This is a genomic window from Brevibacillus jepli, assembly GCF_047229145.1.
Classification (GTDB): Bacteria; Bacillota; Bacilli; order Brevibacillales; family Brevibacillaceae; genus Brevibacillus.
Window position 1 is genome coordinate 1 of record NZ_JBFEFW010000042.1, and the last position, 41,393, is coordinate 41,393.

The window sequence follows — 41,393 nt, forward strand, 5'->3', positions numbered from 1 at the left end:
GGAGCTGACGAATACTAATCGGTCGAGGACTTATCCACACACTTAGCAATCATGCGTATTCAGTTTTGAAGGAATAAGACGAAAAGCTGTATTCCCGATTACTTGCAAAAGTAATGGAGAATGCAGCTTTTTTTGTGCAATAGTGAGACCGTGCATTCGTTCTGCACGGTTTTTTGTTTTTCTTTTTTTGTCCCTCTAATCTCGCCTACGCTAGAAACAATTGAGAGGAGGGGGAGAATGTCTATACATCCGCTACGATTGTTGGCTATATTGCTTTTGGCCACATGTATAGGTGTAGCGACCTACATCATTTTGAAGCCGCATCAGGTGACCTATATACAATTGAAATCAACAGTGGAAAAAGAAAGTGGCCAATTACTTGAAGCGAGTGACATGGAGCCATTGACACTGACACTGGGAGGGATTTTTCAGCAACCCACTGCCCCAATCCCAGGTTTGATTCCATGGCAAGAGGGACAGGGTCTTGTCGGTTTGCCCTTCACCCGTCAAGTGAAGGGTGGACGGCCGTTATTGCAGAGTGATTTGGAGCAAACAAGCCAGGCGCAAGGCAACGCAGCGTTAACAGAAAAAATGACAGGTATGAGCATTCCTGTGGACAATGTAGCAGGCGTTTCACCGCATGTATCAACTGGAGAAAGAGTTCATGTCTATGCTTCCTTTGAAGATGAGACAGGTGCCCATTCCGGACTCCTATTGCAAAACATGCCGATCATTGGCATTCAAAGAGAAATGGAAGGTGAACGTCCCAATTTGGTCGCTGTTACTCTCTCCTTGACACGTAACGAGGCGGTCATGCTAACACACGCCCTTCATTATGGAAAAATCAGATTGGGCTTGGCGGCGGTGAAGGATGCAGGAAAGCCTGGAATTGGAGACGCACAATTCGCTGCAGAGTTAATGAAGACGAAAACACGTTGGGGTATCCAAAAGGAGGAGCATGAGTGAAAAGGCGTTTGCTCATAGTAGATGATGATCGAGATTCGGTTCGCTTGTTAACTGCTCAACTTACCAGCAGCAGAGTGGTAGAAGTGTGCGGGGAAGCAATAGGAGTAGAAGAGGCATGGGCAAAATTACAGGCAAACCAACCGCATATGGTGTTGCTAGGCGGGATAAAGGGGACGGAAAGAGGCGTATTGTGTCAACAGTTTCGGTTAGCCTTTCCTCATCTTTCATTTATAGCCGCTTGCTCGAGCAATGAACTGATGTGGGAACCATTTTTCCGAAACTTAGGCATATGGGTGATTGCCAAACCTATTGAACCAGGGCAAATCGAAGCGCTAGCCATGATGATACAGCCTCAAGGCATGGTAACAGAAGCTGCACAGCAACAACATCAGTATGTCATCCAGGAACAAGCGAGGAGCTATCCGAGCCAGTCGCCTTCCTTTTCCGAACAAATCCCAGATAGACAAGTTCCTGAAATCAATCGGCCAAAGCAGCTTATTACGGTATACGGTCCAAAAGGTGGCGTAGGAAAAACATTTATTTCTCGTGAGCTAGCCATTTTCTTTTCCATGCAAAAAAACGAGGGAAACCCATTGCGGGTAATCGCTGTTGACTTCAATCTTGACCTCGGTACATTTGCGACTACCTTAAATCTTCCTCGTACCCCGAATCTTTTTACGTGGGTGAAGGATCTTGATGTTCAGTTGCATGCGTTTATAGAGAGCCAAGGAAAAGACCCGTATTCCCTTAGCAAGGAGGAATGGCGGGATTTCGCGCAAGCATTACCGTTATCTCCCCAACAAATAGAGAAGTATATTGTTTCTCATCCTGAATCGGGATTGCATGTACTCACCTCCCCTCGTGATATTCGACAAAGCTTTGAAATCCGTGACTATCATTTATATTTAATTCTCGAAACGTTAAAACGAAGCAGCTACGATGTCATTCTGATCGATACGGCACCTGATACAACAGATGCAACGATTCAAGCTCTGTTTTTTGCAGAACATGTCGTGATGGTGGGAAATCCGGTTGTAGACTCCATCGAAAATATTCAACGATTACTGAAACTGTTGAGAGAGGCGGAGTATCCTGAAGAACGCATTCAAGTATGCATGAATCGTTTACAACGCAAAGAAATGTTTACCTTAGATGAAATTCGCGCCTATTTCCAACTTCACCCTAGTAAAAAAATCTTCTCAATACCTGATGATGTAGAAGTAAAAAAATCGATTAACACTGGAACGCCAGTCATGCTTCAGCCAGGGAGAATTCCGGCAAAGGAAGCCATTGAGACACTAGGAAAAGCACTGTTTCCCGTCGATGGGGAGCAAGTTAAGCCTGCTGGAAAAGAGAAAAACAAAGAGAAAATATCTCTCTTCAAGTGGCTATGGGGATAAGGGAGGGTGCCATGTTTGATAAAAAACAGTTACTGGGCATTTCTAATCAGGTCCGCACTGCGCAAGAATTACGAACATCAGGAAGAGGAATGGCGGGAGTTCCTTCGACACTACACGAAAAAATGCAAGCACCGGATCAAGAACGGACGAATGAAAAATGGATCGGGTCAGATCGAGAAACATCAATTCGCACGCAGATTGTTGAGAAATATGGCAAACGACTATGGGAGGAAAAGCAATCTCCTCTTTTATTAGATGAGCTGACGACAGATATTCGAATGCTGCTGGAGTCGCAAACCACACTGACCTCCACTCACATAGAGGCAGAAGTAAAACGCTTGCTGCATTCTTTGACGGGGTGGGGGCCACTAGATGCTTTACTAGAGGATAACGACATAACGGAGATTCTTTTTCATCGCTATAACTATCTCGTTATTGAAAGAAAAAGTACGGGGCGTCTAGAGTCTCCTGAGATTGCTGTTTTTCGTGATGAGGAAGAGCTGCTGCGCTTATTGGAACAAATTGCAGCGACGATGGGGCGCGAGTTTAATGAAACAAAAGCAGAACTGCATACACAGCTTCCAGATGGCTCGAGGGTTGCTGCCACACACCGCTCCATTTCCCCCGATGGTCATATGCTCACGATCAGAAAACACCGTGAACTGCTCAACGAGGCTGATTACTTACGCTACGGTTCTATTTGCGAGCCAATGCTTCTCTTTTTAAACAGAGCCGTCAGCTTATCCCGCGCATCTGGCATTGTCAGTGGAGGAACGGGCTCAGGCAAGACTCATATGCTCAATTTAATCTCTCAGTATGTCCCTGATTATTTAAGTATTATTACGATCGAGGATGTTTTGGAGATGAAGCTTCAGCATCCTTTTGTGCGAAGATTTTTAGCGAAGCCTGCAAATTATGAGGGGAAGGGTGGATTTTCGATCAAGGATTGTGTTCGTTTGTCCTTGAGAAAAAGGCCGGATGTCATTATGGTCGGTGAGACACGAGGCGGCGAAATCGTAGACATGCTCTGGGCGATGAATACGGACCATCCGGGTAGCTGGAGCACAGCGCATGCAAACTCCCCGCGAGCTTTGGTCGATTCAACATTGCCCATTTTATTTGGGAAAGCTGACGAGGTATATAGTGCTGAGGAGCGCAATTTAATGATCGGTTCGGCACTGGATCTGATTGTTCAAGTAAAACGCTTTGAAGAGGATGGCAGTCGCAAGGTGGTAGCTATAACGGAGGTAGTGGGCACGGGTCAATCACATGAAGAATGGATAAAACGTGCTTGCAACATTAAGCAGGTTCTTCCTGATCGCGTGTATTTGCAGGATATTTATGTGTACGAAGCAACAGGCCTGGAGAATGGAAGAGTCAAAGGTCACTTCAAGTGGACAGGCTATCGCCCCGAGCGACTTATTAAGCGATGGCTAGAGAGAGGGCTGTCGAGGGAAGAGATTGAGCAAGTCTTTTTCACAACACCAATACCGATATAGGGAGGGATAAGCGTGGATATGAGCTTACCTGTTGCGATAGGGATAGGGACGGCTATTCTTTTACTGGTTATGCCCAACAAATTGATTGTGAAAGAGCCAGCGACCAAGCATGAAATAGTGGGCGTACTGCAACAGGACAGAAAAACAGTGTGGAAGCGGTTTGAGGAAAGGTTGGCGAAATCGCGGTCAGGGTGGGGGGTCAACCAGTATGTGACCCTCTCTTTTTTATTGGGGATCTTGTCCTTTGGTGTGAGTAGTCAGATTCTGCAGTCTTGGTGGATGGCATTGCCTGCCTTGCTCGCAGGGATTATGTTTACCGAACGATTGGTGAGTGTCTGGGGCGCTAAGCGAAAGGATGATTTCGAAGCAGGCAATATAAAAGCAGTTCGTCTCATGGCCAGCTCTTTACGTACCTCTCCATCGTATTTGCATGCGTTTGAACAGGTAGCAGCTAGTCCATTTTTGTCTGAAAACGTATTGGAGGAATACAGGCGAGTTGTAGAGCTATTGCGAGCACAAGTCCCGCTTGAGCATGTTATGAATCGATTTTTTGAACGAACAGGTTCGGCGGATGTCAAATATTTAGCGACCATTGTTCACATTCAGCGTGAAATGGGAGGGGATATGGCCAAAACGCTTGATTTGGCTGCCTCCTCTATTTTGCGGCGCAGACAGTCGCTCCGCAGACAAAAAGCAGCTATGGCTCAGATCGTAGCACAAGTGAATTTACTAAGTGTCATGCCGTTTGTCTTTATCACAGCGCTGTACATGAACAATCCAAATCATTTCGATTCTTTGACTGCCACAATAGGGGGACGGTTGCTTATTTTGGGGAGCTTGGCTTCTATCTTGATTGGCGGGGAAGCGATCCGTTACGTTGCGCATAAAAGCATAAGTAGGGGAGCATAGGAGGGGATTGCAATGCTTATCATCTGTATATTGGCCGGTGTGGCAATCTTGCTGTACGGGCTACCGTCATGTGTGAGCAAGGGGGAGGCTTTTTCTGCCACGCTTTTTGGAAGGATTGATTCTCAGCAGCAAGCCCGGCTTGAGCATTCATTTTATCAAGAGCGAAAAAGATGGACATTGGTACGAGGCTTGGAGAAAAACCAGGTATTGCTACAACGGTTCTACAAATGGACGGGTGTCGACAAGAAAAAAATAGAGGAGACATTGACGCGCCTTGGGATCAATATCAGCCTAACGGAGATTGTTCTATTCCGGCTCATCAGTATGTGCTTCATAGTTTCATCGCTATCCTCGTTGTCAATGGCCATGGTGAACGGGGAAAAATTCAGTATGGGAAATGGGCTTCCCTTAGTATTTAGCTTGCTGTTGTACTTGCTGCCGAACATGCTGTTAGATTGGGCAGATAAGCGAGCAAAGGCAGAAATTCGAGAGCAGGTTCCTATTTTTTTTAGCATCGTTCAATCGTTGGTGGAGGCTGGAATGCCATTGCAGCAGGCTGTTAAGCAGACCGCAAGACGTTTTGACGCCAGACTAGGCAGAGAGCTCGCGAGTCTTGAAGTGGGAGAAAAAAGGCTTGGGAACTGGAGAAAAGCGCTGGAGGAGCTGGCCTTTCGGTGGGAGGTCGATTCGCTGACAACCATCGCGTTGGAGATGAACGAGGCGATGAAAAAAGGGGTGAGTATCTCACAAATGCTATCTGTTCAAGTAGAGGAGCAGGTGAGACAGCAAGAAGACGAGGCGGCTACTCATATGAATCGCTTAAATATCAGACTGTTGCCTTTTGTCATTTTGCTAATGGGGCTGCCGTTGTTGTTCTTGGTAATGGGTCCCGCTTTAATCGGCATCGGAGATCGCTTGTAAAAATTTTTGCGAGAGGCACTGTCTTTTGGCAGAGTGAAAATAGAACCAAAATCTCATAGAGGAGTGAAAGTAATGGCAGCCATCGCAGATTACGTCAAGCGTTTTTGGTATGAGGAGGACGGTGTTACGATCGTGGAGATGGTCATTATCATTGCCGTCATCTTGATCGTGCTTATTCCGACACTGACACAACTGGGGACAGCCGAGGACGAGAAGCTGAAGGAACTGCAAGAAAAAATAAGCAAATGACAAACGCAGTCTTGCTTGGCGTGCTAGTAGCCACAGCATGGATGGATTGGAGACGCAGAAGGATACCGAATACTGTCGTTTTTCCAGCGATTGCTGTCGGCTTATGGTATCAGTGGGTGGGCGAATCATTAGGTGGAGCATTGTTAGGTGTTGCAGGAGCGTTTTTGATAACGGTTGGTCCCGTAGTCTTAAAAGGAATGGGGATGGGAGATCAAAAACTACTGATGGCTGTTGGAGCATGGACGAGCTGGAGCGTTGTGTATTCTTTGTTTTTGAATTCCATCGTTTTGTGCCTGATTGTTATGTTGTTTTATCCGCAAAACTGGGCTCGCCTACGCAATAATCTTCATGTAATAGCGGCCGGGTGGACGGGACATAGACAAGTATGGCTTCCAGGCAGGGATAATACAGCCTTTTCTTTCCCCTACGCGGTATATTTACTCGGTGCATTTGTGTTCCAATACGTACGAGATACATTCGGTGTAAGCGGATGATAAGACGAATGGGACGAGTAATACATGCGAGGGTGAGAGATGAGCGGGGTAGCCAAATTATTGAGTTTATTTTGGTGTTTCCTTTAGTTTGGATCTTGATTGTATTCTCCTTTGACCAATTCAGTATGATGTACAACAAGCAAAAAGCATTGGCGGCTGCGTATGAGGCAGGAAGAATTGCTGCTGTGCAGCCCAATTACGGACTGGCCAAATTCCATGCGAAAGAACGAGGTACATCCGAACTGGCACAAGGCATTGGCGTTCTGCACAAAGATATACAGCTGGAGCTAGATGGGAATGGCTGGAGAAAGGGCAGTCATGTAAAAGCAGAAGCAACAGTTTCTTTTCGCCTTCTCGCTTCGGGGGAATTATACGAGATAACCGAAAGCTACCATATGATGGTTGAGAATGCGGAGGAGAAGCCATGAACGATCTGTTGCACCAATTTTTGATTCGAGCGAAGGAAGAGCGCGGGGCAACGATGATCACTGTGCTCTTCTTTCTCTTCTGCTTAGGCAGTCTGCTCTCTATCCTGTTATTTCTGGAGCAGACGGATTATCTAGAAATGAAAATGCAGCATACAGCTGATCTGGTGACTAAAGGTGCACGTGCAGCTGGGAAATGGGAGTACATCGATTCAAACGGAGATAAGCAGGTCAGATTGTTTGCTACAAAGGAAGAAGCTGATCAGCGAGATGCTGATATCATTCGCGGAGCACGCGAGGAAGCGGGGATTCTTTGGAGATTAAACAGTCCGAGTTTGGAGGGTGCTAGTGACGAGGTCTCGGTTATTCATCAAAAAGGGGAGCGGTCCTATTTATACTTGCAAGGAATCTATCATTTGGAAGTAGAGGTAAAAAGAAGTATACCCGTCTTTTGGGATGAGCTTTTTGTGAAAATGAGTAGAGTCTCTCAGTCAGGAGTCTATGATTAAAGTCACAAATTTGAACGAAAGCACTGTTATTTTTGTCCTAATCCTACATGGTAATTTAGTAGTATATTCCAAAAGTGGGGATAGGAGTGAGAAAATAGTGCCCTCAAAAATAGTCGATCGGTACAAACGCATTCTTAACGGAGAGCAAAAACGTTTTTCACCGTATGAGTTCGAGGATGCGCAGTACCGCAAGCAAAAAGTCCAATTAGTTGTAAGATATGCTATTGAAAATGTAAAAAGATGGACCCCAGAGCAGGCACGACGTGAATTGAGTTTGCAAGATGTGAAGGAACTGAAGCTGCATTTGGTAAGAGAATTTATTGAACCGCCTATCGAGGCAAAGGCAGAGGATGTGTATTATTTCGTCGAATTTGCTTATCCCTATTTACCACGGCTTTCAGAAGAACAACGAGTGCTATGGGTTTATCAAGAAGTGCTTTCAGGCATACGCCGTCATTTTCCTCCAGCCTATTTTCAGAGTATAAAGGGTGAGGAACGGGCAAAAATATGCGTCGACTATATGTGCAGTCATTTATTAAAACTGGCAGATTTGCGTCAACTGCCTAGCATCTTCAGCAAAACGGAGAGAGCATATACTCTTTTGAAAACATATAAGCTCAAAATTCTCGTCGATACGCTCTACTTTTCACCGTTTGATATGGTCACAGAAATGTATCCTGAACTTAGTGATCCCGCTTATTGGGAAGAGTTATAAAAATATTTGCACAACCCTACTGTCTTTTTTTACGGTAGAGATAGTTTCATTGGCTTATAAGCAGATGAAACGGCCGTACTCTACAGGTGAGAGAAGGAGGCGTTGCGCATGGCAACAGTAGAGGCTCACCAGCAATGCTCTGCATCCGTGGAGCAGCTTCTAGGGCGATACGTTCGCTACCAGAAGCACAAGCCCGGCAGGTATCTTTCAATGGAAAGATATCCGCAGGGAACGTTCCAAATCGAAAGCGTACATCGATTTGGAGACAGAGTAGTACTCAATGACGGGCTGATTGTAATGGAGAATGCTCCAACCGTCATGGAGCGCGGAGGAAGGATTGCTCTTCTTTTCGCAACAGGAGAAGAACTTTACTTTGTAACGGAGTAGGTTCTCTGAATCGCCTTGCACGGGTGCGTGTGAGGCGACCCATAAAGCGAAATGCCTGAGAGGATCAGGCTAAAAAAGATTCAACGAGTGGCGAATGCTGGTGCAGAATGTCTATCGCTCTATAAAAAAGTGAAAAATGGGGGTATTTTGACGTGTTGGCAAAGAGTGCAATAGAATTGGTCAACCGCTGCTATGAGGAGACAAACAAGCTGACATTGTTGTCATTGGAAGAGTTGAAGGAATCCTTTATTGCCTTTGTTTTTGGAGATTACCAGGAAGAGTTTATGGTTCGGTATGATCTAGAAGAGTTTTATGAGCATCTGAATCAGCTTCAATTATCGAATTGCCGCAGAGATTTTGATCGGGCAGTTGAGGAATGGTACATCACAGAATATGGAAGCGGATATAGAGGCATCAATTATCATGACATTTTGTTTACGCTAGTAAAAGAAGCAGTTGTTCAATACCATTCACAAAATCGGACAGCACTCATCCGCGACGTAACCAAGCTTCTCACAATGCCAAATGGATTCCTCGCCAGATGGCAAAATGGGCAGACCCGTGAACGGCCCATCCCTACCTATTTTAAATACTTGATGAAGCTGGGAGTACGCACCCATGAAGATATTGAGACGCTGGTAGATATGTGGCTGGTAGAGTACCCCAACGCGTTTAATAAGAAGCAGCAGGAGCTATTTGCCAATCCTCCGAGAAGAGGAAGACCTAACAACGTCGAACTCGCTCTGCTAATCGAGCTAGCCATGAAGGTAAGACCTGAAATGACCGCCCAAGAGCGTGAGCGGCTACGCAAAATATACTACTATCATCGCAAGTCCCTCACTGTTCGAGAGATGGTTGAGAAATTTGAGAAATATATATCCAGTAAAAATAAATCAAACGATTCCCAGGTGGGATAGTCATGTTTCACCAAATGAGCCGCTTTGTCTCCAGGTTCCGTGATTTGGAGCAGCAGGAGTTTTCGCAGTCTTTTGAGGAAGAGCGGCAATGGAGAGCACTCAAGGAAAAGCTTGCTTCACCACAAATAGTCGAGAAACAGGAGTCCTATCAGCGTAAATGTATTGCTATTACGAGTCTGTATGCACAGGCAGGAGCTAGCTTTATTGCAAGTAACCTAGCGTATGCTTGGGCTGGAAAAGGCATTCCTGTCACCCTTTGCGAGTTACCTAAAGTGACTTCCTATTATTACTTCGCACTTGATTTTGAGCGCAGAGCTCAAATAAAAGAATCTTTTACATCATCGCTCCTCATGCAGAATAACCATCTTCGCATCCAGATCGAACCCCCATCACAACTTCAGCAAGAATCTTCCCACACAGATACATCCAACTGGTTACTTCGGATTTGTAAGGATAGTCCCGTTGTTGTCATCGATGTCTCGTCCAATTGGAATGAGAGCCATTGTAAACAAATTTTTGAGCTTGCCGACGAAATATGGGTAGTTTTTGATGCGGATTTGGCAAGACTTACCCGCTTGTTTCTGGTAGATCCAGCTCCTGCTTGGTGGACGACAGAAAGAAGAAAAATAAAACTGATAGCAAACAAGTGGAATGGCCAATTGTCTCGTACAAGCATCATGAAAAAAGTAGAAGGAACGGTCTCCCTATGGGGTCAACAGCTTGGTACTACGCAGGTGAGTGACTGGATACCGCTGATTGATGGAGAGAAAACAGCAATGGCAAGTGCCAAGGCCAATCTACTCTTGGAGCTCTTCCCAGAGGAAGAGTGTGAGTTTCAGTCATTGATTCATGCCTACAAAGGAAGGGTGTTATGAAGAAGCAAACATTGCTTGTCATTTGCCTCATTTCATTTTTACTTGCAGGGTCATCATTTTATGCTGCTACTCAATATATAGACGCAATGGCTGCAGAAAAGCTGTTTGCTCCAGTTATAAAAGTAGCTGCCGGCAAAGAAATATCAGCTTTCGAGCCGATTACGCAAGGTGATGTGATCCTCGTACAGGAGGAGGTAGATGAGATTCTTCCTGGTTCAGCGCGTGATTTGAATGCTGTTTTGGGGAAAAGAAGCACGCAGGTCATGTACGAAGGCGAGCAAATATTAATCGACAAGCTGACAGATTCGCAGCTATTACCGGAAAAAGGGCAGGCGCGCTACGAGTTCCCTCTTCTATCGATTCATCCTTTAACGGAATTACGCAAAGGCGACCATGTGAAGATTTGGGTCAAATACAAGAGTCTCTCGGAGCTACAGGATTATCCTGCACCTCTTCAGTTTCGAAAAACGAATGATACTGCAGATTTATTATTTGAGAGTCAGCTTGCTAGTGTGAGGGACAGTAATGGTATCGAGATTTATACATTAAAGCCGAGCTTGTTACCTTCGCCAGATCAGATGGATTCCATTTTTCATGGATCACGAGAAAAGCCGTTGCTGAATGGTGAAAAACGATATCGGGACTACCGGGTTCAACCAACTGCGCTACCTGCTTTTATCGGCTTTAATTTGACCGACCAGGAGTATGTGATTTTAAGCGAGGCCATGTCATACGGGATGCTTCAGGTAGGTCATATCATGGGTTCAAAGGAGCAAGCGTCATGAAAATTTTGGTTTGTTATCCTATGAAGTCACTCGCCAAGACGTATATGCCGATGTACAGTGATGTGCTGGTAGCTGAAACAGCGGCGGAGTTTTCACGCCTTGGACAGCTTTATATGCCAGACGCTGCTGTGATCTTTTCCGAGATGTTCACCACTCCCGCTTGGGAATGGCTTCCGGATCTGAAAGCACAGCTCCCGCCAAACTCACCGTTAATTATCGTGCCTCTTTATCGAGATGAGAAAATGATTGAAAAGGTAACGGAGGAGTCGGGGCTAGAGCATGTATATCTGCTATCAGCACATTTGTCGCAGGAAGAAATACGCAACAAAATCAGTCTAATTCTAGGTTTCGTGCAAGAGCATGCAGATATCGAACCGCGAAAAGATACAGGGCTCGTATACGCTTTAATGAGCTATGGTGCTTCGGGCATCACTACCTTTTGTATTAACTATCCGGTCTTATTAGCTAGGCAGCATCCTGATAAGAGAATTGTCGTACTTGATATGAATGACGCCAAGCCGGATCTTACTCGCTTCTTTAAGCTTCAACAACATCAACTATCTTTATTTCGTCCTGACTTTTTAGATATACAAACAACTACCAAACGTAACTGGCGCAATGTCTGCAAACAGAGCGCTCACTTGCCGAATTTGTATTACGCACATGCCGCAAGCAAATGGAAAAGCTCAGAATTAAGCAATCTCATTAGCGTGTTTCGCATGCAATTTGACTATGTGTACCTCGATTGGGGGTACTGCTTCCCCGAGTCAGAGACTCTACAGCGATTGCTGCACACCTCTGACCGAAATCTGCTGTTCGTGAGAGCGGATCCCTTTAGTATCGATAGTGCTAGAGAGTGGCTTCTAAAATGGAGAGAAAGAGGCGTGAAATGCGAGGTTTTGCTCAGTCATTCGGAACCAGGTCAACCCTTTCGGATCGGAGAGGATGTTGCGGTCTACGGAGTAGTACCACGTATTTCGGAGAGCAGGCTCATGCAATCCCATCGCAGCTGCAGTGTATTAATTGAAGAGTTTTTCCCTCCCAAATCGTATATCAGCAGTCTCAAGGAAATTGCAAAAGCAGATTATGTGGAAAAAAGTGCGGTGTTTTGCTGATGAGAGGGATAGAACAAGAACACCGGATCGGATCAGGCATCCAAACCATCGAGGACATTAAACAAGCGGCAAGAGATTATTTAAATCATTTCGGAAAAACAAGAGAAGAGAAGCTAGAGATGCAGCAAATTCTCGCCCTTGCAGAACAAGGTGATCGAGATAGTCACAACCATATTATTCTTCGCTTACAGCATTACTTTGAGGAAGTCCTCCAACGGCCAGTAACAGAAGAGATTCTGCCGCATGTCAATGGTTACGAAGGACTCACGTTTTCTACTTACGGGTGGGGCATACTCGATGCAGTCTTGCATTTGTCACCTTGGGTAGAGGAAGTACGAATATCTGCAAACAGAAACATCGCGTATTTGGAGCAAGGGGTCAAAAAATTTCTCTCTTACAAACCAAGCTGGAAAGAGGTTGAAACACTTCAGCAAAAGCTGACAAATACAGCGGGTCTATCTTTTAACGAGAAAAAGCCAAGATTGAGCGGATATTTACATTCACTAAAAGCGAGATTGACCATGTTCACCTTTCCGTATTCCCGGGTACCGACCATTCTTGTTAGACGCTTTACGACACCAGCCTTTTCGCTGGATCAACTCCGTACACAGCAACAGTCAGCTTTCGATGAAAGGATTCAATGGCTAATCGAGCAGCAAGTGTACGGACGCAGCAATGTGTTGGTCATTGGACCGATGGCTGCCGGGAAAACAACGCTTATGATGTGCATGCTGAAGCTGAAAGACCCTCGAACAGAATACATCACGATCTTTGAGAGTGAACACGAGATGCGATTTGGTGATGTGTGGCCAGGAGAAGTGATTGAGCTACAAAACGTAGAGGAAATCGGTATTGAATTGGGACATTGCTTCAAAGATATGTACCGATCAACTGCAAATACAATCCTGATCGGAGAAATTCGTGAGCCTTTAGAAGCGTATCATTTCATTAATGCCGGAATCAGAGGGACGGACGCTACAATCGGAGCGATGCACGAACGATTTGCCCATAGAGCGTTGCATGATTTGACCGATCTTGTTTATCAATATGGGGGACGGAGTATCGAACTGACACAGGAGCGGATTAGCAGGGCAGTCAATTTTGTCAATTCGCTTACGTATCGCAACAACGGTCACCGTTTTATCGATGCCATTCACACTACGGAGTGGAATCCATCATTTAACCGAGTCGATTCTATCCCACTCGTAAGTCGTAACATGCAGACGGGAGCTTTTGAGTGGACGGGAAATCAACTGAGCCCGCATTTGGTTGAGTACATGTGTTACGTCGGTAAAGCAAACATCGAGGTTTTGAAAGAACTACGGCTTACTGATATGGGTAGGCAGCTATGATTTACACCTTTCTTTTCCCGGTGTTCCTATGTCTGTTCACAGGATTTTTGTTTCTCGGCATACATCTTTACAAGCGATGGAGAAGTCCACGAGTATTCTTCCCGCGGACCGTCGAGGTGTGGAGAGAGAAATTTTTAAGACATTCCACCAGGCGGATGATGTACGAACGTTTTGATCGTTGGTGTCAAATCGTGAGCGGGACGCCAGAAGGATACTTATTACTGTCCTTGATTGGTGGAGTAGCGGGATTTATCTCGGGCATTTTGCTAGGGAATATGATTGTATCATTGTCACTTTTTCTGTTATTTCTCTTACTGCCAACACTCATCCTGTACGCACGCTATACGGTACGGATGAATAAAAAAATCAGCTCCTTCTGTCGTTTCGTAGAGTTGTTTTCCCGTTATTACAACAGTCGCAAAAATATAGTCCTTACTTTTCGCGAAATGATAGAGGAATGTCCCAAAGAGCTATTGCCCGATCTTCTTCTGTTGAATAATAGCCTTTCTGATGGCGGTAACCCGGTTACAGCCGTGGAACAGTTTGCGCAGAGACTGGACCATCCGTGGGCGTTTGATTTTGCAACGTATATATCTAGTGGCTTGGAAGGAGAAACAGAAGATATTCAATCACCTCTTAATCGGTTAACAAATGAGATGTTTGTGCAACAGGATGAAAAACATGAGCGGGATAGCGAAATATACTCCATCTGGATCAGCCTTCTCATTGTTATTGCGATATGCATATTCTTGATCCCATATAATCAAGGATTGCTTCAAGATTCCTACCGCCTCTATTTTTACACGCCCGATGGACAAGCGATATTAGCGATTGCGGCGACCGTTTGGACTTTTTCGATCCTGCTCGCGTTTATTTGGGGAAGGAGATATCGCTAATGCCAATGCTTATTATGTATGCCTACCTTGGTTTAGGCGCTCTGTTCGTTTTTAGTGCATCTTTTATGATCGGAAAGTATTTGTTTCACAAGCAAAGGCCGAGGCTGTTTGTTTCCGGGGTATGGTGGCAAAAGTGGGAGCAGGCACTTAAGCCTGACGAAGACGACAAATGGGATCAGTTACTATCACGCGCAGGAAGACCTTTTGGATGGGGAAAACCGGAGTGGGTGTTTCTGCAGCTGCTGGCTGGAAGTACGGTTTGCATCCTTATTTTAATGTGGGTTGTCGTAAGTCGAATGGAATCATTCCCGCTTTTGTCGATGTGTCTGGCGTCTGCAGCGAGTTATATGCTTCCGTACATGAGTTTGAAAATGTGGGCAAATCAAAGAGAAGATATGCTGAGTACGGATATAGCCAGATTTATCAACCGCTATGTGACTCTCCTGGAAAATCAGGTGCCCATTTATAATGCTATGGTCAAGGCAGCAAGACCAACTCGAAAGCTAAAAGAGTACATTCCTTCCTTATCTGAGTGGAACAGGAACCCTGACGAGGCACTGGAGAGCTTTAAACGCAAAATCGGCGTTGATGATGGAGTCATTCTCGTTTCAAGTATGCGTACAATTGAGACGCTGAGCGAAGGGCAAGTAAGTGCAACCATGCAACGAATGGAGTGGACTGTCGATCACCGGCGAATGTTTCGCCATCGAAAAAAGATAAAATCTCTGGGGATCGGTTACACCGTCATCGTCTACCCAGCGTTTTACATGGGGTTATTGGTAGCCATGTTTCCTTGGTACAAGCTGCTTACTGAAATTCTTGATAAATACTTAACCTGAGGAGGATAAGCTCATGACTAAGCTATTATCGATCATCATGTGCATCGTTTTCTCTTTGGGAATAATCGTTTCCAGCCTGTCCGAAATCAACACCTCAGTAGTAAAAGAGGGAGGACTGCGAGATCGAGCAGTTGGCTGGATTGACGAAGCCATACCTTAAATAACGATTCGAGAAGAGGAGAGATTCGATATGTCGAAAATGTTTTTCATATTTTTAGCGTGCGTCATGGTGTTAGGGATCGGTGTTAGCAGCTATGGTAATGAATTAAGCCCAGCGGCAAACGATTCTGCCGAGAGCATTAACCAATCCATCACATCGCTGAACTACGATACACGAAATGAAAACATCAATTTCAGGATGCAAAATGGTACATCCTATACGTCGACGAAATAATGCTTCACGTACACGTTTTTCTGATCATTACGATTATGGTAGGGAGCCTGTGCGCGGTGCTTTGGAATCTGCAGCCAGAGGAGCAGCTACGACAGACACAACAAGAAAGGGTGTATCGAGCAGCGACAGTCATCTTTCATTAAAGAGGAGCTGGCGTCTCAAAAACGATGGTCAAAGCAAAAGTCTTTCTTATTTGTCTACTGGTTCTTCTGCTGGTCACTTCCGCATTGGGAGCTTACCATCTGTACGCAATGGAAAGGGCGATTGCCCGTGGAATCTATGCCGACATATTGGATGATATGCAGGACATCGGGTATTTGGAGCCCGCGCTAGCGAATTACTATCTTCATAAAATGAATGAACTGGGCTGGGATGTGACAAAGGATGTATTTGTTGGAAGCTGGCCTCGAGTCGAGGGAGAGCGAGCCCGTAAAGAGCGGCAGGAGGCTATTACTTTGTCGGTAACAATCGAGCCATCCAAAGTGACTCAATGGCTGAACAAGTTTGTGGAGGGGGATACATCCTTTTCCTTTACGGGAAGCCGTCCGTCCGAATACTTTGATCCAGGGTGGTAGCGCATGAATAAAATGATTAGTATTTTGGCCGTAATGGTTATCGTTTTGCCTTTGACGGTGGGCCTGCTCCTCACCGGTCCGCAAAATCTCCTTTCCGCATGCACGCAGTTCTTCGGTGATTTGCTCGCTGAAGTAACGCGCTTCGGTACAGGTTAATGGGTCAATTAATCGCTGTTATCCTGAACATTATGGTCATGTTACTCGTTCCATTGGGACTATTACAGGTTCATACGGTAGTTCAGGCAAGAAATGAATTACTGGAAGTAAGCGCGGCGGCGACGAAATACGTCAGCAACAACGGAGGGACGAGTGATGCCAACCTGCAACAAGAGGTTCGGGCATTGATCGCACGGGAGCTGAAGGAGAAAAAGTTTTCCGTCGCGGATGCAGAGCTGTCTGTCAGTGTCAGTCGAACTCATTCGCTTGATCCCGTCTTATGGAGCCACGAGGATGAGTTCATCGTAGAGCTGTCTATCCCATATCCCCGTTTTACCTCATGGATTCCAATGCCAGCTGATTCGTTGCAAGTCCAAAGAATGGGTACGGTTAACATTATGGATTACGATCTGTAAAAGCTCCCGTTAGGAGGCAATCGTTACGGGTATTAACATCTTTTCTATTTCTACGATCCTGTTCTTTTTGTTGGTAGGTATGTTTGTTGTAGATGCAGATATTGTCATGCAGAAAAAAACAGAAGTGAAGATGCTCTTAGAGCTGTCTAATCATCATGCTACCTTTGCAGTTGATCCGATATTGAAGACAGAAGGAGTGATCGATCTGCTTGAGGACGAGGCACTTGAACGTTTTGATAGCAGGATGTACGAGAACGGTGGTTACCGCCGTGATCAAGCCGCTTTTATTCCGCAAGCAGACAGTGTGACCACTGATCCCATTCCATTCTCACGTCATTATGTAGATTTCCGTTCGTGGCGCAATGATCTCCAATTACGCCTACAGTATAATGGGACAACCCTCATCACAGAGCGGGCAACGAAAGGAACAGCGCGTCCGGGAGGCGGAATGCTGCAGATTACCGTCGTAACTGAGCTTGGGGAGGAACTGCAGCTCGCACCGAAAACAATGGTTGGTCCATCTCATGTAGTGGTCGCCTATGTAGACGAGCGACCGTTCCTGCCGATGCTGCCCGCACACGAGTTTCCGGTCGTCTCTGTTGAAGAACTGAAAGATTAGTCAGACTTATTTACAAATTGCGAAATTATTTGGTACTATGTAGGAAAGTGCTTACCCAGCTTGCGATTGTGAGGAAGTCGCTCTCCGAACATCCCGTATGCCGGTCCGTTAAGCATAGTAAAAGTGGGGTTATTGATTTGTTTGATAAAGATACCATTTATATCGTAGGCGATGCACAGTCCTCTTCGAACAATCCGATTACGCAGCAATTCAGTGCTTTTTTTATCGGATTGGTTGTCGATACTTCCAACGACAAGATCGTGGATGCGGCCTGTTCTTCGACAGTTCAACTGACGTCTGACTTTGCTCGGTCGATCTTTATCGGTCATTCGATTATGGCGTCGGAGGAAATTGGCGAAGAAATTCGCTATCGGTATTTTGGATCTTCCCAAAAAACATTGATTGCAGCCTTTAAAGACGCACAAAAGAAGTACAAACAAGCAGTTTCCACGAGAAATAAAGCTACAGTCACCAAATGAATACACACGCTGCTTTATTTATTCGTATGCACGGCATACACGTAAGTAAAACCCAGCAAATGCCATGATATCGTGCATTTGCTGGGTTTTTTACTTATTACGAGAGCCCAGTCCCTGCCAACTTGGTTACACGGATTTCTGATGAAAAGGAGGAGAGTCCTTGCTATCTTTTGTCTTCCGCAGATTTATCTCCATGATCGTGACGTTATGGCTCATCATTACCCTCACCTTTTTCCTGATGCATGCCGTTCCAGGATCTCCTTTTGAAAGAGAAGGAAAGGCATTAGACCCAGCGGTGGAAGCTAACCTCAATGCATACTACAACCTGGATAAGCCGTTACTGGTCCAATACGGGCTGTACTTACAAAAGCTGGTGCAATTTGACCTCGGGCCATCTCTTGCCAACAGTTCTGATACGGTCAACAAAATGATCGCCCGCGGATTCCCCGTTTCTTTTCAACTTGGCCTGATTTCTGTCGTCTTTGCGATCGTCACGGGTATTGCACTTGGTGTGATTGCAGCACTACGACATAACCGTCTCATTGATTACCTTGCCATGATTATTGCTGTTATCGGAATATCCATTCCTAGCTTTGTCGTTGCTTCCTTATTAATCAAATATTTGGCGGTCGAATGGAAGTTGTTGCCGACCGCAACGTGGGGAACTTGGCAGCATGTTATTATGCCAGCGCTTGCATTGGCGTTTGGTCCGATTGCGATTATCGCTCGTTTGACCCGTACCAACATGCTGGAAGTGTTGACCCAGGAATATATTGAAACCGCTCGTGCAAAAGGGCTGTCTCCGGCGACGATCGTGTTGAAGCACGCACTGTGTAATGCGATTTTGCCTGTCGTCACGCTTTTAGGCGCATTGATTGCCAACGTTTTAACGGGAAGCTTTGTAATCGAAAAAATATTTGCGATCCCTGGGATGGGGAAATACTTCGTCGCTGGAATCAATAACCGTGACTATTCCGTCATCATGGGAACGACCGTTTTCTACAGCGCACTGTTGATATTCCTGATGTTTGTCGTCGATGTACTGTACGGCATCATTGATCCACGAATTAAGCTACATCGAAAGGAGAGCGAAGGATGATCGTTTCTGATGATTTATTTATCCCCATGCGCAAAGATAACCTCAATTCTGAAGCGATTGTGCGACCTCAACTGACGTTTTGGCAAGAAGCCTGGCTTCGACTGAGAGGAAACAAGCTGGCGCTGATGGGATTAGTCGTTATTATTTTGCTTGGGGTTATGGCTACGATTGGTCCGATGATCTCCGGTCATGAATACTCCAAGCAGTCGATTATTATGAAAAACAAACCGCCATCCGAAGCGAACTGGTTTGGTACCGATGATTTTGGCCGTGATGTGTTCACCCGTGTTTGGTATGGTGCACGTATTTCCCTGTTTGTCGGTTTGACGGCAGCACTCATCGATTTTTTCATTGGTGTCTTGTATGGCGGAATTGCCGGATATTTGGGCGGGCGAATCGATAATATCATGATGCGATTCGTCGACATTTTGTACGGACTTCCTTATTTGTTGGTTGTTATTTTGCTGATGGTGGTTATGGGGCCTGGACTTTTGACTATTATTATCGCATTAAGTGCGACAGGCTGGATCGGGATGGCGCGGACTGTGCGTGGTCAGGTGCTGCAAATGAAAAACTCCGAATACGTACTCGCGGCAAAAACAATGGGTGCGAAGCCTTTCTACATCATTCGCAAGCACCTGTTGCCAAACACGATTGGCATCATCATTGTCTATGTCACGTTATCTGTTCCATCTGCGATTTTTTCAGAGGCGTTTCTGAGCTTCCTGGGTCTTGGTATCCAAGCACCGAAGGCTAGCTGGGGTGTGATGGCCAACGATGGACTCTCCACCATTTTGTCCGGTCATTGGTGGCGGCTCTTTTTCCCTGCTTTCTTAATCTCACTGACGATGCTTGCGTTCAACGTGCTCGGTGATGGCTTGCGCGATGCGTTCGATCCGAAGTCAAGGAGGTAGGCAACATGGATAAAACGGAAAAGCTGCTGGAAGTCAGTGGGCTTCGTGTCACGTTCAAGACGCATGGCGGTGAAGTGAACGCAGTTCGGGACGTGAACTTTACCTTGAACAAAGGGGAGACATTGGCGATCGTTGGTGAATCTGGCTGTGGGAAGAGCGTGACAGCGAGGAGCATCATGCGTCTGATCCCGGAGCATATCGGAAAAATCGCAGGTGGAAGCATTCATTTTAAAGGCCAGGATCTGGTACAGCTGCCGGAAAAACAAATGCGCGAGCTGCGCGGAAAAGAAATCTCCATGATCTTTCAAGACGCAATGACGTCACTCAACCCGACGATCTCTATTGGCGAGCAGATCATGGAAGGAATCATTCGCCATCAAAAGGTCGCCAAAAGTGAAGCCAAGCGGCAAGCAATTGAAATTCTCACCTTGGTTGGAATCGCCAATCCGGAAAGCCGTCTCAAGCAGTACCTCCATCAGTTCAGCGGAGGGATGCGCCAACGGATCATGATTGCGATTGCCCTTGTCTGCAAGCCGTCCATTCTGATCGCGGATGAGCCTACGACAGCGTTGGATGTAACGATTCAGGCGCAAATCATCGAGCTGTTCAAGAGCATTCAGAAAAAGACAGGGGTCTCGATCATTATTATCACGCATGATTTGGGAGTCGTCGCCAAGATTGCGGATCGGGTCAACGTCATGTATGCCGGAAAAGTGGTAGAGTCGGGACCTGTTCGCGACATTTTTTACAATCCGCAGCATCCGTACACCAAAGGCTTGTTGGCGTCGATGCCTCGTCTGGATGCGGATCGCTCGATTCCGCTGAGTCCAATCCCGGGAACGCCTCCAGATTTATTTAGTCCCCCGATCGGCTGTGCATTCGCTGCGCGCTGTGACTATGCGCTGGAAGTCTGTCGGAATTATCAACCTGCACAGACCAATATCCACAATAAACACGCGGTTTCCTGTTGGTTGCAGGACCCACGGGCGAAAAAAATGCTTGCGTCGATGCAGTCGCCAACGGGGACCTGATTCATAGCTATCGAGGGCAGTGGTCAAGCCTGGCTTCATTCATGTAAAAGAGGTTGTCGTCTGACGGCGCTATCCTTTTACGTCATACAAAAACAAAAATAAGGGGGAAGAAACAGTGAAAAAACTATCGACATTGTTGCTGACGGCTACGCTGGGTGTGTCCATGCTCATGGCTGGATGTACATCGAGTCAACCAGCTGCACCGAGCGAGCCTGCACCAGGCAACACGGCTCAGCCAAACGCATCAACACCAGGTGATCAAGCGGCAAAGCTCCTGCTTTTGAACAATATCAAGGAACCGACGTCATTGGACCCGCCGATTGGCTTCGACGAACCGTCCTATAACATTTTGAACAACCTGATGGAAGGCTTGACCCGTCTGGACGAAAACCAAAAGCCTCAACCAGCGGCTGCTTCCGAATGGAAAATCTCTGTAGATGGCAAGACCTACACCTTTACCCTGCGTGACAACAAATGGTCCAATGGCGAACCGGTAAAGGCTCAGGACTTCGAATTCGCATGGAAGCGTATGCTTGATCCTGCATTAGCATCTCCGGCAGCATCCCTTGCTTACATTATTGAGGGTGCCGAAGCTTACAACAGTGGCAAAGGCCCTGCGGATGGCGTAAAAGTAAAAGCATTGGATGATAAGACGTTGGAGGTCGTTCTGGCTCAACCGGCTTCTTGGACACTACTTTTGGCATCCAACCCAGCTTTCTTCCCTGTACACAAAGCAACCGTTGAAAAAGATCCGAAATGGGCAGCAGAAGCGGCAAGCTTTGTTGGAAACGGACCATTCAAGCTGACAGAGTGGGCGCATGACAGCGAACTGAAAATGATGAAGAGCGAAACGTACTGGGATGCAGCAAACGTAACGCTGCCTGGTGCCGTTTGGAAAATGATTGACGACGAGAATACCGAATATCAAATGTTTACAAACGAAGAGCTGCACAGAACGACAACTGTTCCAGCAGACATGGCAGACCAATTGTTCAAAGAAGGCAAAGTATTCGTACGTGATGGAGCAGGTACAGAGTTCTATCGTTTCAATGTAACGAAGGAGCCATTTGATAACGCCAATATCCGTAAAGCCTTCAGCCTGGCGATTGACCGTCAAACGCTGGTTGACCTGGTACTGATGCGGCAACAAAAACCGGGAACAGGCTTCGTATCCTATGGTTTGCCTGATGCCAACGGTGAAGGACAATTCCGTGAAGTAGGCGGAGAGCTGGTGAACTTCAACCCAGAAGAAGCGAAGAAGCTCTTGGAACAAGGAATGAAAGAAAAAGGCTACACCAAACTGCCAGAGGTTACGCTCACGTACCGCAGCGGCACAGCTAACGAAAAAACAGCGCAAGCCGCACAAGAAATGTGGAAGCAAACACTGGGTGTTGAAGTGAAGCTGCAAAAAGTAGAAGGAAAAGTTTTGACCGATATGCAAAAACAATTACAGTATCAAATCGCTCGTTCTTCCTGGTTGCCTGACTTCGGTGATGCGATCAACTTCCTTGATATTTTCCAATCGAAAGCAGCAAGCAACCGTACGGGCTGGAGCAATGCGCAATTCGACAAGCTGATCCAAGACGCATACAAGGAGCCAGACGATGCAAAACGTCTGAAGCTGCTGCATGATGCAGAAAAAATCTTGTTGGATGAAGCGCCGATCGCACCACTTTACTTCTACAACACTTCCTTGCTCACAAGCGACAAAGTGAGTGGCGTACAGAGCTCTTCGCTCAGCTATACGGATCTGAGAAAAGCTGTCGTGAAGTAATAATGGGTTAGTCGGGAGAAGTCATTTCAGGCGGATGGAATGACTCTCCCCCCTTTTTTGCTGAAATTTTTAATAGTGCTATAATTTAGTATGTCTAATAGAAAAAACACAACTAAAGAAAGCACGAGTGCTGGAGAAGATGGAGGAAAACATGATTATTCAAGCCATCGAAGTAAAACGAATATCTGTTCCTTTGAAAAAGCCTTTTAAAACGGCTTTGCGTACGGTGCACAGTCTGGAATCAGTCCTGGTGAAAATCACTTGCGACAACAGTATGGTCGGGTGGGGCGAAGCATCGGCTACTGTCGTCATTACGGGAGACAGCATCGAGAGCATCGAATCGGCGATTATGAATACAATGAGACCTCAGCTCATCGGGTTGAATCTGCTTGCCTATGAACGCGTGTTCCAAACCTTGCATCAATCCATGGTAGGAAATACGAGTGCGAAGGCAGCAGTAGACATTGCGTTGTACGATCTCATTTCTCAGCGTGCAGGTATGCCGTTGTATCAATTCCTGGGTGGCTACCGTGACCAATTGGAAACCGATTATACTGTCAGCGTGAACTCCCCGAAAGAAATGGGCGAGGATGCGGCTGCCTATCTCAAGCAAGGCTTTAACGTTTTGAAAATCAAGGTCGGCAAGGATAATATCGAGGATGACATTTTGCGTATCCAAGAAATTCGCAAATCCGTGGGCAATCAGGTGAAGATTCGTCTTGATGCCAACCAGGGATGGAATGTAAAAGAAGCAGTTCAATCCATTCGCAAAATGGAGGACATGGGTCTGGGCATCGAACTGATAGAGCAGCCTGTAAAAGCGCATGATTTGGAAGGCTTGAAGCGGGTAACAGATTCGGTCGATACGCCAATTATGGCTGACGAGAGTGTGTTTTCACCAGCGCAAGCCCTGCAGGTTTTGCAAAACCGTGCGGCTGATTTGATTAATATCAAGCTGATGAAGGCTGGCGGTATTTTTAAAGCACAATTGATCAACCAGCTGGCCGAAGAGCACGGCATTCCATGCATGGTTGGCAGCATGATCGAATCGCGTCTGGCCGTATCGGCAGCAGCTCATTTTGCGGCCAGCAAGAAAAACATTACCCGCTTTGACTTCGATGCTCCGTTGATGCTTTTGCACGATGGCATAGAAGGTGGCGTAACGTACGAGGGTCGCTTGATGCGCATGCCAGAAGAGTCCGGGCTCGGTATTCGTTCCGTCAGTCTCTGGGAGGGAGAGAAGTAAGATGAAATCAGCTATTGTTTCTGTCTCTGTTGCAACGGTGTGGACCAAGCCGGAGTCGCCGCGTGATATTGACCAAGTGGCACTCCAATCCCCCGTAGATGCACGAAATTGGCTCGCTTCCCTTACTGTAGAAGAAAAGCTGGGTTTTTACGACAATAACGCGATTCAAACCCAAGCGCTGTACGGCACTCGCGTAGAAGTAGTGGAGGAGCAAGGGGAATGGTCGCAGGTCCTGATTCCTGATCAGACTACGAACAAAAACGCAACAGGTTACCCGGGGTGGATTCCGTCCCGTCAGCTAGCACCGTGGTCAGATGCCTTTGACGTACAGCAAGGACAAAAGCTGGCGATGGTCACGGCGGCATTTACCAACCTACATACAGCCGACCAAAAACCAGAAACGGAGCTTGCGTTTTTGACCAAACTGCCACTGATCGAGGAAACCGCGGACTGGGTAACAGTAGCGACACCGAATGGCACAGGGCTTTTACCAAAAGCAGACGTCCAAATCGTCAAAGCAAACGAGACCATCGAGCTGTCTGGTAATCGTGGAGAGGCAATCGTGAAAGCAGGCAAGCGATTCCTCAATCTTCATTATTTATGGGGTGGCATGTCCTCTTACGGGTATGACTGCTCAGGATTTGCTTATAACATGCACCGTTCTGCCGGGCTTCAGATTCCGCGTGATGCATCTGATCAGGCAAGGGACGGACAGCTGGTGGAAAAAGAAGCGTTGTTACCGGGAGATCTGTTGTTTTTTGCCTATGAAGAGGGAAAAGGCAGAGTCCATCACGTGGGCATTTACATCGGGAATGGCGAAATGATTCATTCTCCTGATTCGCGGAGTGCCATCGAGATAGTCAAGCTGGATGGCTACAAGCTCGAAAAGGAGCATTGCGTCTCCAGACGATACTGGTAAACGGATAACGGGGAGGAGTGGCCAGATGCAACGAAAGAAGCTGGTCCAAGTAAAAAACCTGACAAAAACCTTTACGTTGGGTAAAGGGCTCTCCCTTACGGCAGCGGACAATGTTTCCTTCGATATATACGAAGGGGAAACATTTGGACTGGTAGGGGAATCTGGCTGCGGGAAATCTACCACAGGCCGTACGATCATCGGATTGTATCAACCGTCAACAGGTGAGGTCATTTTCGACGGGCAAAACGTCCATCGGGCGTCAGCTGGTGAGCGGAGTAAGCTGACACGCCATATGCAAATGATTTTTCAGGACCCGTATGCTTCTCTGAACCCCCGAATGAACATTGCAGAAATCATTTCGGAGGGCTTGTATCTGAATGGGTTGTATAAAGGGAAGGACCGGATGAAGCGGGTCATTGAGCTGTTGGAGATGGTTGGTTTGCAAAAAGAGCATGCCAACCGTTTCCCGCACGAATTCAGTGGCGGTCAGCGACAACGGATTGGGATTGCTCGGGCGCTTGCCGTCAATCCGCAATTCATTATTGCTGATGAGCCGATTTCTGCACTCGACGTATCCGTTCAGGCACAAGTCGTTAATTTAATGAAGAAGCTGCAGCAGGAACAAAAGCTGACGTATTTGTTCATTGCGCATGATTTGGCGATGGTCAAACATATCAGTGACCGCATCGGCGTCATGTATTTGGGCAACATGGTGGAGATGACCGCTAGCGAAGTGCTTTACGAATCACCTAAGCATCCTTACACGCAGGCATTGCTATCGGCCATTCCTGTCCCCGATCCAGATTTGGAGAAAAGCCGCGAACGTACCATTATCGAGGGAGACGTTCCGAGTCCGATCAATCCACCTAGCGGCTGTGTGTTCCGTACTCGCTGTCCGGTGGCCAAAGCCGTATGCGCCGAGAAGAAGCCTGTTTGGCAGGAAGTAGACGCTAACCATTTTGTCGCCTGTCACTTGTATCAGTAGTTTTCCATTTTATCAGAAGATTCGACATTGTATTTTTGCCATCCTTGTTTAATAGGGATGGCTTTTTTCTTCATAAACTTTTAATTTTATCGGATGAAAGGGCTTTCATCAACTATTCGGAGTGGAGAACTGTTAATATTCTGTTAACGGGCAGGAATCAAACAAGTTTTGTCGAAATACGGTAACAGTACAACATTCCGTGACTCACCTACTTCATCGTGAAACTTCATTCCAGAGAAGTGAGGGTTGCATATGACTCTGAGTACATCCTCGTTCCATTCAACTCCCCGCAGGTGGCGGGAAGTCGAGACACAGTTGGGAATTGCTGTCCCCAGATCGCTTCGATCGGACACCTCTGTTCTGCTGTTTTTGGAAAGCGTCGCTGCAACACCCATGTTGGACAAAGAAGAAGAACTTGCTTGCTTGATTCGCTATCAACAGGATGGCGATCTGGAAGCACGTGAAACGATTGTGCGCGCCTATTTACGATACGTGGTAAGTACCGCTTTGCGCCATTTGAAAAGAGGGATGCCGTTCCTGGATTTGATTCAGGAGGGCACGATTGGTTTGTTTACCGCGATTGACAAATTTGATGTGGGACGTGGCGTGCGTCTCTATCATTATTCGCACTGGTGGATCTCACAAGCGATCACCCGTGCAATCAACGACAAAGGAACGTTGATTCGTATTCCTGTCCACATGCATGAGCAGATTCGCCAGTATCAAAAGCAAGTATTGCATCTCGTCCACGCATTGAACCGTACGCCGGATCGACAGGAGATTGCCGTTCTCTTGGATATTCCGCTAGAAAAGGTGGAGGCCATCGAGCTGGCTTTGATGATGAAGATGGAATCCATCGACGCTGAGCTGGATAGTGAGAAATGGCAGGCTTGGCATGAAGACGAGAACTTGAGCTACGCAGAAATCATGGATGATGGGTTGTCCTCTTTGGATGACTGGATTGAAAAGGTAGACCTACGTTCGCAAATGCGTGCAGCATTGGAGCGGCTTAGTCCGCGGGCCCAAGAGATTATCTCCATGCGCTATGGTCTCTACGATGATCAAGTGTATACGCTGGAGGAAGTGGGCAAAATGTTCGGTCTTACCCGGGAGCGTATTCGCCAAATTGAAGCGACAACGATTGACCGGTTGCGAACGCAAAAGGCTTCTCATGTATTAAAAGATTATTTAACCTAACATATCAGTTCGTTTCACCAGGCCCCTCTTTGTATAGAGGGGCTTTTTCTGTCAGAAAAGGTCGATATCGGAAAGTGCCCGATTCACAGTGGGAGAGGCGTAGTCTTTTTCTCCTTGTGGTAAACTGGTAAGATAGCTTCATGATTTTTTCGCTAAAGATGGAGTTCGAAAAGGAGGATCGCTACATGGGCGATTATATGATAAGAGCAACTGGTTTTAATGGGCATGTTCGTGCATTTGCTGCACGTACAACAGAATCTGTCGAAGATATGCGTCGTCGTCACGACATGTGGAATACAGCTACAGCAGCAGCGGGACGTACGCTGACTATTACCTTGATGATGGGGGCTATGTTAAAAGGAAACGAGAGCCTCCATGTCAAAGTAAAAGGAGGAGGACCAATCGGGCAGATCATGGCGGAAGCAAACGCACATGGTGAAGGAATCGCTTATGTATCCAACCCTCACGTCCACTTTGATCTAAATGATAAAGGCAAGCTCGATGTAGCGCGTGCAGTGGGAACGGACGGGTTTGTGTACGTGACGAAAGATCTCGGTCTCAAGGAGCCGTATCAAGGCAGTGCGCCAATCGTCTCTGGTGAGATTGGGGAAGACTTCACTTATTATTTTGTGATGTCCGAGCAAACGCCTTCAGCAGTAGGTGTGGGTGTACTGGTTAATCCAGAAGACCGTTCTGTTTTGGCGGCGGGTGGATTTATTCTTCAGCTGTTGCCGAATACGCCTGAAGAGGTTGTAGCAGCCATTGAAGAACGCTTGGGACAGCTTCCGCAGGTATCTCGCATGATTGGCGAAGGATTGACGCCTGAAGAGATTTTGGCCCGTGTATTGGATGAGCCAAAAATCTTGAGCCGTACAGAAATTCAATTTAGCTGCAAATGTACAGCGGATAAGGTTGTCCAAGCTTTGATCAGCATGGGACGCGAAGAAATGGAAGGTCTGATTGAAGAACTGGGCGAAGCAGAAGTACACTGTCATTTCTGTAATGAACGTTACCATTATGACAGAACCGCGTTGGAAGACATCCTGAAAGACATGTAAGCGCGGCGTCAAGTAGGGGAGTGTTGGCATGACCAACGTCAAAGGGTTGTGGGCATTCATTGGGGCGCTTGTATTGTTGCTGCTTGCCGTTACCTGGGCTTGGTACCAGGCATCAGGCAAGCTGCAGCCTGCGGCCATCGTAGGGGATAAGACGATTAGTAACGACGAGTATGTGACAGCGCTTAAGCAGAAGTACGGCAAGCAAGTGCTAAATGACATGATTAATCGGGAAGTCGTTTTTCAAGAGGCGAAGCGTACCGGCATCACTGTAGATCCGGAGCAGCTGGAGCAAGAGCTCTCCCAGATTCGGGACAGCTACGGCAGTCGGACAGACAGCGAGTTTGAGGCTGCCCTGTTAAAACAAGCAGGAACGAGCGTGGAAGCCCTCAAGCAGGAGATTTCTTATCAAATCCTGCTGCAAACCCTGGCAACGAAGGACATGACCATCAAGGATGAAGAAGTGCTAAACGTCTACAATAGCCGATCTGACCGTTATACCCGACCAATGCAGATGCGTTTAGGACAAATCGTCGTAGCTTCACAAAAAGAAGCGGAACAAGTTTTGGCTGATTTAAAAAACGGGGCAGACTTTCAGACGATTGCCAAAGAGCGCTCGATTGACGCGGATACAGCGGTGAACGGCGGCGATCTAGGCTGGGTTTCCATCAAGGATAATCGATTGCCCGACGAGGCGAAGTCCATCGTGGAAAAGCTGGAGAAAGACAAGCACAGCGAAGCGATCAAAATAGAAGATCATTACATCATTTACCAACTGACAGAGCGCAGGGAAGCCAGTCAACGGACGTTTGAAGAGGTGAAAGACGAGCTGCGCCGAGAAATTGCATTCGCCCAGGTGGAGTCGCTGGATGTCGTGCTGGAGCGATTGCGAAAATCGGTAGGAGTTCAGATTTCTGGGCAAATGCCTCATTGACCAAATAGGCTACCGTTGATATAATTATGTCATTAAATCCTAGCGTTTTACTCGGTTATTTAAAATAGGAGGGGCAGAACATATGCGCGTGGCTAATTCCATTACCGAATTGATTGGATTTACTCCGCTTGTGAAGCTGAATCGTGTTGTCACCGAAGATATTGCAGACATTTACTTGAAGCTGGAGTTCTTCAACCCAGGCAGCAGTGTGAAAGACCGAATTGCGTTGTCTATGATTGAGGCAGCAGAAGCAGATGGAAGTCTGAAACCCGGTGATACCATCATTGAACCAACGAGCGGAAATACTGGTATTGGACTCGCGATGGTTGCTGCTGCAAAAGGGTATCGTGCCATTCTGGTCATGCCTGAGACGATGAGTATCGAGCGCCGCAACCTGTTGCGTGCGTATGGTGCGGAGCTGGTTCTCACACCAGGCAGCGAAGGGATGGGCGGAGCGATTCGCAAAGCGGAAGAGCTGGCGAAAGAAGATAGCACGTATTTCATTCCGCAACAATTTAAAAACCTGGCAAATCCGGCCATTCACCGTGAAACAACCGCTCGTGAGCTGCTGGACCAAGCGAAGGAAATCGGCGGCGTAGATGCGTTTATTTCCGGTATTGGTACAGGCGGAACGATTACGGGTGTAGGGCAGGTTCTTCGTGAACACTACCCGAATGTCCAAATCGTGGCTGTTGAGCCTGCGGCTTCGCCAGTTCTGTCCGGCGGCAAACCCGGTCCACATAAGATCCAAGGGATTGGGGCGGGCTTTGTCCCAGATATTCTCGATACACAAATTTACGATGAAATCATAAAAGTAGAAAACGAGGACGCTTTTGAAACAGCGCGTCGTGTTGCTCGTCAGGAAGGTATCCTCGGTGGGATTTCTTCTGGAGCTGCGATCCATGCGGCTCTGCAAGTAGCTGCTAAGCTCGGCAAAGGCAAAAAAGTGATTGCTGTCCTTCCTTCGAATGGCGAGCGTTATTTGTCCACGCCTCTGTATCAATTCGAAGATTAATGGAAAAAGATACGACAAGACCACGCAATGCCATATAGGCGACGTGGTCTTTTCTTTTTGTATCAGGCAACTATATAATGAACGGATAAATAGTGAAAACCGGAGCGTGAAGTGGAAGAATGTTCCCTACCTTTGCTGATTGCCAGACGTACGCCTTATCTTATCCGTTGGTTCCCCTTGCTCTTCGTAAAGAGTGGACTTCGACGATTGATCCATGGCAGGTCCTCACCCATCTACAGCCTTCTCTAGAAAATGCCGTTCTCTTAGAAAGTGGACGAGCTGGGCGGTATACCTTTTTGGCGTATGAGCCGATCGCTACGCTGCGCAGTCAGCGAGGAGAAACGATCATCTCCTACCCTGAAGGACAAATCGAGAGCATGGTGATGGACAATCCATTGAATGCGTTGCGTGAGCTGCTAGCTCGTTACCGCACGCCGGCGCTTCCAGATATGCCAGATTTTTCAGGGGGTGCCGTAGGCTACATCAGCTATGAGATGAACCGTTTTTTTGAGCCTAGCTTGCCGCAGATAGCGACTGACGACTTACAGTTGCCTGACCTGTATGTTATGATAATGCAAGACCTTCTTGTCTTTGATCATGTGACCCGAGAAATCATTTGCCTGACTCATTTGAGCGCGGACAATTTGACGGAAGAGACCTATCGACAAGCCGTATTCCACCTGGAAAAACGCATGGACTCGATTGCTTCACTGGTAATCGATCACGACGATACAGATTGGGAAGCTCTGCGCAAAAGACCGCTTGCCGAGCTGGTTCCAGCGTCAGTGTCCTTTGCCAAAGACCAGTTTGAGGATGCTGTTCGACGGGTGCAGGAGTATATCGCCCAAGGGGATGTTTTTCAAGTCAATCTGTCTGTACGGCAAAGCAAGCCGGTGCAGGTGACAGCCCCGGAAGTGTATGGTGTGCTTCGCAAGCTGAATCCATCTCCGTACATGGGCTATCTGAGCTTCCCGGAATTTCAATTGGTCAGTGCCTCGCCTGAGCTGTTGGTAAAGGTAAAAGGCAAGGAAGTGCATACGCGTCCGATCGCTGGTACACGTCCACGTGGATTAACGGATGAGCAAGACGAAGCGTTGGCACGTGAGCTGATTGATAATGAAAAGGAACGCGCAGAGCATGTCATGCTGGTTGATCTGGAACGCAATGATATGGGCCGTGTTTGTCGCTTTGGTAGTGTGGAGGTCAGCGAGTTCATGGTCGTGGAGAAATATTCCCACGTTATGCATATCGTATCCCACGTCAAAGGAGAACTGGCAGCAGGCAAGGATGCACTTGATGCGATCGAAGCGACCTTTCCGGGAGGGACGATCACCGGGGCGCCCAAGGTTCGCACGATGGAAATCATCGAGGAGCTGGAGCCCGTCAAGCGTGGCGTCTATACGGGATCAATCGGCTGGTTCGGCTTCAATGGTGATATCGAGGTCAATATTGCCATCCGTACCATGGTGATCAAGGATGGAGTAGCTCATGTGCAGGCTGGTGCGGGTATCGTGATTGATTCTGTTCCAGAGGCAGAGTATGCCGAGTCATTGAAAAAGGCAGAAGCGTTGTGGAAAGCGCTTGAGTTGAGCGAGCAGAGAACGATGAGTTGAGAGGAGATGAGTGTACGATGATTTTGATGATTGATAACTACGATTCCTTTACCTACAATTTGGTGCAGTATGTGGGAGAGCTTGGGGAAGAGCTGCAAGTGTATCGCAATGACAAAATTACGCTAGACGAAATCGAGCGGCTGGCACCTGATTATTTGATGGTGTCTCCAGGACCGTGCACGCCAAATGAAGCGGGGATCAGCATGGATGCCATCCGACATTTTGCTGGAAAAATTCCGATCTTGGGTGTTTGTTTGGGCCATCAGTCCATTGGGCAAGTGTTTGGTGGAAAAGTCATTCGGGCCGAGCGCTTGATGCACGGCAAAACGTCTGAAGTATTCCATGATGGCAAAACCATTTTTAAGGACATTCCGTCCCCGTTTACGGCGGCACGCTACCATTCCTTGATTATCGAGGAGGCTACCGTTCCGAGTGAGCTGGAAGTTACCGCCCGGACAGCCGAAGGCGAAATCATGGCTGTTCGCCATAAGGAGTATCCTATCGAAGGTGTCCAGTTCCATCCGGAATCGATTATTACCGAGCACGGCAAACAGCTGCTGAAGAACTTCCTTACTGCATACGCGCGCCATACGACAGGTTAATGCATAGATACGAATAATACGACAGGAAAACCGCCTTTTTTCGAGGGCGGTTTTTTTGTTCTACTAGTTGTTGTGACATTTCCTAAGTTTTAAAAGGTATCGATGAACCAATGAGGCTCGTGAGAAGAAAAAGCGCAGGGCTCGTAGACCTTGACAGCGCCTACCCAGTCGGAACTTTAAAAAGGGGACCACGCTTGTCGAACACTTCTTCCTTGAGAAACTTCCGCCCGTAGGGTGGCTTTGGCTCGACGGGCCCCTTTTTGAAGTGGAGACGGGCAGTGGAATCATCCCTGCTGGCGTGTCAGAGTCGAAGAGAACTGCGCTTTTTCTTCTCCTCCACTATGTTGACTCAAACCAGAAGGCCCTTTCTCCTCTTCAACAAATGTAAACCTTCCTTTACCGTTTCCATAAACTTCTTAACATTCCCCACGTCATTTCTCAATATTGGCAGATTACAATCAAGTTGAAATAAATAATAATTCATCTCTTAGGAGGTACATGATGTTCCGTACATTCCCCAAAAAACTAGTTCCAGTAGCAGTAATCTCCTCGCTGGCTTTTACAGCGTTCTTCGGTCCTAATACAGGTCTTGTAAAAGCGGCAGAAAATAATAACAACGCAAAAGTGAAAAACGTAATCTTCTTGATCGGTGACGGTATGGGTACTGCTTACACAACTGCACACCGTTACATGAAGGATGACCCTTCGACTCCACTGATGGAGCCGACAGAATTCGATAAATATTTGGTCGGTGCACAAATGACTTACGCAGAAGACCACAAGCAAAACATTACAGACTCCGCTTCTGCTGCGACAGCGATGTCTTCTGGTAAAAAAACCTACAATAATGCAATTGCGGTAGACAACGACAAATCAGAAGTAGAAACCGTACTCGAGCGTGCGAAAAAAGTAGGCAAATCTACTGGCTTGGTAGCTACTTCCGAAATTACTCATGCTACACCTGCTTCTTACGGCGCTCATGATGAAAGCCGCAAGAATATGGATGCAATTGCAAATGACTACTATGATTTGAAAATTAATGGCGAGCATTCCATCGATGTAATGCTTGGCGGTGGCAAGAGCAATTTCGTTCGTAAAGATCGTGACCTGACGGAAGAATTCAAGAAAGATGGCTTTAGCTACGTCACTTCGAAAAGTGAATTGTTGGATGACAGCAATGGCAAAATTCTCGGATTGTTTGCCGATGGCGGAATGGACAAAATGATCGACCGATCCGACGAAACACCTTCCCTGGAAGAAATGACAAATGCTGCGATCGATCGTCTGAGCAAGGACAAGGATGGGTTCTTCCTGATGGTAGAAGGAAGCCAAATTGACTGGGCTGGGCATGACAATGATATCGTTGGCGCAATGAGCGAGATGGAAGATTTCGAGAGAGCCTTCAAAGCTGCAATTGATTTTGCGAAAAAAGATGGCCAGACATTGGTTATTGCAACTGCCGACCACTCTACGGGTGGACTGTCTGTAGCTGCTAAAGATGAGTACAACTTCTTGGTAGAACCGATTAAAGCTGTGAAACGTACACCTGATTTCATTTCTACTGAAATTGCAAAAGGTGCAAATGTAGAAGAGACGCTTAAGAAATACATTGACCTGGAACTGAAACCAGAAGAAATCGCATCTGTGAAAAAGGCGGCAGAAACGAAAGACCAAGTGAAAATTGATAATGCGATCGAAGCGATTATCGATACACGCTCCTTTACTGGCTGGACAACCGGTGGACACACAGGCGAGGATGTAAACGTCTATGCGTATGGCCCTGGAAAAGAGAAAGTGTCTGGATTGATCGACAACACCAAAAATGCGGATGTCATCTTTGAAATCCTGGGTGGGAAAAAATAAGCGAGAGTAAACTTTCGTGAATGAAGGGCTACCATGCTTCTGTGGTAGCCTTTTTCGCTTGCGGCTGGGAGTAGATCCGGTGTTTTATGCACATCCTTTGAGAAACTGGGTTTTTGACAGGAAAAGGAGTGTTTTCAGCAATGCTGTCGAGCATCGGTATTCCCGGATTGATCTTGCTCTTGATCATTTCCTTGTTGCTTTTCGGTCCGAAGAAGCTGCCAGAGATTGGTCGTGCAGTCGGGCAGACATTGAATGAGTTTAAGCTGTCGATGAAGGATTTGACGCAGGATGAAGAGGAGAAAAAGATATGATATGATGCTCTCGACAATATTATCGGGAGAGAGCGCAGATGCACGTTTATGTTAACGGGACGATTTGTCCGGCTCACGAGGCTACAGTATCGGTATTGGACCACGGGTTTTTATACGGGATTGGACTGTTTGAAACGTTACGTGTATACGACCGCAAGCTATTTCTATGGGATGCCCATTACGCCCGGCTTAGTTCCGGGCTTTTGGCGTTGCAGATTCAGCCTGCTTGGACAAAGGAACAACTGGCTGAAGCCATTTTGATGACCGTAGATGCCAACGGGTTGCGCGATGCTTACGTCCGCTTGAGTATTACGGCTGGCGCAGAAGGAGTCGGTTTGGTAGCAGGGGGGTACGAGCGTCCGTCCTTATTCGTATTTGCCAAACCAGTAGCACCTCTGACAGTACCTCCGCAGTCAAAACGATTACAGACATTGGCATTGGCGAGACAGACAGCGGAAGGCCAGCAGCGTTATAAGTCCCACAATTTCCTAAACAATGCACTTGCTCGCCAGGAGCTCGGTGCTCGTCCAGACGTGGAAGGTCTGTTTTTGACTCATGATGGCTTTGTGGCTGAAGGAATTGTGAGCAATGTGTTTTGGATCAAGAACGGTCAGTTGTTTACCCCTTCTATTGATACGGGCATTCTTGATGGTGTGACGCGTCGACACATTTTGACGTTGGCGCAGCAATTATCCATGCCTGTCGAAGAAGGTCGATATCGCTTGGAGGAGCTCCTCAACGCCGATGAAGTCTTTACGACAAATTCCGTGCAAGAGATCGTTCCGATTACCGAAATTGACGGGCATTCCGTCGCTTCGACATACGGCGCGTATACGCGCGAACTGCACCGGGCATACCGTCAGTCTGTAGCGGCTAGCGAGTAAATTATGGTATGCTACTATTCAATGTGCGAAGACGGAAAAGGAGTTTGATCATGAAACACAATTCATTTCGAATCCATGCTGCGACCTTCGCTGAGGTGGTATCGGAGCTTGTCAAAAGGGGCGTTCCTGTTTCAGAAGCCGAGCGTATGGCTGAAAGTGGGACGAGCTTGAAGATTCACACAGAAAACATGAGTGCCACAGCTGCCGAGAGTATGAGAGAAATTATGTGCTCCTTCGATTCGGAGGCAGTTATTTCAGACCAAGCGGGTACGGCGGACAAAAAATGTGTGTTGCTGTTGGCTGATCACAAGCAGATGGATTTGGCGTTGGATCAAATGGGCACCCAAGCAGAGGAACTACGAGCATTGGCAGCAGAGGTACGGGAAGTTTTGGCTATGCCTGCCAAGCTGCGTGCGCGCCGTGAGCTTGCGTGCGGCAAATACGTCCTTCCACTGGGTGAGCGCACGTTGGTAATGGGAATATTGAATGTGACACCTGATTCGTTCTCTGATGGCGGTCGCTATGTGGATGTTGAGGAAGCATTGGCACAAGCGCGTGCGATGGTTGAGGCCGGAGCTGATCTTATTGATATCGGGGGAGAGTCGACACGTCCAGGGTCGGAGCCAGTTGATGAAGCGACGGAGCTGGACAGAGTGTTGCCAGTCATTCGGATACTTTCTCAGGAATTGTCTGTTCCGCTGTCCATTGACACATACAAAGCAGCGGTAGCAGAACGAGCTATTCTGGAAGGTGCGCATATCATCAATGATGTATGGGGAGCGAAGCGTGATCCGCAAATGGCAGAGGTAGCCGCTCGTCTCGATGTTCCTATTATTTTGATGCACAATCGCGAGGACACGGACTATCACGACTTTTTCCCCAATTATATAAAAGACTTGCGGGAGTCGGTACAGATCGCCTTGCAGGCCGGAGTGAAGCAGGAACGAATCATTCTCGATCCGGGAATCGGGTTTGTCAGGACCGTAGAGCAGAATCTCGAAACGATGCGCAGGCTGGATGATCTGGTAGGGCTGGGCTATCCTGTTCTGCTTGCTACCTCACGCAAGCGGATGATCGGTCATGTTCTCGATCTGCCAGTAGATGAACGAGTCGAAGGTACAGCAGCGACAGTTGCTCTCGGGGCGGCAAAAGGCTGTCATATGGTACGGGTGCATGATGTCAAAGAAATGAAGCGCGTCACGAAGATGATGGACGCGATGCTAAAAGGGGGCATTTAACGTTGGATAAAATCTACTTCAACGGCATGTCGTTTTACGGATACCACGGTGTGTTTGGAGCAGAGGCTGAGCTGGGCCAACGGTTTTATGTCGATCTCGAGCTATCGCTTGATTTATCCAAGGCCGGAGCAAGTGACGATCTTCACGATACAGTCAATTACGCCGATATCTTTACTTGTGTGCAAAAAATCGTCGAGGGTGAACGGTTCAATCTGGTAGAAAAACTGACCGCTGTGATAGCGGAAAGGCTATTGGAGCAATTCCCTTTGCATGAAGTCAAAGCAAAGGTGACCAAGCCGAATCCGCCAATCAATGGGCATTACGAGTCGGTTGCGATAGAGATGATCCGTAGAAGAGAGGATTTTACTTCATGACAGTTCGTGCGTATTTGGCACTAGGCTCCAATCTAGGGGATCGGGCACAGAACCTGCGCCAGGCGATACAGAGATTGAACGAGCAATCGGGAATTCGCGTGCTTCGTGTTTCTTCTGTTTATGAGACTGATCCATTTGGTTACGTCGAACAAGATGCATTCCTGAACATGGCGATTGCTGTGGAAACAGAACTGACTCCTGATCAACTGCTGGAGACGGCTTTGTCAGTAGAGCAAGAGCTGGGGCGTGTGCGAACGGTTCGATGGGGACCGCGCACCATTGATATTGACTTACTGTTGTACGGGACATCTCGTGTTGCGCAAGACAATCTCATGATTCCGCATCCCGGACTGAGCGAGCGCGCTTTTGTACTCGTGCCGCTTCGAGATGTTTGGGAGGGCGGCGTTTTGCCAGAGCATAACCAGACCATTGACCATTATCTTTCCTTATTGGTAGAAGATCACAAGGGGGTACGTGAGTGGGGAGCAATCAACTGGGAAATCGAATCCGGTCCTTTCGAAAGCTAAAAGGGTATACGCAGCAGTCCCTTTCGGAAAAGCTGGGAGTGTCACTGTCGTTTGTCGGATCGCTGGAGAGAGGAACGCGCACGCCGACAGAGCCTGTATTGCGGAAGATCGCCAGCACTTTACAGGTAGACTACGATGAATTATGTGCTATAAATAAGTGATGTAATGAAGTTTGGATAGGATTGTCCTCTCCAAGACCCCGACTAATCGGGAATAAGGAGGCGAAAATAGATGAAAATCGGCAATATTGAATTGAAAAACAACGTAGTTCTCGCTCCAATGGCAGGTGTCTGTAATCCTGCTTTTCGTCTAATTGCCAAGGAGTTCGGTACTGGATTGGTTTGCGCCGAAATGGTAAGTGACAAGGGCATCGTGCACGGAAACAAAAAAACGATGGATATGCTGTTTGTCGACGAGCGCGAAAAACCGCTAAGTTTGCAGATTTTTGGTGGAGACAAGGAAACATTGGTGAGTGCGGCGAAGTATGTAGACCAGCATACGAATGCGGATATCATTGATATCAATATGGGCTGTCCTGTGCCGAAAATTACGAGCTGTGATGCAGGTGCGCGTCTGTTGCTCGATCCTGATAAAATCTACGAGGTCGTATCTGCAGTAGTCGATGCGGTCGACAAGCCAGTTACCGTGAAGATGAGATTGGGCTGGGATGAAGAGCATCTGTATGTACTGGATAACGCCAAGGCAGTAGAACGTGCAGGTGGTAAAGCGGTTGCTGTTCACGGACGTACCCGTGTACAAATGTACAAGGGCCAAGCTGACTGGGAGTGGATCCGTCGGGTGAAGGAAACAGTTTCTATCCCTGTGATCGGAAATGGGGATGTGGCTACTCCTGAGGATGCAAGACGTATGCTGGATACAACGGGCTGCGATGGTGTCATGATTGGACGCGCTGCGCTCGGGAATCCATGGATGCTGTATCGCACCATTCAATACTTGACGACGGGAGAGCTCGGACCGGAGCCATCCGCACGTGAAAAGATGAATATTTGTTTATTGCATGCAGAGCGTTTAATCGCGCTGAAGGGTCCGCGAGTAGGCGTCCTCGAAATGCGCAAGCACGCGGCGTATTACTTGAAAGGCTTGAAGGGCTCTACGCACACGAAAAACCTCGTGAATGCTGTTGAGACGGAAGAGGAGCTTCGTCGTGTCCTCATGAACTATGTCGACTGGATCGAGAACTACACAGATGGTAGCGAAGAACTGCTGGAAACAGTACATGATGAGGCGGTTAGCTACTAAAAATGGTGGTTCATTCCAGACATTGACAAGGGTTCCTTCATATCCTATAATACTCCGTAATATTGGGAGCCGAGCTGCCAGTCCACACTGGCAGCTTTACCTATGAACCTCACCGACGATTGCATTCTGCTGTATATTGTATAGAACATCTACATATAATCCTTTGTACTTTACCCAGTATAAATGGAATCATTTTTTAAAACGGGGGAATTGAACCATGTCTGAAAAAGAAGTCATCCTTACACCAGAAGGTTTAACGAAGCTGGAGCAAGAGCTTGAAGATTTGAAAACGGTTAAACGCAAGGAAGTAGCTGCTCGTATTAAAGAAGCGATTAGCTTTGGAGATATCAGTGAGAACTCTGAATACGAAGAAGCAAAGAATGAGCAAGCGTTCATTGAAGGCCGCATTCTGACCCTGGAAAAAATGCTGCGCAATGCCCGTATCATCACGAATGAAGATGTAGATACAGGTGTTGTAAGCGTTGGTTCCCGCGTGAAGCTGAAGGATCTCGAGTTCGGCGATGTTATGGATTACACGATTGTAGGTTCTGCAGAATCCGATCCGATGAACAACAAGATTTCCAACGAGTCTCCGGTAGGGCAAGCGCTTCTCGGTAAAGCAAAAGGCGCGATTGTTGACGTAAACGTACCGGCAGGAGTCATTCAGTACGAGATTCTTGATATTAACCTGTAAGCAGTCGATCTATGGCGTACCTTTTGCGAGGTACGCCGTATCGCTATTATAAAAGTCTGTACAAAATTGTTAATGCAGGCATTTTCTAGAGGAGTGAGTAAAATGGCAAACGAGCATGACCAACAGCAAGAAGAACAGCAAGAAGAACAGCAACAGGAAGGGCTCCACGAGCTTCTTCAAGTGCGTCACGACAAAATGAATCAATTGCGTGAGTGGGGCTTTGATCCGTTCGGTAAAAAATTCGAGCAAACACATCACGCTGCAGATATAACGAAAGCTTTTAGCGAAAAGAGCAAGGAAGAGCTGGAAGCGGAAGAGAACGTGGTTACGATTGCGGGCCGCTTGATGGCTAAACGTGGAATGGGTAAGGCGAGCTTTGCTCAACTGCTGGATCGTTCCGGTCAAATTCAAATTTACGTTCGTCAGGATACCATTGGTGAAGAGCTGAACAACGTATTTGATTTGGCTGATATCGGTGACATGATCGGTGTAACTGGTGTTGTTTTCAAAACAAAAACGGGCGAGCTCAGTGTGAAAGCAAAGGAACTGACTTACCTGACCAAATCACTGCGTCCACTGCCAGAAAAATATCATGGTCTCAAAGATATCGAGACTCGCTACCGCAAGCGCTACGTTGATTTAATTGTGAATCCAGAAGTTCGCGATACATTTATTACGCGTAGCCGCATTCTGACTTCGATGCGTCGTTATCTGGACAACCTTGGCTACCTGGAAGTAGAAACACCTACACTCCATGCGATTGCCGGTGGTGCTTCTGCTCGTCCGTTTATTACGCACCACAATGCGCTGGACATGCAGCTGTATATGCGTATCGCGATTGAACTGCACTTAAAGCGCTTGATCGTTGGTGGCCTGGAAAAGGTATATGAGATCGGTCGCGTATACCGTAACGAGGGTATCTCTACTCGTCACAACCCTGAGTTCACGATGATCGAGCTGTATGAAGCGTATGCGGACTATCAGGATATCATGAGCCTGACTGAAGAAATGATTGCTCACATCGCGCAGGAAGTATTGGGCACCATGAAAATTCAGTACCAAGGCAATGAAATTGATCTGACACCAAAATGGCGTCGTGTACACATGGTAGATTTGATTAAAGAAAACCTGGGTGTAGATTTCTGGAAGGAAATGAGCGATGACGAAGCGCGTGCTTTGGCGAAAGAGCATGGCGTATCCGTTGAGCCTCACCATACCTTCGGACATGTGGTGAATGAATTCTTCGAACAAAAGCTGGAGCATACGTTGATTCAGCCTACCTTTGTTTACGGTCATCCTGTGGCGATTTCGCCATTGGCTAAGAAAAATGACCAGGATCCACGATTCACGGATCGTTTTGAGTTGTTTATCGTAGCTCGTGAGCATGCTAATGCGTTTACTGAGCTCAATGACCCAATTGACCAGCGTGAACGCTTTGAGGCGCAGCTCTTGGAAAAAGAAGCTGGTAACGACGAGGCGCATGATATGGACGACGATTTCATTGAAGCGCTTGAGTACGGTATGCCGCCAACTGGAGGATTAGGAATCGGGATTGACCGTCTGGTAATGCTGTTGACCAACTCTCCATCTATTCGCGATGTACTGTTGTTCCCTCACATGCGTAACCGCGACTAATAGGAAGAATAGAACCATCTGAGAAAAAACTCAGGTGGTTTTATTTTTTACTTGCACTTAAAAAGGTTAAGTGATATATTATTACCTGTTCTTCTTTTTTACTTAATTGGATCACAAATTGATGTGAAAAAAGTTCTTGCTTTTCCTTCAAGGTATGTGATAGATTAATGAGGTCGCTGAAAAACAAGTTAAAAAATTTGTTGACACGGCCTGGACAACCTGATAAGATGAAATGGTTGTTGTGAAAATGCTCTTTGAAAACTGAACAGCGAAAGCGTTAATGAGTCTATCATTAAATGATTTGCCAGCTTTGAACCAGTAACAAACTTTA

General features: G+C 47.0%; 48 protein-coding genes. All 48 read left to right on the plus strand.

Features of this window, described 5'->3' with window-relative positions; translation table 11 throughout:
* Window positions 1–237: 237 nt before the first annotated feature.
* On the plus strand, window positions 238–966 hold the full coding sequence (cpaB, locus tag AB1L17_RS28595) for a Flp pilus assembly protein CpaB (protein ID WP_412848348.1): 729 nt from the start codon (window positions 238–240) through the stop codon (window positions 964–966).
* Entirely contained in the window at window positions 963–2,366 is a 1,404-nt protein-coding gene (locus AB1L17_RS28600; RefSeq protein ID WP_412848347.1) for a CpaE/TadZ family protein, read from the plus strand. The genes cpaB and AB1L17_RS28600 overlap by 4 nt, the downstream gene beginning before the upstream one ends.
* Window positions 2,367–2,377: 11 nt before the next feature.
* Entirely contained in the window at window positions 2,378–3,865 is a 1,488-nt protein-coding gene (locus AB1L17_RS28605) for a TadA family conjugal transfer-associated ATPase (RefSeq protein ID WP_412848346.1), read from the plus strand.
* 12 nt (window positions 3,866–3,877) lie between these two features.
* A complete protein-coding gene (locus AB1L17_RS28610; protein ID WP_412848345.1) occupies window positions 3,878–4,774 on the plus strand; it encodes a type II secretion system F family protein in 897 nt (298 codons plus the stop codon).
* Between the two features lie 12 nt (window positions 4,775–4,786).
* Window positions 4,787–5,695 carry a type II secretion system F family protein gene (locus tag AB1L17_RS28615; RefSeq protein WP_412848344.1) on the plus strand — a complete coding sequence of 303 codons (909 nt, stop codon included), beginning with the start codon at window positions 4,787–4,789 and terminating at the stop codon, window positions 5,693–5,695.
* 72 nt (window positions 5,696–5,767) lie between these two features.
* Window positions 5,768–5,944 carry a pilus assembly protein gene (locus AB1L17_RS28620; RefSeq protein WP_412848343.1) on the plus strand — a complete coding sequence of 59 codons (177 nt, stop codon included), beginning with the start codon at window positions 5,768–5,770 and terminating at the stop codon, window positions 5,942–5,944.
* Window positions 5,941–6,438: an A24 family peptidase gene (locus AB1L17_RS28625; protein ID WP_412848342.1), complete on the plus strand. Its 498-nt coding sequence runs from the start codon at window positions 5,941–5,943 to the stop codon at window positions 6,436–6,438. The genes AB1L17_RS28620 and AB1L17_RS28625 overlap by 4 nt, the downstream gene beginning before the upstream one ends.
* Window positions 6,435–6,866, plus strand: coding sequence for a TadE/TadG family type IV pilus assembly protein (locus AB1L17_RS28630; RefSeq protein ID WP_412848341.1), 432 nt, complete (start codon window positions 6,435–6,437; stop codon window positions 6,864–6,866). The genes AB1L17_RS28625 and AB1L17_RS28630 overlap by 4 nt, the downstream gene beginning before the upstream one ends.
* A complete protein-coding gene (locus AB1L17_RS28635; protein WP_412848340.1) occupies window positions 6,863–7,372 on the plus strand; it encodes a hypothetical protein in 510 nt (169 codons plus the stop codon). Before AB1L17_RS28630 ends, AB1L17_RS28635 begins: the two co-directional genes overlap by 4 nt.
* Before the next feature lie 97 nt (window positions 7,373–7,469).
* On the plus strand, window positions 7,470–8,087 hold the full coding sequence (locus AB1L17_RS28640; RefSeq protein ID WP_412848339.1) for a DUF4046 domain-containing protein: 618 nt from the start codon (window positions 7,470–7,472) through the stop codon (window positions 8,085–8,087).
* Between the two features lie 108 nt (window positions 8,088–8,195).
* Entirely contained in the window at window positions 8,196–8,474 is a 279-nt protein-coding gene (locus AB1L17_RS28645) for a hypothetical protein (RefSeq protein ID WP_412848338.1), read from the plus strand.
* Window positions 8,475–8,626: 152 nt separating this feature from the next.
* Entirely contained in the window at window positions 8,627–9,391 is a 765-nt protein-coding gene (locus tag AB1L17_RS28650) for a hypothetical protein (RefSeq protein WP_412848337.1), read from the plus strand.
* Window positions 9,392–9,393: 2 nt separating this feature from the next.
* Window positions 9,394–10,266 carry a CpaE/TadZ family protein gene (locus tag AB1L17_RS28655; RefSeq protein WP_412848336.1) on the plus strand — a complete coding sequence of 291 codons (873 nt, stop codon included), beginning with the start codon at window positions 9,394–9,396 and terminating at the stop codon, window positions 10,264–10,266.
* The gene (locus tag AB1L17_RS28660; RefSeq protein WP_412848335.1) at window positions 10,263–11,051 is read left to right on the plus strand and encodes an SAF domain-containing protein; all 789 of its coding nucleotides are present in this window, start codon (window positions 10,263–10,265) and stop codon (window positions 11,049–11,051) included. Before AB1L17_RS28655 ends, AB1L17_RS28660 begins: the two co-directional genes overlap by 4 nt.
* Window positions 11,048–12,166, plus strand: a complete 1,119-nt coding sequence (locus AB1L17_RS28665; protein ID WP_412848334.1) for a hypothetical protein — start codon at window positions 11,048–11,050, stop codon at window positions 12,164–12,166. Before AB1L17_RS28660 ends, AB1L17_RS28665 begins: the two co-directional genes overlap by 4 nt.
* A complete protein-coding gene (locus AB1L17_RS28670) occupies window positions 12,166–13,518 on the plus strand; it encodes an ATPase, T2SS/T4P/T4SS family (RefSeq protein ID WP_412848333.1) in 1,353 nt (450 codons plus the stop codon). The genes AB1L17_RS28665 and AB1L17_RS28670 overlap by 1 nt, the downstream gene beginning before the upstream one ends.
* Window positions 13,515–14,414 carry a type II secretion system F family protein gene (locus AB1L17_RS28675; protein ID WP_412848332.1) on the plus strand — a complete coding sequence of 300 codons (900 nt, stop codon included), beginning with the start codon at window positions 13,515–13,517 and terminating at the stop codon, window positions 14,412–14,414. Before AB1L17_RS28670 ends, AB1L17_RS28675 begins: the two co-directional genes overlap by 4 nt.
* Window positions 14,414–15,253 carry a hypothetical protein gene (locus tag AB1L17_RS28680; protein ID WP_412848331.1) on the plus strand — a complete coding sequence of 280 codons (840 nt, stop codon included), beginning with the start codon at window positions 14,414–14,416 and terminating at the stop codon, window positions 15,251–15,253. The genes AB1L17_RS28675 and AB1L17_RS28680 overlap by 1 nt, the downstream gene beginning before the upstream one ends.
* 13 nt (window positions 15,254–15,266) lie before the next feature.
* Complete coding sequence (locus AB1L17_RS28685) at window positions 15,267–15,413, plus strand: hypothetical protein (protein WP_412848330.1); 147 nt, start codon at window positions 15,267–15,269, stop codon at window positions 15,411–15,413.
* Between the two features lie 30 nt (window positions 15,414–15,443).
* Window positions 15,444–15,647 (plus strand): hypothetical protein, encoded by a 204-nt coding sequence (locus tag AB1L17_RS28690; RefSeq protein ID WP_412848329.1) that lies wholly within the window; start codon window positions 15,444–15,446, stop codon window positions 15,645–15,647.
* A gap of 167 nt (window positions 15,648–15,814) precedes the next feature.
* Complete coding sequence (locus AB1L17_RS28695) at window positions 15,815–16,222, plus strand: hypothetical protein (protein WP_412848328.1); 408 nt, start codon at window positions 15,815–15,817, stop codon at window positions 16,220–16,222.
* A gap of 3 nt (window positions 16,223–16,225) precedes the next feature.
* The gene (locus AB1L17_RS28700) at window positions 16,226–16,378 is read left to right on the plus strand and encodes a hypothetical protein (RefSeq protein ID WP_412848327.1); all 153 of its coding nucleotides are present in this window, start codon (window positions 16,226–16,228) and stop codon (window positions 16,376–16,378) included.
* Window positions 16,378–16,794, plus strand: a complete 417-nt coding sequence (locus tag AB1L17_RS28705) for a hypothetical protein (RefSeq protein ID WP_412848326.1) — start codon at window positions 16,378–16,380, stop codon at window positions 16,792–16,794. The genes AB1L17_RS28700 and AB1L17_RS28705 overlap by 1 nt, the downstream gene beginning before the upstream one ends.
* A gap of 55 nt (window positions 16,795–16,849) precedes the next feature.
* Entirely contained in the window at window positions 16,850–17,413 is a 564-nt protein-coding gene (locus tag AB1L17_RS28710; protein WP_412848350.1) for a hypothetical protein, read from the plus strand.
* 137 nt (window positions 17,414–17,550) lie between these two features.
* Window positions 17,551–17,892, plus strand: a complete 342-nt coding sequence (locus tag AB1L17_RS28715; RefSeq protein WP_056493478.1) for a DUF3870 domain-containing protein — start codon at window positions 17,551–17,553, stop codon at window positions 17,890–17,892.
* Between the two features lie 160 nt (window positions 17,893–18,052).
* Window positions 18,053–18,991, plus strand: coding sequence for an ABC transporter permease (locus AB1L17_RS28720; protein WP_412848325.1), 939 nt, complete (start codon window positions 18,053–18,055; stop codon window positions 18,989–18,991).
* A 26-nt stretch (window positions 18,992–19,017) separates the two neighbouring features.
* Complete coding sequence (locus AB1L17_RS28725) at window positions 19,018–19,905, plus strand: ABC transporter permease (protein WP_412848349.1); 888 nt, start codon at window positions 19,018–19,020, stop codon at window positions 19,903–19,905.
* Window positions 19,906–19,910: 5 nt separating this feature from the next.
* Window positions 19,911–20,936 carry an ABC transporter ATP-binding protein gene (locus AB1L17_RS28730; protein ID WP_412848324.1) on the plus strand — a complete coding sequence of 342 codons (1,026 nt, stop codon included), beginning with the start codon at window positions 19,911–19,913 and terminating at the stop codon, window positions 20,934–20,936.
* Window positions 20,937–21,051: 115 nt separating this feature from the next.
* Entirely contained in the window at window positions 21,052–22,710 is a 1,659-nt protein-coding gene (locus AB1L17_RS28735) for a peptide ABC transporter substrate-binding protein (RefSeq protein ID WP_412848323.1), read from the plus strand.
* Window positions 22,711–22,861: 151 nt separating this feature from the next.
* On the plus strand, window positions 22,862–23,956 hold the full coding sequence (locus AB1L17_RS28740; protein ID WP_412848322.1) for a dipeptide epimerase: 1,095 nt from the start codon (window positions 22,862–22,864) through the stop codon (window positions 23,954–23,956).
* A gap of 1 nt (window position 23,957) precedes the next feature.
* Complete coding sequence (locus AB1L17_RS28745; RefSeq protein ID WP_412848321.1) at window positions 23,958–24,875, plus strand: C40 family peptidase; 918 nt, start codon at window positions 23,958–23,960, stop codon at window positions 24,873–24,875.
* Window positions 24,876–24,900: 25 nt separating this feature from the next.
* Window positions 24,901–25,860, plus strand: coding sequence for an ABC transporter ATP-binding protein (locus AB1L17_RS28750; RefSeq protein ID WP_412848320.1), 960 nt, complete (start codon window positions 24,901–24,903; stop codon window positions 25,858–25,860).
* A 252-nt stretch (window positions 25,861–26,112) separates the two neighbouring features.
* The gene (locus tag AB1L17_RS28755; RefSeq protein ID WP_412848319.1) at window positions 26,113–27,057 is read left to right on the plus strand and encodes a sigma-70 family RNA polymerase sigma factor; all 945 of its coding nucleotides are present in this window, start codon (window positions 26,113–26,115) and stop codon (window positions 27,055–27,057) included.
* Between the two features lie 185 nt (window positions 27,058–27,242).
* A complete protein-coding gene (gene hslO / locus AB1L17_RS28760) occupies window positions 27,243–28,115 on the plus strand; it encodes an Hsp33 family molecular chaperone HslO (RefSeq protein WP_412848318.1) in 873 nt (290 codons plus the stop codon).
* Window positions 28,116–28,143: 28 nt separating this feature from the next.
* Window positions 28,144–29,046 carry a peptidyl-prolyl cis-trans isomerase gene (locus tag AB1L17_RS28765; protein WP_412848317.1) on the plus strand — a complete coding sequence of 301 codons (903 nt, stop codon included), beginning with the start codon at window positions 28,144–28,146 and terminating at the stop codon, window positions 29,044–29,046.
* 82 nt (window positions 29,047–29,128) lie between these two features.
* A complete protein-coding gene (gene cysK / locus AB1L17_RS28770; protein ID WP_412848316.1) occupies window positions 29,129–30,061 on the plus strand; it encodes a cysteine synthase A in 933 nt (310 codons plus the stop codon).
* 119 nt (window positions 30,062–30,180) lie between these two features.
* Window positions 30,181–31,674, plus strand: a complete 1,494-nt coding sequence (locus tag AB1L17_RS28775; RefSeq protein ID WP_412848315.1) for an anthranilate synthase component I family protein — start codon at window positions 30,181–30,183, stop codon at window positions 31,672–31,674.
* Window positions 31,675–31,691: 17 nt separating this feature from the next.
* Window positions 31,692–32,276 (plus strand): aminodeoxychorismate/anthranilate synthase component II, encoded by a 585-nt coding sequence (gene pabA / locus AB1L17_RS28780; RefSeq protein ID WP_412848314.1) that lies wholly within the window; start codon window positions 31,692–31,694, stop codon window positions 32,274–32,276.
* Between the two features lie 501 nt (window positions 32,277–32,777).
* Window positions 32,778–34,139 carry an alkaline phosphatase gene (locus AB1L17_RS28785; protein WP_412848313.1) on the plus strand — a complete coding sequence of 454 codons (1,362 nt, stop codon included), beginning with the start codon at window positions 32,778–32,780 and terminating at the stop codon, window positions 34,137–34,139.
* Between the two features lie 140 nt (window positions 34,140–34,279).
* Window positions 34,280–34,450, plus strand: coding sequence for a twin-arginine translocase TatA/TatE family subunit (gene tatA / locus AB1L17_RS28790; protein WP_412848312.1), 171 nt, complete (start codon window positions 34,280–34,282; stop codon window positions 34,448–34,450).
* A gap of 38 nt (window positions 34,451–34,488) precedes the next feature.
* Complete coding sequence (gene pabC / locus AB1L17_RS28795) at window positions 34,489–35,334, plus strand: aminodeoxychorismate lyase (protein WP_412848311.1); 846 nt, start codon at window positions 34,489–34,491, stop codon at window positions 35,332–35,334.
* 50 nt (window positions 35,335–35,384) lie between these two features.
* Window positions 35,385–36,572 (plus strand): dihydropteroate synthase, encoded by a 1,188-nt coding sequence (gene folP / locus AB1L17_RS28800; protein WP_412848310.1) that lies wholly within the window; start codon window positions 35,385–35,387, stop codon window positions 36,570–36,572.
* Window positions 36,573–36,574: 2 nt separating this feature from the next.
* Window positions 36,575–36,946: a dihydroneopterin aldolase gene (gene folB / locus AB1L17_RS28805; protein WP_412848309.1), complete on the plus strand. Its 372-nt coding sequence runs from the start codon at window positions 36,575–36,577 to the stop codon at window positions 36,944–36,946.
* Complete coding sequence (gene folK / locus AB1L17_RS28810; protein ID WP_412848308.1) at window positions 36,943–37,473, plus strand: 2-amino-4-hydroxy-6-hydroxymethyldihydropteridine diphosphokinase; 531 nt, start codon at window positions 36,943–36,945, stop codon at window positions 37,471–37,473. The genes folB and folK overlap by 4 nt, the downstream gene beginning before the upstream one ends.
* A complete protein-coding gene (locus AB1L17_RS28815; protein WP_412848307.1) occupies window positions 37,425–37,634 on the plus strand; it encodes a helix-turn-helix domain-containing protein in 210 nt (69 codons plus the stop codon). Before folK ends, AB1L17_RS28815 begins: the two co-directional genes overlap by 49 nt.
* A 70-nt stretch (window positions 37,635–37,704) precedes the next feature.
* A complete protein-coding gene (gene dusB, locus AB1L17_RS28820; RefSeq protein ID WP_412848306.1) occupies window positions 37,705–38,733 on the plus strand; it encodes a tRNA dihydrouridine synthase DusB in 1,029 nt (342 codons plus the stop codon).
* 217 nt (window positions 38,734–38,950) lie between these two features.
* A complete protein-coding gene (gene greA / locus AB1L17_RS28825) occupies window positions 38,951–39,427 on the plus strand; it encodes a transcription elongation factor GreA (RefSeq protein WP_007725265.1) in 477 nt (158 codons plus the stop codon).
* A 102-nt stretch (window positions 39,428–39,529) separates the two neighbouring features.
* Entirely contained in the window at window positions 39,530–41,062 is a 1,533-nt protein-coding gene (gene lysS, locus AB1L17_RS28830) for a lysine--tRNA ligase (protein ID WP_412848305.1), read from the plus strand.
* The last annotated feature ends 331 nt before the right edge of the window (window positions 41,063–41,393 follow it).

Excerpts from the sequence above, each read along its gene's own strand:
- AB1L17_RS28725 (WP_412848349.1), top strand. The coding sequence starts at position 19,018 with ATGCGCAAAGATAACCTCAATTCTGAAGCGATTGTGCGACCTCAACTG.
- AB1L17_RS28660 (WP_412848335.1), top strand. The coding sequence starts at position 10,263 with ATGAAGAAGCAAACATTGCTTGTCATTTGCCTCATTTCATTTTTACTT.
- cpaB (WP_412848348.1), top strand. The coding sequence starts at position 238 with ATGTCTATACATCCGCTACGATTGTTGGCTATATTGCTTTTGGCCACA.
- AB1L17_RS28680 (WP_412848331.1), top strand. The coding sequence starts at position 14,414 with ATGCCAATGCTTATTATGTATGCCTACCTTGGTTTAGGCGCTCTGTTC.
- hslO (WP_412848318.1), top strand. The coding sequence starts at position 27,243 with ATGGGCGATTATATGATAAGAGCAACTGGTTTTAATGGGCATGTTCGT.
- AB1L17_RS28645 (WP_412848338.1), top strand. The coding sequence starts at position 8,196 with ATGGCAACAGTAGAGGCTCACCAGCAATGCTCTGCATCCGTGGAGCAG.
- AB1L17_RS28685 (WP_412848330.1), top strand. The coding sequence starts at position 15,267 with ATGACTAAGCTATTATCGATCATCATGTGCATCGTTTTCTCTTTGGGA.
- AB1L17_RS28705 (WP_412848326.1), top strand. The coding sequence starts at position 16,378 with ATGGGTCAATTAATCGCTGTTATCCTGAACATTATGGTCATGTTACTC.
- AB1L17_RS28670 (WP_412848333.1), top strand. The coding sequence starts at position 12,166 with ATGAGAGGGATAGAACAAGAACACCGGATCGGATCAGGCATCCAAACC.
- AB1L17_RS28700 (WP_412848327.1), top strand. The coding sequence starts at position 16,226 with ATGAATAAAATGATTAGTATTTTGGCCGTAATGGTTATCGTTTTGCCT.
- lysS (WP_412848305.1), top strand. The coding sequence starts at position 39,530 with ATGGCAAACGAGCATGACCAACAGCAAGAAGAACAGCAAGAAGAACAG.
- tatA (WP_412848312.1), top strand. The coding sequence starts at position 34,280 with ATGCTGTCGAGCATCGGTATTCCCGGATTGATCTTGCTCTTGATCATT.
- AB1L17_RS28750 (WP_412848320.1), top strand. The coding sequence starts at position 24,901 with ATGCAACGAAAGAAGCTGGTCCAAGTAAAAAACCTGACAAAAACCTTT.
- AB1L17_RS28755 (WP_412848319.1), top strand. The coding sequence starts at position 26,113 with ATGACTCTGAGTACATCCTCGTTCCATTCAACTCCCCGCAGGTGGCGG.
- AB1L17_RS28695 (WP_412848328.1), top strand. The coding sequence starts at position 15,815 with ATGGTCAAAGCAAAAGTCTTTCTTATTTGTCTACTGGTTCTTCTGCTG.
- AB1L17_RS28765 (WP_412848317.1), top strand. The coding sequence starts at position 28,144 with ATGACCAACGTCAAAGGGTTGTGGGCATTCATTGGGGCGCTTGTATTG.
- AB1L17_RS28745 (WP_412848321.1), top strand. The coding sequence starts at position 23,958 with ATGAAATCAGCTATTGTTTCTGTCTCTGTTGCAACGGTGTGGACCAAG.
- AB1L17_RS28730 (WP_412848324.1), top strand. The coding sequence starts at position 19,911 with ATGGATAAAACGGAAAAGCTGCTGGAAGTCAGTGGGCTTCGTGTCACG.
- AB1L17_RS28630 (WP_412848341.1), top strand. The coding sequence starts at position 6,435 with ATGATAAGACGAATGGGACGAGTAATACATGCGAGGGTGAGAGATGAG.
- AB1L17_RS28625 (WP_412848342.1), top strand. The coding sequence starts at position 5,941 with ATGACAAACGCAGTCTTGCTTGGCGTGCTAGTAGCCACAGCATGGATG.
- AB1L17_RS28775 (WP_412848315.1), top strand. The coding sequence starts at position 30,181 with ATGTTCCCTACCTTTGCTGATTGCCAGACGTACGCCTTATCTTATCCG.
- AB1L17_RS28690 (WP_412848329.1), top strand. The coding sequence starts at position 15,444 with ATGTCGAAAATGTTTTTCATATTTTTAGCGTGCGTCATGGTGTTAGGG.
- AB1L17_RS28620 (WP_412848343.1), top strand. The coding sequence starts at position 5,768 with ATGGCAGCCATCGCAGATTACGTCAAGCGTTTTTGGTATGAGGAGGAC.
- AB1L17_RS28665 (WP_412848334.1), top strand. The coding sequence starts at position 11,048 with ATGAAAATTTTGGTTTGTTATCCTATGAAGTCACTCGCCAAGACGTAT.
- greA (WP_007725265.1), top strand. The coding sequence starts at position 38,951 with ATGTCTGAAAAAGAAGTCATCCTTACACCAGAAGGTTTAACGAAGCTG.
- AB1L17_RS28635 (WP_412848340.1), top strand. The coding sequence starts at position 6,863 with ATGAACGATCTGTTGCACCAATTTTTGATTCGAGCGAAGGAAGAGCGC.
- dusB (WP_412848306.1), top strand. The coding sequence starts at position 37,705 with ATGAAAATCGGCAATATTGAATTGAAAAACAACGTAGTTCTCGCTCCA.
- AB1L17_RS28740 (WP_412848322.1), top strand. The coding sequence starts at position 22,862 with ATGATTATTCAAGCCATCGAAGTAAAACGAATATCTGTTCCTTTGAAA.
- AB1L17_RS28675 (WP_412848332.1), top strand. The coding sequence starts at position 13,515 with ATGATTTACACCTTTCTTTTCCCGGTGTTCCTATGTCTGTTCACAGGA.
- pabA (WP_412848314.1), top strand. The coding sequence starts at position 31,692 with ATGATTTTGATGATTGATAACTACGATTCCTTTACCTACAATTTGGTG.
- folK (WP_412848308.1), top strand. The coding sequence starts at position 36,943 with ATGACAGTTCGTGCGTATTTGGCACTAGGCTCCAATCTAGGGGATCGG.
- pabC (WP_412848311.1), top strand. The coding sequence starts at position 34,489 with ATGCACGTTTATGTTAACGGGACGATTTGTCCGGCTCACGAGGCTACA.
- cysK (WP_412848316.1), top strand. The coding sequence starts at position 29,129 with ATGCGCGTGGCTAATTCCATTACCGAATTGATTGGATTTACTCCGCTT.
- AB1L17_RS28655 (WP_412848336.1), top strand. The coding sequence starts at position 9,394 with ATGTTTCACCAAATGAGCCGCTTTGTCTCCAGGTTCCGTGATTTGGAG.
- AB1L17_RS28785 (WP_412848313.1), top strand. The coding sequence starts at position 32,778 with ATGTTCCGTACATTCCCCAAAAAACTAGTTCCAGTAGCAGTAATCTCC.
- folP (WP_412848310.1), top strand. The coding sequence starts at position 35,385 with ATGAAACACAATTCATTTCGAATCCATGCTGCGACCTTCGCTGAGGTG.
- AB1L17_RS28615 (WP_412848344.1), top strand. The coding sequence starts at position 4,787 with ATGCTTATCATCTGTATATTGGCCGGTGTGGCAATCTTGCTGTACGGG.
- AB1L17_RS28605 (WP_412848346.1), top strand. The coding sequence starts at position 2,378 with ATGTTTGATAAAAAACAGTTACTGGGCATTTCTAATCAGGTCCGCACT.